Source organism: Pseudoalteromonas sp. SR41-1, assembly GCF_014164015.1.
Taxonomy (GTDB): domain Bacteria; phylum Pseudomonadota; class Gammaproteobacteria; order Enterobacterales; family Alteromonadaceae; genus Pseudoalteromonas; species Pseudoalteromonas distincta.
In genome coordinates this window covers 1-57,171 of sequence record NZ_JACJEK010000002.1, presented here as the reverse complement: position 1 = coordinate 57,171, position 57,171 = coordinate 1, and the positions used below count along the sequence as shown (strand labels likewise).

Below are 57,171 nucleotides of genomic sequence, written 5' to 3'. Positions count from 1 at the left end.
TAAATAAACAAAGCGACGCGAGGGATCGTTTAAAAGTCGAGAGTTAATCTTCTTAGGATCAATGCGCAATACATCTGCAAGCTCACGCCAGCGTAAATCGTTTTTATAATAAAGTGCAGTACGCTTATCAAGCTCGGCGGTATTTTCAGCTAAAGATAAATGATCTTCGCCGCTTTTACGTGCTTGTTTAATTACTTTAGAGACAAGCGACTTGTGCAATGCTTTAGGATCAGCATATACACTTACAACAGGCACACTTACCGCTAACTCTTTACCATTACGGTCAAAAATCATCCCGCGTTGCACATGTAGTTTTTCAACGCGCACGGTACGTTTGTCACTTTCTGAACGTGCTTTATCAGGTTCTATTACTTGTAAATAAGCAGCGCGAGATACGAGTGTTACAAACACCATAAACACAACTGCACACACCAGCATAAAGCGCCATGTGATTAAATTAGTGACTGGTTTTTTGCCTCTATTTCTCATTGTACTATTATTACCTGCTCATCTTGACTCGTAGGTCTTTTCATTTTCAATTGTGATGTAGCTACTTCTTCAATGCGTGCATGTTGCGAATAAAATTCTTCTTCAACAAGTAAGTAGCGCCACTCTAAATCGAGCTCATCGCGTTCTTGTAATAATTGATCTTGCTGTATAAGTTGGCCACGAGCTAAGTGGGTTGTTTGCACAACAGCTAAACTAGAAGCGAATATCACAACCAACAAGGCCGAGGTTAGCTTATTAGCTCCTAGGCCTTTTAATATTTCAAAGAATAAATTAGGTTGCCGATAGCTCGCTTTTTTACTCATCCCAACCTCTGTGCAATCCTAAGTACAGAACTACGAGAACGTGGATTACGCTCTACTTCTGCAGCACTTGGCTTAATAGCTTTACCCACTGCTTTTAACGTCAGATTTTTATTTATTTGTGCGTCAGTTAAAGGCAGACCTCTGGGTAATGCTTCTCCCTTACTCTGTTTTCTAATAAACTGTTTTACAATACGGTCTTCTAAAGAATGAAACGAAATCACCACTAAACGTCCGCCTGGCTTTAGCACTTTAACTGCAGACTGTAGCGCTGTTTGAATCTCTTCAAGCTCGCTATTGATATAAATACGAATCGCCTGAAAAGTACGTGTTGCAGGGTGCTTAAACTTATCTTTTACCGGTACAGCTTCATCAACAAGGTCAGCAAGCTGCTTGGTAGTTGTGATTGGCGTGTGCTCACGAACTTCAAGTACTTTGTGTGCAATGCGTTTACCAAACTTTTCTTCCCCCAATTTTTTAATTACGTGGGTAATATCATCCAACTCAGCCTCTGCTAACCACTGTGCTGCACTGCGACCTGTTGTAGGGTCCATACGCATATCGAGTGGGCCGTCTTTCATAAAACTAAAGCCACGCTCAGCGTCATCTAATTGTGGTGACGAAACACCAATGTCTAATAAAATGCCATCGACTTTACCAATTAGATCGTTTTGCTGTGCTACTTCGTATAGGTTTGAAAAGCGAGTATGTGCAATTGCAAAACGCGGGTCATCAGCAAATTTTTCAGCTGATTGTATTGCTTGTGGATCTTGGTCAATTGCTTGCAGGCGACCTTCATCACCAAGGCGTGCTAAAATTTGCCCAGAGTGGCCACCACGTCCAAATGTACCATCCATGTATATACCGTCTGGCTTAATTGCAAGGGCATCGATGGTCTCATCCATTAATACGGATACGTGTTCAAATTGCGCTGTCATTAGCTATTGTGTGCCTTTTTTTGTGCCGTTAGAGTGTAAAATTATCTAAATCTTGGTTAGGTTCAAAATCACCAAGCCTTTCAAGCTCAGTATCTTGCTGCATTTGCTCGTGCCAACGCGCCTCGTCCCAAATTTCAAACTTATTCATCAAACCAACCAGCATGATTTTTTTGCCAAGAGATGCATGGGCACGTAATGACGGCGCAAGCAAAATTCGACCATTTTTATCAAGTTGATACTCTGTAGCGTTACCTAGCAACATACGTTGCATTCGTCGAGCTCGTGGATTCATATTAGATATTTTCGCTAAACGGCTTTCTATTTCGAGCCACTCAGCCAATGGATATAACCATAAACACGGTTCATTTAATGCGACGGTACAAATAACAGTCCCCTGATCTTCAGACAACAGAGATTCTCGGTACTTTGTCGGTACCGCAAAACGCCCCTTATCATCCAAACTCAGTGAACTCGCGCCACGAAACATAAAAAACCTACTTTGAAATTGTTTTATTCAATTTTTTGTTTATTTTATCCAATGAGATCCACTAAAAACCACTTTTTACCACAGTGCTCCAGTTTAGGGCTTGACAAGCCATTTTGTCAAGTAAGCTGACCAGCTTTAGTGAGTCTCAAAGCTAGAAAAAATAAGGGCTCAAGCGAAGCGTTTGAATTACGTGGGAAAAAGTGGGATTGAGGTAAAGAAAAATATCAGCTTTGCTTTTATAACTTTCTGTTTACATGCATTGCTTACTGAATAACCAATGAATATTTACAATTTTTAAGGCGTTTTTATCCTCTTTGTAAAATTTACCTAGCCGTGTAGTAATAGTTACTGTTTATTTTAAAATACTAATTATCAAAAATTAAAAAACACAAACAAAACCTTTCAAATTCAGGTAGTTAAAATAAATAACAAGTTTGGTTTAATCATTGCATCATCTAAATCACTATTTAAATTTTTAACTTATTAAGGATTGATTATGGCTACTGCAACGAATACGAAACCAAATACAACTTCAGATGTTAAGCCTGACGTTAAACTAACAAATACTGAGTCTCCTCTTACAGAGAAAGCAACATCAGCGGCGCACGATGCTGTAGATGCACTTTCTAGCAAAGCTGCAACAGCTGAAAGCAGTGTGCGTAAAGGAGCTTCTAGCTCGGCAGATGCATTGAGCGAAAAACAACTTATTGCACGTGAAAAACTAAGCGAATGTACTGCAAAAACTCGTGCTTTTGCTTCTGAAAATCCATTAGCAACTGCGGGTATTGCTTTTGCTGCGGGTATGTTAATCACATCACTACTTCGTCGTAAGTAATTAGTGATGAATAACCCACAAACAACAGCAACCAAGGATGGTAATGCGCAAGACCAAACTACTGAGCAACATAGCCAAAAGGACGATTGGCAAGATCATGTTGCAATGCTTTTAGAGTATTCTAAGCAGCTCAAGGATGATTACCAAACTCAAGGAAAGATCACCCACCAGCTTGCTAAAGCTGAATGGCGGTTATCGCTTAGATCGCTTGCATTGATCACTATATTTTTAGGATGCTTTGCCAGTGGTTTGGTTTTGTTGTGGGCAGGATTTCTAGGTGCTGTTGGATACGGTGTATACGATGTTTTTGGGTCGGTATGGCTAAGTATAGCAACAGCTACTTTACTACAAGTTGCTTGTTTAATATGGCTTTGGAAAAATACAGTTTACTTAAGCAATAAAATTGGCTTTAGTAAAACACTTAAAAGTTTAAAGCAGCTATTTAACTTACAAGGAAATTAGTATGTTAGTTAACTACTTAATTAAAGCACCTAATGAAAACGTTGATGCTCTAAGTAAGCAAATGGATACGCGCAGTGAATTGAAACGCCAACATCATGCAGCGTTCCAATATAGACTAAAGCGTTTTGCCGTAACCAAAGTTGGGCTTTCAAGTGCCTTTATCGCAGGTGCAGCAGTACAAGCGGGTAAAAGCGAAACCAGCTTCGTAAGAAAATACGGCTGGCTAGTGAACTTGATAGCTTAAGCGCTAAACATTTCTACCGTGATCAGATAAGTAATCAATACTTGGACCATTTGGCACAACTTGTGTTGGGTTGATCATTGTGTGACTAAAATAGTAGTGACGCTTAATATGATAAAAATCAACTGTTTCAGCCACTCCTTTAACTTGATATAGCTCCCTAAGGTATCCACTTAATGCAGGATAGCTTTCAATTGTGCGTAAATTACATTTAAAATGGCCAACGTACACACTATCAAACCGAATGAGTGTAGTGAATAATCGCCAATCTGCCTCGGTGAGCCTATTACCTGTTAAATAACGCTGCTTGCTCAGTATCCCTTCTACTTTATCGAGTGCTTTGAATAAATCGTTAAACGCCTCTTCGTATGCATCTTGAGTTGTTGCGAATCCCGTACGATAAACACCATTATTTATATTTGGATAAATCAACGCATTTAATTCATCAATTTTTGGTCGTAGTGCCTCTGGGTAGTAATCATCGTTATTACCTGTTAATTCATTAAATGCACTATTGAACATACGTATAATATCGGCAGACTCATTACTGACAATTTTATTTAGCTTTTTATCCCACAATACGGGTACGGTAACTCGCCCGGAATACTTAGGATTATTTTTTGTATACACTTGATGTAAGTAGTTACTATTAAATAAAGCATCACCAGTACTGTGGTTTTGCGTATCAAAAGCCCAACCACTATCAAGCATATCAGGGCTAACAACCGACACCGTAATTAAATCTTGCAACCCTTTTAACGATCTAAATATAAGCGTTCGATGCGCCCAAGGACACGCAAGTGACACATATAAATGATACCTGTTCGCTTGTGCTTTAAATCCGGCCTCGCCCGTTATTCCAGCGCTACCATCAACAGTTACCCAGTGACGTAACTGCGCCGTTTCGCGTTCAAACTTACCGTTACTTGAATCTGTGTCGTACCATTTATCTTGCCATTGGCCGTTAACTAATAATCCCATAAAACTCTCCTAAAAATACCGTTATATTTTGCCAAACTCACCGTTTTGATAATCACGCACTGCTTGCTGTACTTCTGCTTGCGTCGTCATTACAAACGGACCCGTATGAGCAATTGGCTGATTAAGTGGATCGCCTGCTAAAACCAAAACGCCAGCGCCTTGTTCAGAGCTAATATTAATATCACTGCCTGGTTCTAAAATAAGTAACTTACCCGCTGGTATTGTTTGATTGTCGCTCATTATTAGTGAGCCGCTATGAATATAAAGCATTACTTTTTGTTGGCTAAGAGGATCTAAATAAATGCTTTTACCAGCAGGTAATGTAATATCAGCGAGCGCCGCATTAGCAGCTAAACTTTGCAGCTTGCTTGCAAGCGTTTCACTTTCGAACTGCCACGATCCCGCAAGTGCTTTTAACGTCACGCCTTGCGTATTTGTAAAACTAGGAGCTGGGTTTTTAGTCGTATCTTGATAACGTGAATCACGCATTTTTTCTGCGCTTGGCATGTTTATCCAAATTTGAAAGCCATGCAGACCATCTATAGCATCAGCGAGTGGCATTTCACTGTGCATGACGCCGCGCCCTGTGCTCATCCATTGCACATCGCCTGCTTTAATTGCTTCTTTGTTACCCATTTGGTCACGATGCTCAAAGCCACCTTTTAGAATATAAGTAAACGTTTCAATTCCTCGGTGCGGATGCTCTGGAAAGCCTCCCATATAATCTTTTTTGTCGTCTGACTTAAGTTCATCAATCATCAAAAACGGATCTAAATATTTACCATCAAACCCAGGTATACGGCTAATGCTCACGCCATCGCCATCTTGAGTTGCATAAGCTGTAAGTATTTTTGATATTTTCATTTTTTAATTCACTCTAAAGAATAAGTTTATGAGGCTATTAAATCATTCATTAAACAAAACAACTATGTCTTTAAATCGAGCTTAAAGTTCTAAAAAATAGAACGACATTGATTCATTGGTTACATTTTCAACCTTATAATTACTATGGTTATTTGGAGTGAATTTGGCTACAATTGTTATTGCAAAATACGAAACTAAGGAATGGTTATTTTTACTTATTCTCTCAAACATCAGCTTTATCGTTTGCTTATATTGCTAAGTATTCCGGGCACCGCTGTAATTATTTTTACTCTGCTGCTTGAACGCCACCACTCTATTGAGCAAAGTGAAAAAAAAGTAGAAAACATTGCTAAGCAATTAATTTTACAGCAAAAGCACTTAGTCGATGATATTGACCGTTTAGCGCGTTATTTGTCTAAAGAGGAAAGTAAGAAAGAAAATTTAGCAACGTCCTGCCCTAATTATTTTAATCAATTTAGAGCTATTTATGCCCATGTTGCCAATATCGGGATTATAGATCCAAATGGCATTGTTATGTGTACAACAAGCGGATTAACCAAAACAATAAGTATTGCAGATCGTGCGTATTTTCAAAATGCCTTAAAAAGTAACCAATTGTCGGTAGGTTATTTTCAGCACGATAGAAACTTGCAAAAAAACACCCTTAACTTTGCGTTACCTATCATTAATAAAAAAAATGTAATTCAGGGCGTTGTAGTTATCGTTGTTGCGCTTGACTGGTGGAACAATGCTTTTAATAATATTGAACTGCCGACTGGCTCTATTGCTGCAATCGCTGATTCTAATGGAAAAATTTTAGCGCGTTACCCACCAACAACTGCAGCCCTTGGCGATAATATTGCAAAGACTTTATTAGCAACTGATTCTTCGATTGATAATGAGGCATTAACAAAAATAAAATCTATTGAGGGTGAAGATCGAATGCTTCATCACTCTATTATTTATAAAGATCCGAGTAATAACAGCTTAAATATACATATTGCACTTCCTATTACGCATGCTTTAAAGCAAATAAATAATAATTTTTTTATAGCGATTGGTGTGTTTATTTTATCACTGCTAGTGCTATGTTTAATTGCACGTAAGCTGCTTAAAACCAGCATTATCGACCCAATTAATAATCTAACAAATGCAACAAACGTGTTGGCTAAGGGCGAAATGCCGTCACAAAAAACACAGCCAAATAATCCAGAGCTAAATACTCTCTATCAGCGCTTTAAATCAATGGCGCAAACTAGGTTAACAGCTGAAGCTAATTTAAAAAACAAGCACGATGAGCTTACCAGCTTGCTTAATACTCTACCCGACAGTTACGTTAGAATTAACATCCATGGCGATATTCTCAACATAACGGGGCAATTTAAGCCTCAAGTAAACCCAAACAGCACTGCAGTACCTCATTTATCATCAATACTTTCACACAGCAATGTTCAGCTTTTGTTATCGCAGTTATCTAAGCTTGATGTTTCGAGTAATTTAGAATTTACACTCGAAAAATCAGATCCTAAACGCAGCTTTGAAGCGCGTATTAGTGCAATGCAAAGTAAAAATGAATACGTTGTTGTGCTAAGAGATATAACACAACGAAAAATAAATGAAGAAGCACTCCACCTTGCCTCGCTAGTGTATAACAACAGTAGTGAAGGCATGGCAATCACCGATCCAGCGGGTATAATATTTGATGTAAACCCTGCGTTTTGCAAAACGACTTTATATAGTAAAGAAGAAGTTATTGGGCGCTCCTCTTCAATTCTTTCATCAGGAAAACATGATAAGAATTTTTACAATAAAATGTGGTCTGAATTACAGCAAACAGGCCGCTGGCAAGGCGAGGTTATTAACCGTAAAAAGAACGGGCAGCTATACTCTGAGTGGCTCACAATCGATACGGTTTATGATACAAACAACGCACCTATTCGTCGAATCGCGATATTTACAGACCTCACTGAGAAAAAACAAGCCGATGAAACAATTTGGCGACAAGCTCACTATGATCACCTAACTGACTTACCAAATCGTTTAGAGTTAAAGGAGCGATTAAATCAACGATTTTCAAACGTTGTTACTCCCGACAATCAATTGGTTGTCATGCTTTTAGATATAGATCACTTTAAAGATATTAATGACACATTAGGCCATCACTATGGTGATAACTTATTAAAACTCGTATCTCAGCGTATAGTCCAGTCGGCAAAAAATGCTGAGTTTGTGGCACGTATTGGTGGTGATGAGTTTGTTATTGTGTTTAATCGTATAAAAAGTACGCGTCATATTAATCAAATTGCCAGTAATATTTTGCTTAGCCTATCGTCGGCTTTGCATCTTGAAAACGAAGAGTTATTTATTAGCGCCAGCATGGGCATAGCATGCGCCCCTAATGATGGTGAAAATACTGAACAACTTTTAAAGGCAGCCGATCAGGCTATGTATAAAGCAAAAAGTAATGGTCGTAACTGTTTTGAATTTTTCTCTGCTGACATGCGCGAATATGCACACGCGCGCATGGTGCTATTAAAAGACTTACGAAGTGCCATTGAACTTGAACAGTTTGAGTTGTTTTATCAGCCCATTGTTGCTTTGAATGATTTACATATTCATAAAGCTGAAGCACTTATTCGTTGGCAACATCCCGAAAAAGGCCTAATTAGCCCTGTCGCATTTATTCCTCTTGCTGAAGAAACTAGGCAAATAAATGCAATTGGCCAATTTGTATTTGCTCAAACCTTGCAAACGCTTAACGATATAAAAACCCTAACCGATGACACTTTTCAAATAAGTGTAAACGTGTCGCCAGTGCAGTTATCCACGCCAGAGAGTGGTATAGATGAATGGTACGATATGCTAAAAGCTGCAAAATTACCTGCATCCTCAATTGTGGCAGAAATAACTGAAGGCCTAATGATTAACCCCGAAGCATTAACGCAACGTCGCTTAAAAGAAATAGTAAAATCAGGTATGCAGCTTGCCCTTGATGATTTTGGTACAGGATATTCGTCACTCGCTTACTTACAAGAAATGGATACCGACTATTTAAAAATAGATAAACGTTTTGTTGATAATATCCAAGTAGGCAGTCAAGAACTTGCACTGTGTGAAGCAATAATTGTTATGGCGCATCAACTGGGCTTAAAAGTAATCGCCGAAGGAATTGAAACTGAATTACAAATGCAGCTATTACTTGAAGCCGGATGTGATTACGGACAAGGTTATTTATTTTCAAGACCTTTAAATAAAAGCAGTTTTATGGCACTTCTAGCTGATAAAAAAGTCGCTTTATTAAAATAAATAAACAAAAAATTACTGTTACGCAATAAATAATGCGTCTGCGCGGTCAAGTTAAGTAATCAGATATAAGTAGTAACAGGATTTAAAAATGGCAAAAGCAACATTAGAGCAATGGCGAATGTTTAAAGCGGTTGTGGATCACGGCGGATTTGCAGGCGCAAGTGCGGCTGTACATAAAAGTCAGTCAACCGTACACCATGCTGTTCAAAAACTTGAAGCCGCCTTGCAAATTAAGTTGCTTGAAGTAAAAGGTCGTAAAGCATTTTTAACCGATAGCGGTAAACTAATTTTACGCAGAGCTGAATTTTTAATTGAAGAAGCAACTAAAATAGAATCGGTAGCGAGCACACTAAGCGAAGGCGTAGAAAGCACATTAAAAATAGCTGTTGATGAAGTTTTTCCACACACCATTTTATACCAGGCACTTGCTAAAACGAGTGAACTTTACCCGCTTTTAAAGATTGATTTAGTAGAAAGCGTGCTAACCGGTGCAAACGAATTACTACATAACTCAGTGGTTGATTTAGCCATTTCATCAATTCCTATCTATGGAATTAGTTGCAGTACGTTATGCGATATAGAGTTTATAGCCGTTGCGCATAAAGACCATGTATTACACCAACAAACTGAACAACTCAACTTTCGCGATTTAAAGCTACACCGGCAAATAGTAGTTCGCGACTCAGCAACCCACACCAGTCACAATGATGGCTGGTTAGGTGCTGATATGCGCTGGACAGTCAGCCATTTACGCAACTCTATTGATATGGTTAGTCAAAATTTGGGTTACGCTTGGCTGCCAAAAACACAAATAGCACATTTAATTGAAGATAAAACGCTCATCCCACTTAATTTAGACCAAGGTACAACCCGTACCCTTAATTTATATTTAATGTGCAACGACAACGACAGGCTTGGTCCTGCAGCACAAGAGTTTAAAGAGCAGCTTACGGCTCTCACTAACTTAGCTAGCTAATAGCTATTCGTTTTTTACATCGAGGTGATCTGCCACATAGGCGCCTCGCTGCCCACGCTCTTTAGCTGGGCCTATAGTACTGTCTTTACCTGTTTGCTGCTCAGTAGCTGCATTAATAACAGCACCTAATGTGATTATATAAGCGCTGATATACAACCACATCAACATGATCACTACACCACCTAGTGAGCCGTAAGTTTCGTTGTAACTAGAAAAACGCGACACATAAAAAGAAAAACCTATAGATGCCAAAATCCAAAGTACAGTAGCAATAGACGAACCCATCGTGATCCAACGCCATTTGGCCGGTTTACGATGTGGGGCATAACGATATAAAAGTACCAATGCAAAATTAAAGGTAAAAGCTAATAATGGCCAAGAGATGAGTTTAATTAATAAATCTATACTTTCTTTTAGTCCCACTAAATTAAGTACAATAGGTAAAATACCAATAATTAATAACGCAAAAATTGCGACAACAATCGCCCCTACCGAAAATAAAAAGCGTACTAATTGAGCTTTAAAAAATGAACGCTTTTCATATTCACGATAACTAATATTACACGCAGTAATAAGTGCTTGGCTGCCCTTAGAACTACTCCAAATAGTAAGTATAAGCGTACCGATTGCACTTAAGCTCAAGCTTGCACTTGATGTTTTTGCAAGGCTAGAAACCTGAGATAAAATTAGTTCACTGGTACTTGGTGGGAGCAAAGTAACTATTTTACTTAAATGATCACTAATATCTGCGGGGGATGAAAAGTACGCATACACAGATACCATCGCCGCAATGGCCGGAAAAATAGCAAGTAACGCATAAAATGCCACACCCGCTGCCACTATAGATAAGTTATCTTCACTCATTTGCTTAAAAATGCGCTTAACAATATCCCACCAACCTATAAAAGGGATATGACCAGGCTGCTCAGCTTGCTGTCCTCGTTTAGCTTCTTTCATTCTAAACCTCAATATTTGTATTACATTACTACAGCAAAATGTTTGCCAAGTTAAATAAAGTATTTGGTACTAAACTTGCTTTTACCTAATATTAGCGATTATAAAAACCAAACACGGACGATAAGCCATGCCTAGTAGCCAATCAAACATTATAGCTTTAAACAATACGCCTCCCAGCACGCAAAGTTTTCAAGGCGATGTGTTTACGTGGCAGTTTTTTCATGAACAAGCTGTGCAATTACTTCACGCAACAGCGCAAATATTACCCACACTATTACTCGGTATAATACTTTTAGCATTAAGCTATTTAATTGCAGGGCCACTTTCTCGATTGCTTATAAAGCCTATTGACTACATGACTGACAGTAAACTAGTTCATCTAGTTGTAAGGCGTAGTATAAGCACTTTGATTATTTTATTTGGCGTGTACTTATTCCTGCGTTTAGCAGGGCTTACCGAGTTTGCTGTTGCCATTATGAGTGGCACGGGACTAATAGGACTTATATTAGGTTTTGCCTTTAGAGACATAGCTGAGAACTTTATCGCTAGTTTATTACTGAGCATACAAAGGCCTTTTAAAATCGACGATGTAATTGAAGTAGACAATCGTTTAGGTGTTGTTAAAAAAGTAACCGCAAGAGCAACCACACTTGTTGATTACGATGGCAATCATATTCAAATACCCAATGCGACGGTATATAAAAATACCATTAAAAACCTGACTGCCAATCCAAAAATGCGCGGAAAAGTAGAAATTGGTATTGGCTATGATAACGATATACGCAGCGCACAAACTCTTGCCCTAGCTATTGCCAATCAACAAAATGCGGTACTTAGCGACCCACCTGCGCAAGTTTTAATAAAAAACTTAGGCTCATCTACTATTAACTTCGTTTTGTATTTTTGGGTTAATAGCGAGCAGCACAGCCCATTAAAAGTAGCTTCCCAGCTTATGCGCGAATTAGTCAATGAGTTCACAAAACAAAACATCAGCATGCCTGATGACGCACGAGAAAGAATTATACTCACCGACCCTAGTGAAAATGTTTCTAATTTAGAGGAAAAACAACCATCGCAAGTACAAAGCGAAAAAAGTGAAACAGTTGATCAAACTAAAACACTTGATGATGTAAGCAGTGATACCGACGAAATACGTGAACAAGCAGAGCAATCAAGAGACCCAGAACAAGGTAAAAATATTATTTAATAATGCTTAAATTGCATTAACTAAAATTTAGACACAAAAAAGCCCGCAGTGTTAACTGCGGGCTTTTTTATTGAATGAGTGAGTCAGCCTATAAGCCGGGTTTTGTCCTTTCCGAAGAAAGTGATAATCATTCGTCTAGGCCATAAATCGCTCTATGGCTCAAGCAACCTACCCGGTTCTCACGTGGGCCACGCGTTCATTATTTAAAATGATAGAACCCTATTTGGTCTTGCTCCGAGTGGAGTTTACCTTGCAACCAACTATTACTAGCGGCCCGGTGCGCTCTTACCGCACCCTTTCACCCTTACCAATCGAGATTGGCGGTCTCCTCTCTGCTGCACTTGTCGTGGGCTCACGCCCCCCAGCCGTTAGCTGGCACTCTGCCCTATGGAGCCCGGACTTTCCTCCCCCTGATCATTTTCGTCACAGGCAGCGATCATCTTGGCTGACTCGGCGCGCAGTATACATGAGGCTAATACCAAGCGCAGTAAAATTTACTCTTTTTCTTCAATAATTGTTTTGTATAAAGCGTTTTTCTTCATTCCAAAGTATTCAGCAACAACGCCACAGGCTTTTTTCATTGGCATTTCACTCTCAAGCAGTGCCAGCATTTTGCGCGCTTCTGGTGGAACATCGTCTACTAGTTTTGGTTTGCCCGGCAACATTAATACAATTTCGCCGCGTTGCTTAGTGGGATCATCAGTTAAAAACTGTTTAAGCTCACTTACACTACCATTAAAAAATGTTTCAAAGGTTTTGGTTAGCTCTTTAGCAAACACAACTTGCTGCTCATCACCAAGGGCTAGTGCTAAATCATCAAGGCTTGCCATAATACGGTGCGTACTTTCGTACATTATACTGGTGATACCTGAGTTGACAGCTTCGGTAAAAAAGTCTTGGCGAGCTTTGCTTTTAGCTGGCGTAAAACCAATAAACTGAAAACGGTCGGTTGGTAAGCCTGAACAACATACGGCTGTAATTGCAGCACATGCACCTGGAACAGGTGTAACATGAGCGCCTTGTTCGCGACATAGATTTACAACCGCGTAGCCTGGATCACTAATTAGTGGCGTACCAGCGTCAGATACTAAAGCAATATTTAAACCTTGATTAAGTTGATCAATAATTTGTTGTGCTTTTTGCTTTTCGTTGTGGTCGTGTAATGCAAACGTTTTTGCCTTAATTCCAAAGTGGCTAAGTAGCTTGCCGGTATGGCGAGTGTCTTCAGCAGCTATTAAGTCAACTTGCGATAATGTCGCAATGGCACGGTGACTTAAGTCGTCATAATTGCCAATTGGGGTGGCAACAATGTAAAGAGTGCCAATTTTCTGTGAATTCTCCTCATTTAACATTGAGGTCTCCTGCGTCAGTCAGTAATATAAGCAAATCGCGTTAACGTATTGGGAAATCATTGTGCGACTTAAACTAGTTAGTCTATTAATTATATTGTCAGGGTTATCGGCGTGTAGCACAACCGAAAAACCAACTAAAAACAGCGATAACGTAAGTAACCGCACTAATGCACTGCAAAATCAGGCAACCAGTGCGCAATCTATCTACCAATTGGCGCAAAACCGCCAAGGTGCCGATAAAATACAGTTATTGTATAGCGCCCGTGATGCTGCAATTAGTGAGCAAAACTGGCCTTTGTTAGAGAAAATTGGTAATGAGCTTGAATTAACCGCAAGTGTTGATCAAATCCAAAACCGTCTTTATATTGCATTTGCACAAAAACAACAGAATAAGAATGATCAAGCTTTGGTGATTTTACAATCGCTAGACGGACAACTTACTCAACCTGAGCATTTTGCTTGGCATCAGTTTTTAACAGCCAGTATTTATGCATCGCAAAATTTTCCAAAAAAAGCTGCCCCCTACTTCTTTAGAGCCTCTGAAACAGCAACAAAAAACAATATAGAAATCCCTCAGCTCAATCAATATTTGTGGGATAACTTAAAACAGCTCTCTTCATATGCGCTTGAACGTTTTAACCGTGGTTCGGTTATCCAGCAAGGCTGGGTAAACCTTGGTCTATACTATCAAGTATATGCTAGTAGTGGCGTGGAGCTAGACCAAGCAATTAATAATTGGCGCAGACGCTATATTGGGCATCCGGCTTTTTCTGTATTACCTGAACAAGACGAAATGCTTACTGAGCTCGCCCCAATTAATATAGAGCGTTTAGTTGTGTTGTTTCCACAATCGGGCCCTAACGAACGTTTAGGTGATGCCCTTAAAGCTGGCGTATTAGCTGCACTTGATACGCAAACTATCAACGACACTATTTTTATTGATGAAAACTTAAGTACAGAAGAAATTGCAGCGCAACTTGAAGAAATAAAGCCTGATTTTGTAATTGGTCCTCTACTTAAAGCAAATATTGATAAACTAGCCAATGCACAAACTCTTATTGATACTCCGGTACTGCATTTAAACACCTTTGATGGTGAGCGCATTTCGCTTCAGCATTATTACTTTGCATTGAACCCTGAGCACGAAGTACAGCAAGCTCTGGAACACTTTTTAACTAAGGGCTATCAAAAGCCTATGCTGCTTGCGCCAAATAATGCCAATGGCCAACGTTTAGTTGATTATTTTAACCTACAGTGGCAACGCTACAGCGAAACCAAGCCGCAAATCGGTTTTTATAACGATAAAAAAGATATGCCGAACACAATTACCAGCTTATTAGAAGTTGATAAGTCAAAAGATCGCATACAAACAGTTAAAGCATTATTTAAGCAAGAAGTAGAAAACGAAACGCGTTCACGCAGTGATATAGACGTTATTTATATTTTGGGTGATGCAATAGAAACTCGCTTAATTAAACCTTACCTTGATGTAAACGTCAGTACATTTGCTGATCGTATCCCACTTTATGCAAGCTCTAAAAGTCATAGTAAACAAATTGACAGTACAGACAAAGGCGACTTAGACGGCCTATACTTCACTGAATTACCGTGGATGCTTGATTCACAAATTAAACAACATAATTTACGCCAGCAGTACAACTCTCTATGGCCTGAGCAAATTGATATTAGCCAACGCTTATTTGCAATGGCATACGATGCAGTATCAATATTACATGACATTAGACAGTTAAGCGTAATGCCAGGCAATCAATATAGTGGTTTAAGTGGTAAGTTGTCTGTTAATACCAGCGGCCATATAGAACGCATGCTCGACTGGGCTCAATATACAAACCGTCGCATTAAGCCTGTGCAATTAGAAACACAACGCCCGGTACCATTGTTTATGCAATCAGCGGGTGATATACAAACTATAAATTAAACTTTATTAAGTTAAGGGGGCGGCATGTCGTGGTTTAAAGAGCTGTGGCAAAATAGTCGCGAAAAAGGCCAGTATTATGAGCTTGAAGCGCAAAAATACTTAGTTACTCAGGGCTTAACACCCATTGAACGTAATTATTACTGCCCCTTTGGCGAGCTTGATGTCATTATGAAAGAAGGCGACACCCTTGTATTCATTGAGGTCAAGTTTCGCAAAAATAATGCCCGTGGCGGTGCCAACTATGCACTTAGCCCACAAAAACAAGCTCGATTAAAACGTAGTATTTATCATTACTTAGCAGCTAAAAATTTAACTAACCAAGCACTAAGAATTGATTATGTAGCCATTACAGGAGAAGCATCTCCTAATATTAATTGGCTTAAAAATGTATTTTAAACGCAAATACAAAGATAAATTATTGGTAGGCTATGCAAGACACAATTAAAGAAATTTTTACAGAAAGCATTCAAGTTCAAATCGCTGCTGGTGAAGTGCTACCTAGTGCGCTTGAGTCAGCTGCATTTACTATTGCACAAAGTCTGATCAACGGAAATAAACTCATTTGCTGCGGTACTGCAAATTGCCACATGCTCGCTCAGCATATGGCGGGTGTATTGGTTAATCACTATGAAACCGAGCGTCCTTGTTTGCCGGCAATCGCTCTATCGCAAGAAAACGTTAATCTTGGGCAAAGTACCCAGGTAGACGATCACGATACATTTGCTCGTCAAGTCCGCGCTTTTGCCCAGCAAGGCGACTTATTGCTCGTACTGGCTATTAACGGTAACGAAAAGCATGTTATTTCTGCCGTTGAAGCAGCACTAACTAAAGATATGAAGGTCATAGTTATGGTTGGTGATGATGGTGGCGAGTTGGTTGGCCTACTTGGCCCTAACGATGTTGAAATTAGATCGCCATCAAAACGCCCTAGCCGCATTATCGAATCCCATTTAGTTAACTTACATTGTTTAAGCGAACTTGTTGATTTAACGCTTTTCCCTCAGGATGAAAATTATGTTTAAACGCTCTCTTATTGTTTTAGGTACTGTTGTATTACTACAAGGCTGCGCAGCTGCTGTTGTTGCAGGTACAGCCAGTGCAGTAACTGCAGCGAACGATCGCCGTACCATTGGCTCTCAAATTGACGATAACAATATTGAAATAAAAGCCAGTATTGCACTTAGCGAAGTAGAACGCCTTGAAAAGTTTGCCAATATAAGCGCTGTAAGCGTTAACGGTATTGTTTTACTTGTAGGCCAAGTATCTAATGAAGAAATGAGAAACGAAGCACAGCGTACCATTGAGGGCGTTTCAGGTATTCGTAAGATACATAACCAAATTCGTATTGGCTCAAATATTGGCATTACTACACAAACGCATGACTCTTGGTTAACATCTAAAGTAAAAGCTCAGCTACTAACAGCAAAAGACATTAGCAGTAATAACATTAAAGTAGTTACTGAAAACGCTGAAGTATTTTTAATGGGTTTAGTATCTGACTCTGAGTCTACTCAAGCTGTAAACATTGCCCGAAATGTATCTGGCGTAGAGCGGGTAATTAAAGTATTTGAATATATGTAAAGTAAAATACAGACATAAAAAAACCGCTTATTAAGCGGTTTTTTTTTGCATTTACTTATTATTTAATAACGCGTAAATGAGAGCCTTTTTTCTTCTGTGGCTTTTCTGGTGGTGTTTCATCAATAAATTCAGCTGATGAATCAACACTTTCAAGCTCAGGCACAAAATCGTCTTCGTCCTCTAAAAACTCATCTGCAGTAAAGACTGTTCCTTCGCCATTTTCACGCGCGTATATTGCAAGCACAGCACCTAGAGGCACATACACTTGCATTGGCTGACCACCAAAGCGCGCATTGAAGCTAAGTTGGGTTAAGTCTAACGAAAACTGTGTGACCGCTGATGGACTTATGTTTAAAACAATTTGTCCGTCTTGAACAAACTGTGTTGGCACTTGTACATTTGCAAACCCAGCGTCTACCACTAAATGCGGTGTACACTCGTTATCGACTATCCAATCAAAAAAAGCACGTAATAAATAAGGACGATTAGGCGTCATTATAAACGGATCTCACGCTCAGCTTCAGTTAAAGAGGCTTGGAATGACTCACGTTCAAATAAACGGATCATGTACTCTTTAAGCTCTTTAGAACCTGCACCATTAAGCTCAATACCAAACTCTGGTAAACGCCATAATAGTGGAGCTAAATAACAATCTACTAAGCTAAACTCTTCACTCATAAAGTAAGGTGCTTCGCTAAAAATAGGTGCTACAGCAAGTAATGCTTCTGTTAGCTCTTTACGAGCTTGAGCAGCATCTGACGTGTTGTTACTGATTTTGTCAGCTAGGCTGTACCAGTCAGTATCAATACGATGCATCATTAAGCGGCTACGACCACGCATTACCGGGTAAACAGGCATTAGTGGAGGATGAGGAAAACGCTCATCAAGGTATTCCATGATGATGTTTGCCTGGTATAAACCAAGCTCACGGTCAATCAGTGTTGGCACTGTGCCGTAAGGGTTAATTTCGTGAAGTGCTTCTGGCAAGTTATCTTTTTCAGCCAAATGAATATCTACACTTACACCTTTTTCCGCAAGTACAATACGTACTTGGTGGCTATACATACAGTTAGCACCAGAAAAAAGGGTCATTACAGGGCGCTTATTGGCAGCTACGGCCATGCCTATACCTCCATTAAATAACTAAAACAGCAAAAGGGGCTTAAGCCCCTATTGCAAAATTACCTTTAAAAATGTTCAAGTTAATGAACATCTCTCCAGTATTCTTTCTTAAGCATAAATGCCAAGATAAATAGAATTATTAAGAATCCTATTACCTTAATACCTAGCGCTTCCGATTCAAGACGTGAAGGTTCACCCACGTACTCAAGGAAGTTTGTTAAATCACGAGCCGCTTGGTCGTATTCATCTACGCTTAATTCACCCGTACCATCAGTTTCAGTAGCAATAACTTTGGTCACAGTGTGGCCATGTTCTTCTACTTCTTTAGTGATAGGCGTTGGTAAACCTTGTAGTTCTTGAAGAACATGAGGCATACCTACCGATGGAAAAACAATATTGTTAACTCCAAACGGGCGAGATTCATCTTTATAAAACGATTTTAGGTACGTGTAAATATAATCTGGTGATTTTACACGTGCAATAAGAGTTAAATCCGGCGGAGCCGCACCAAACCATTTTGCTGCATCGTCTTTTGTAATTGCGTTGGTGATATGGCTACCTACTTTAGAGCCGTCAAAAATTAACTGCTCTAAACCAACTTCTGTTGGGATACCGATATCACGAAAAGTACGCTCATAACGTTGATACTGCATTTGGTGACAACCAAGACAGTAGTTCATGAACAACTTTGCACCGCGTTGTAAAGATGGTTGATCAGTAAGGTCGTTATTCGCTTCCATTAAAGGAACCGACGGACCTGCTGCCATAACCATGTTAGGCAACAAGTTTACTGATAAAGCAAATAAACCAATAATAAGCTTCTTCATCATTTCGTTAACCTCTCTGGCAATGGCTTAGTTTTTTCGTTCTTACTGTATACAAACAACAGTACGAAGAACATAAAGTAAGTCACAGTACAGATTTGAGAAATAATCGTTTTCATATCAGTTTGTGGAGTTGCACCCACCCAACCAAGAAGAACGAAAGTTACAACAAAGCCTGCAATGTTCCATTTATGGAAACCACAACGGTAACGAACCGATTTAACTCTACCACGGTCTATCCAAGGTAGTAATGCAAGTACTACAATCGATGCACCCATCGCCGCAACACCGATTAACTTATCAGGGATTGCACGTAAGATTGCATAGAATGGCGTAAAGTACCAAACCGGGAAAATATGCTCAGGTGTTTTAAGTGGGTTAGCTGCCTCGAAGTTTGGACCTTCTAAAAAGAAGCCATTCATCGCCGGCATAAAGAACACAACCCAACAAAACAGTATTAAGAAACCAACCACACCCACAATATCTTTAACTGTGTAGTAAGGGTGGAACGGTATCGCATCAACAATGTCTTTTTTGTTAGTGTAATACTCGTGGAATTTAAATTTAGGCTTATCTTCTTCAGCTACTGAGCCTTTCTTACGTTTAATCTCAATACCTTCAGGGTTATTTGAACCCACTTCGTGTAGAGCAACAATGTGTAAGAAAACTAAGATTACAATAACCAGTGGTAGTGCAATTACATGTAATGCAAAGAAGCGATTAAGCGTTGCACCTGATATTACGTAGTCACCACGGATCCAAAGTGTTAAGTCATCACCAATAACCGGAATAGCACCGAATAATGAAATGATTACTTGTGCGCCCCAGAACGACATTTGGCCCCATGGTAATAAATATCCCATGAATGCTTCTGCCATTAGCGCTAAGAAAATGAACATACCAAATAACCACAGTAATTCACGCGGTTTTTGGTAAGAACCGTAGATCATGCCACGGAACATATGCATATATACAACGATGAAAAACGCTGATGCACCTGTTGAGTGCAAGTAACGTAGTAACCAACCATATTCTACATCACGCATGATGTACTCTACCGAAGCAAAAGCACCTTCAGCAGACGGAACAAAGTTCATCGTTAACCAAATACCTGTTAGGATTTGGTTTACTAGTACTAACATGGCTAGTGAGCCAAAAAAGTACCAGAAGTTAAAGTTTTTAGGTGCTGGATACTGTGCAATGTGCATGTTCCAAACACGTGTCATTGGGATTCGGTCGTCTATCCAACCAATAATCTTACCAAACATTAGGCTACCCCTCTTTCTTCGCCCACTAAAATAGTGGTGTCATCTAGAAAAGTATAAGGTGGTATTTCTAAGTTTAATGGTGCAGGTACCGATTGAAATACTCGACCAGCCATATCAAATTTAGAACCGTGGCACGGGCAGTAGAAACCGTCATCAGTCCCTTCTACTTTCTCACCAAAATTACCTTGTAAAAAGCCTGGTGAACATCCTAAATGCGTACAAATACCTACAGCCAAAAATATTTCTGGACGTAATGAACGGTAATCATTTGTTGATGATTCTAATTGTTGTGGCTCTTGCGATTGCGGATCACGAAGTTGACCTTCATGTTCTTTCATCTGCTCAAGCATTTTTGGGGTACGTGATACAACCCATACAGGTTTACCACGCCACTCGACACGTATTAATTGTCCAGGCTCAAGTTTGCTGATATCTACTTCTACAGGCGCACCCGCAGATTTAGCTCGCTCACTTGGATTCCAAGACGCAATAAAAGGAACAGCAGCCCCAGCCGCACCAACACCACCTACAACAGAGGTAGCTATGGTTAAAAAGCGACGTCGGCCATTGTCTACAGGCGCATTGCTCATCCACTTATCTCCACTATGATTCTCAACACTTGCTATATTGAGAACATCAGTTACAGCAGGTTAATTATTCGAAATTTTTAAAATAGAAGCGATCATAATTAAAACCCTTGATTAAAACAAGGTTATTCAAAGCCCCATGCTCGAATAAACCTGACTTGATCAAAAATTTGATTAAGCTAGCTCGAGAATAAAGCCGAACGACTATAATAACGCTTCTGTAAAAACAATATACTGACCGAGATCAACACCACTAAGAGGAAACAGTAAAAACTGTACATAGTGTCGTTAAACTCACTCATTTTACTTCCACGCCAATTGTAGCAAAAAATTCCACCAATTAACTGATGGATTTAAACTAATTACGATAATTATTTAACTTTTTTGCAGCTATCTGAGTGTTTTTTAACTTTCGTTCGATTAATACGCAGTTATTAATAAATTTGATCATCATTAATTACAGCAATACCAAGTATGGCGACCGCTATAAACAAATTTAAATTAAGTAGCAAATGTAAACTTTTTGATTTGAAAACAAAAAACCCAGCATAAGCTGGGTTTTTGAATTCTTGATAACGTATAGATTAACGTTTTGAGAACTGTGGACGCTTACGCGCTTTCTTAAGACCCACTTTCTTACGTTCAACTTTACGTGCATCACGTGTAACAAAACCTGCTTTACGAAGTTGTGGACGTAGTGACTCGTCAAACTCCATAAGTGCACGAGTGATACCGTGACGGATAGCACCAGCTTGACCAGTTGTACCACCACCAGAAACGGTGATGTAAAGGTCAAATTTTTCAGTCATATCAACTAGCTCAAGAGCTTGATGAACAACCATGCGTGCTGTTTCGCGACCAAAATACTCTTCTAGAGAGCGTTTGTTGATTACGATGTTACCAGTGCCTGGGCGTAAGAATACGCGAGCACTTGAACTTTTACGACGACCTGTACCGTAGTATTGATTTGCCATGATGGTGCTCCTTAAATGTCTAGAACCTGAGGCTGTTGTGCAGCATGGTTATGCTCAGTACCTGCGTAAACTTTAAGTTTACGGTACATAGCGCGGCCTAAAGGACCACGTGGCAACATGCCTTTTACAGCTTTCTCGATGATCATTTCAGGCTTTGCAGCTTGAAGTTTATCAAAAGTAGTAGACTTAAGGCCACCTGGAAAACCAGAGTGAGCGTAGTACACTTTATCTTTGAATTTGTTACCAGTTACAGTAACTTTTTCAGCGTTGATAACGATGATGTAATCACCAGTATCTACGTGAGGAGTGTATTCAGCTTTATGCTTACCGCGTAGGCGGTGAGCGATTTCAGTAGCGATGCGACCTAAAGTTTTACCTTCAGCGTCAACTACGTACCAGTCACGTTTTACTGTTTCTGGTTTAGCAACAAACGTTTTCATTTATAAAAATCCAATGTTTTTCAATTAAAACCACAAGTAGTTAATATTAACTACTGCTCTAAGTTTGCTATAACCCCTTCGAGTTTTAGACTTTTGCGCCGCTCACAAGTGGCTAGACTATATGAGGACATAGAACGCAACGTGGCAGACGCGGGAGTATACCAGCACTTAAAACACATTGCTACTCGCCGGTTGTTTTTTCCACAAGAAATTTCAGAAATAAGAAATACTATATATGTACCTCTTTTTTTATAGTTGCCCTATTACACATTTACTTACTTATTTAAACTAAATGCTCTCTAGCTAAATATTCTAAGGATTGCATTTCTTGTAAACGACTAATACAACGCTTAAATTCAAAATTTAAATTACCTTGGGTATAAAGTTCGGTAATAGGTTTTTCAGCCGATATAATTAAAGTTACATGGCGCTCGTAAAATTCATCCACTAAAGCAATAAAACGTCTAGCAGCATCATCATTAGTTTGACCTAGCTGTTTTACGTTAGAAATAATCACCGTATTGTATAAGCGGCTAATCTCCATGTAATCGACCTGGCTACGTGCTGTTTCGCACAATTCACTAAACTCAAACATCACAACGCATTTAGCTACTTTACGCGTTTTGATTTTTCGCCCTTCTATCTCTATCGGCTCATCTAATTGCCCTGGCTCTGGCGATAACTTATCGAAGTACTCAAATAGGTTCTTATCCGCATCTTCATCTAACGGACTATGAAAAATTTCAGCTTGCTCTAAAGTACGTAAGCGATAATCGATACCTGAATCTACATTAACTATCTCGGTATTTTTTTTAACAAGCTCAATAGCTGGCATAAAACGAGCTCGCTGTAAGCCATTTCTGTAAAGTTCATCTGGCACTATATTAGAGGTTGCTACAAGTACTATGCCCCGTGCAAATAGCGCTTCCATTAAGCCACCTAATAGCATGGCATCAGTAATGTCTTGTACAAAAAACTCATCAAAGCAAATAATGTCTGTTTCTGCTTTAAAAGTGTCAGCAATTTTTTCTAATGGATTAGCCGTATTATTTAGCTTTTTAAGCTCGTTATGCACTCGGTGCATAAATCGATGAAAGTGCACACGCATTTTACGTGTGCCCGGTAATGATTCGTAAAAAGTGTCAACTAAATAAGTTTTACCACGCCCTACTCCCCCCCAAAAGTACAAACCTTTTACAGGCGCAGGTTCTTCTTTACTAAATAGCTTAGCAAAAAAGCCTTTTTGTTTTGGCTTTGTCTGAGTTAGGTCATCGTATAGACGTTGTAAATGGCGCACAGCATTTTCTTGTGCTGCGTCGTGTACAAAGTCATCTCGCTTTAAGTCTTGTTGGTATGTTTGCCAAGGAGTCATATCTATTTACAGTTAAAACACAGTTTAATTTGCAAAGCATATTAACACGCATCATAACTCGGGGTATATTACACTTAGTATGATTTATAATTGAATCGGCATTCGTTAGTTATTTTCCCAAAGGGGTAGTTTTTATGGGCACAGTTATGTGGGTAGGTTTGATTGTTATTGTTGCTGTTGTAGCATTTTTTATTGGCGCATTTGTTACTAAAAAACAGTTCAAACAAGATGAATTAAAAGAGCAAGCAGAGCAAGCTGAAAATGCGTTAGAGCAGTATCGCCAAGATGTAGCTGATCATTTAGCGAATACTGGTAAGCTCGTAAATAAAATGAAAGAAAACTATGATCAACTGCTTAGTCACGTTGAAGAAACAAACCAGCTTCTTCTAGAAGATAGAAATAAAGCACCAGCTGAACCATTCTTTTCAAAAGAAACAACAGAACAACTGCAGGCTTCATTAAAAGAGCGTCAATGCGATCGTTCTACAGCCGCAGCACAACCAGCTGATTATGTATCAGGTGAATCAGGTTTATTTGCTGGTCAAAATAAAGTTTCAGAACATTCTAAAGCATCTTGATGAACTTTTTTTTGACCCCATAGTCTTTAGATATAACAGCTTTGTTGTTTTATCTTAATAAACTGAAAAGGGCTGCTGTAAAGTAGCCCTTTTTGTTTTGCTTTATCTTAAGTGGAGTTACCCCTGACTATGAAAATGAAATTATCACTTATCAGCGCAGCTATTTTATCTACAAGCTTGTTAATGAGCCCAGTAGCGTCTTATGCAAAAATGCCAATTGCAGTAAATGGTCAACAACTACCAACTCTTGCCCCCATGCTAGAGAAAATATCTCCAGGTGTTGTAAGTATCCAAGTTTCAGGCTCAAAAGAAGTACGCCGCCGTGCAGATCCGCTTGAATACTTTTTTGGACAGCAACAGCCTCGCAGTCAAAAGCGTCAATTTAGTGGATTAGGCTCTGGGGTAATTATTGATGCTGATGAGGGTTATGTAGTCACTAATAATCACGTAATCCAAGATGCCGAAAAAATGGTAGTAACCCTCGAAGATGGCCGTGAATTTGAAGCAACTAAAATTGGTACTGATACAGAATCAGACATCGCTCTTTTACAAATAGACGCTAATGACTTAACTGAAATAAAACTCGCAAATTCAGATAGTTTACGAGTGGGCGACTTTGCTGTCGCTATTGGTAACCCATTTGGACTTAGCCACACAGTTACATCTGGTATTGTTAGTGCTCTTGGCCGTAGTGGTTTAAATATTGAGGGCTACGAAGATTTCATTCAAACCGATGCTGCTATTAACCAAGGCAACTCTGGTGGTGCATTAGTTAACTTAAACGGTGAATTGATTGGTATTAACACTGCTATTTTAGGTGCTTCTGGCGGTAACGTTGGTATTGGTTTTGCCATCCCATCAAATATGATGAAAAACTTAGTTGATCAAATTGTTGAACACGGTGAAGTACGCCGAGGTTCGCTGGGTATTTCTGGCCGCCCGCTTGATGCAGGCCTTGCTAAAGCACAGCAACTTGACGTTAAACAAGGTGCTTATGTAATGCAAGTAATGGACGACACTGCCGCAAGTAAAGTAGGTATAAAAGCAGGTGACGTAATTGTTAGCATTAATGGCGGTGATATTAGTGGTTTCCACGAGCTGCGCAGCAAAATTGCTACGCTAGGTGAAGGCCGCGAAATAAAACTTGGTATTTACCGCGATGGTAAAATTAAAACGGTAAAAGTAACTCTTGATGGTGCATCTGGTGTTACAGCGACAGGCGAAGAGCTGCATCCTGCGTTCCAAGGCGCGACACTTGAAAACGTGCAAAAAAATAGTAATAAAGGTGTTGAGGTTACGTCTGTAGACCCTCGCTCACCTTCTGCCCGTGTTGGCCTTGAAGAAGGTGATATTATTATGCAAGTGAATCGCCAACGAGTAGAGACTATTCGTGATATGAATAAGATTATCGAAAACACTAAAGGTAATATCGTACTTGGCGTGCAACGTGGTCGTGAGTCTATATTTATTTTAATTCAGTAATAAATAGCACTATTAATGTAATAAAAATAACAGTGGCACTTGCCGCTGTTATTTTTTTTATGTCATCATAAAGAGATTGCTCACTTACATAATAAGAAAACTGTGCTGAAATTAATAAAATTTATTCTTCCCCCTTTATTTGCAGGTCTAAGTATTGCTTTTTTAGTGGTTTTTTTCAGCCCTAATATGCGAGCCGCCTTACTTCCTAATGTTCCCCTTCCAAGCGCGATGAGTGCGAGTCACCTGAGTTTTTCTGATGCAGTTAAACGAGCAGCTCCTTCTGTAGTTACTATTTTTTCAGAAAGCATTTCCAAAGAGCCTCGTTATAAAAGAAAAAACACGGTACAAGAGCTAGGCTCTGGCGTCATTATGTCGCAAGACGGTTATATTCTTACTAACTATCATGTTGTTAATAATGCAGACCAAATTATGGTTATCTTAACCGATGGCCGACGCTTTTTTGATGTGCAACTCATTGGTTTTGATACCATTACTGATTTAGCCTTACTTAAAATCAATGCAGATCACCTCCCAGTGATTCCCGTAAACGATAGCTATGTATCAAATGTAGGCGATGTTGTACTTGCTATAGGCAACCCGCTTAACTTAGGGCAAACAATCACTCAAGGCATTATTAGTGCAACGGGTAAGCAAAAAATTACAGATAGCCCTTACAATAACTTATTGCAAATGGATGCAGCTATTAACGTGGGCAACTCCGGCGGCGCATTAGTTAACTCCAATGGTGATTTAGTCGGCATTACTTCTGCACAATTTAAAACGCGTGAGAACTTGAATATTCAAGGAATATTTTTTGCGGTTCCTTACTCACTTGCTAAAAAAGTGATGGGTAAACTCATTCGTCACGGTCGGGTTGTGCGCGGCTATTTAGGCTTTGAAGGCACAGCAGTAGATAGTACGGGTAAAGAAGTAAACGACAGCCTAACGCCGGTTACCGGCATGCGTATTACTAATTTAGACCCTTTGGGGCCAGCATGGCAAGCAGGCATTGAAGAGCAAGATATCGTCATTAAAATTGCAGGGCTTTCGGTAGCAAACCCACAAAAAGTGCTTGAAAAAATAGGTAATACGGAGCCCGGTAAGGAAATAGAATTTGAGCTATACAGAGATGGCAAAATAGAAAAAATCATGGTGGTGGTAGCTGAGCTTGAAACAAAGCTTTAAAAAAGAGTAATACCAATCGTCAATAAAAAGGTCGGATAGCAATTTGCGTATCCGACCTTTTTTAAATAGCTTAACTAGTTATCTACTTAGCTACTTCTACGTTTAATGTTTGCACCCAACGCACTTAGCTTATCTTCAATGCGCTGATAGCCTCTATCAACGTGATAAATACGGTCAACAACCGTTTCACCCTGTGCCACTATACCCGTTAAAATTAAGCTAGCTGAAGCGCGTAAATCGGTTGCCATCACTTGCGCACCCGTTAAGCTTTCAGTCTCACCACAAATTGCGGTATGCCCTTCTAAACGAATATTAGCGCCCATACGCTGCAACTCTGGTACATGCATAAAACGGTTTTCAAAAATCGTTTCTGTAATAGTCGCACTACCATTTGCTACTACATTCAATGCTGTAAACTGAGCTTGCATATCCGTAGGAAAACCTGGGTGCGGGGCTGTTTTAATATTAACGGCTTTAAGTTCTCGGCCGCGCATATCAAGATAAATACTATCGTTATGTACTTCTAGGTGCGCATTCGTAGCACGTAGCTTTTCAATCACAGGCTCAAGAGAATGAAAGTCTGTATTTTTACAAAGTACTTCACCGCCAGCCATTGCTGCTGCGACTAAAAACGTCCCAGTTTCAATTCGGTCAGGTAAAATACTGTGTTCACAGCCAGCTAAACGCCCAACGCCTTCAACTTCAATGCGGCTAGTACCTGCACCTGTGATTTTAGCGCCCATAGCAATTAGGCAGTTAGCTAAATCAATTATTTCAGGCTCGCGTGCCGCATTATCAAGTATGGTTTTACCATCAGCGAGGGCCGCTGCCATTAATAGGTTTTCGGTAGCGCCTACACTTACCATTTCCATAAAAATTTCAGCGCCTTTTAAGCGACCATTAACCTTGGCATTAATATAACCATTTTCAACGTTTATTTGTGCGCCCATACGCTCCAAACCTTGAATATGGATATCAACAGGGCGAGCACCAATAGCGCACCCACCAGGTAAAGACACTTGAGCCTCACCAAAACGTGCAACTAGAGGGCCTAATGCAAGCACAGAGGCGCGCATTTGCTTTACTAAGTCGTAAGGCGCTAATGTTTTATTAACCGTTGCACCGTCAATTACTAGCGTATCGCCCTGCCAATTAACATCTGCACCTAAAGTTTTTAATAAGGCTTCAGTGGTCACTATGTCGCGAAGACGCGGTACATTAGTAAATATACTTTTACCATCAGCTAATAGTGAAGCAAATAAGATAGGAAGTGCGGCATTTTTAGCGCCCGAAATAGTCACTTCACCAGCAAGTGAAGTGCCACCTTGAATTACAAATTGATCCATTAGGAGGCCCTAGTTATTGCGGTAAAATGAATTTTTGTTCACGCTTCCACTCTACAGGAGTAAATGCACGAATAGATACTGCGTGAATTGTCCCATCTGAAATTGTATTCATTAATGGACCATAAACTAGCTGCTGCTTTTTAACTCGGCTTAAACCGTCAAAGCATTCGCCTACTGCAACAACTTCATAATGACTACCATTGGCTTTTACATGTACTTCAGCTAATTGAAGTTCTTCGCGTAATAATGTTTCGACTTGGCTAGTTTCCATAACTCTCACTCAAATAGGGTTGTAACCTGACCCAATTGCATTAAATTTTGCAATTGCTCAGGTAGGTTTTGCAATTCAAGGCGAATGCCTTGCTGCTTTAATTCTGCAAAAGAGTGAATTAACCAAGCTAAGCCTGCTGTGTCAACCCTTGATACTCCACTTAGGTCGAAATAGATGATTTTATGCTTAGTTAATAACTTATTGTTCAGAAGCTGTTCATCGCCAATTGAATTTCGAGTAAGCTCACCGCTTACTCCAAAATGTTGTCCATCAACTTGGCTTATTGCCAATTTAGTCATTCGAGTTACTGCCTCTAAACTGAACTGGTAGCTGACTCTTTTGCTCTAAAAGGTTACTTACATTATCAATACCTTGCTGACGCAAAATACCTTGCAGCTCGCTTTGCTTTGCATCCAGTAAACTAATACCTTCGGCAATCATATCGTACGCGCGCCATTCACCGTCGCGGTCTTCGCGTACTTTAAAATCGATTCTGATATCAGGTTTACCGTCTTCAATAATTTTAGTCTTAACAACAACGACGTCTTTACCTTTAAACGCTTGCTCTGCACCAAACTCAACTTTCTGGTTTGTGTATTGAGTAAATACACCTGCATAAGTAGCAACTAAGTACTCTCTAAATACACCAATAAAGCGTTGAATTTCTTTAATTGCTTTGGCCTTTTCAGCCTCGTCGGTAATTGCACGAACTTTAGATACTTCACTGCCAAGTACACGAAGTGCTGCATATTTATAGTCGATATAAGGCATTAATTCTTCTTCGACTATTACGCGAAGGTATTCCTGATCTTTAACAATTAATGGCTGATCTTTTTTAATGCGCGCAAATGTATTATCGGCAACTTGGCGTACCATTTTATTAGGATCGACTAATTTCACATCTGCTGCACTTACGCTTTGAGTTAGCGTCATTGTGCCAATTGCTACAATAGCTAAAAACTTTTTCAACATAATAATTACTCACTACCTTGGTTGAATAAAAACTGCCCGATTAATTCTTCAAGTACAATGGCAGACTTAGTATCAGTGATTGAATCGCCATCACCTAGTGCTTTACTTTCCACACCAAATAAATCGTCAATTGCTTCATCTTGCTTGTTTTCTGTCACTGTTTCGCCTAAACAACGTTGCTTAGCAGAATCTGGAGAAATTACAGGGTGAATACCTAAGTACTGCTCACCTAAAATACCCGACGTTAAAATAGAGATTGAGCTTGTGTCTGAAAAACGACATAAGTACTGTGCGTCAATGGTCATATTAACGACTGGTAAAAACTCTTGTGGGTGAACATAAATTGATTCAACACGGCCAATTACAACACCACCTACTTTTACTGGCGCACGCGCTTTTAACGAGCCGATGTTTTCAAACTTGGCATTAAGCGTATATGTTTCGCCAGAGCCACTAATACCTGAATTGGCAACTTTAAGTGCAAGCATCGCAAAAGCTAAAATGCCAAGTGCTACAAAAAAACCAACTAAAATTTCTAATTTCCGTGAATTCATTATCTATACCCTATTAGCTGGTAAACATTACCGCTGTCAAAATAAAGTCAAAACCTAAAACTGCTAATGACGAATGAACAACCGTTTCGGTGGTTGCTTTGCTGATCCCTTCTGAGGTCGGCACACAGTCATATCCTTTATAAAGCGCAATCCAGGTCACCACTATGGCAAATACAAAGCTTTTAATAATACCGTTTAGTATGTCTTGCTGAAACGACACTTGCGATTGCATGATTGACCAAAAACTACCTGTATCAACCCCCAGCCAATCTACCCCCACTAAATGAGCGCCTATAATTGCTACAGCTGAAAATATCAATGCAAGCAATGGCATGCTTATAAAACCCGCCCAAAAGCGCGGTGCAATAATACGTTTTAGCGGATCGATTGCCATCATCTCAAGTGATGAAAGTTGCTCTGTTGCTTTCATTAAGCCAATTTCAGCTGTCAAAGCGCTACCTGCGCGTCCTGCAAATAATAATGCAGTAACAACCGGGCCTAGTTCTCGCAATAAGCTCAGTGCCACTAACGGCCCTAAACTATCCTCAGCGCCATAACCAACCAATACGGTGTAACCTTGTAAAGCCAACACCATACCGATAAACAAACCCGACACCATAATAATGAGTAACGATTGCGAACCAACCATATAAAGCTGGCGAACAAGTAACGGTGTGCCTTTTTTAAAATTAGGAACATGCGCTAATGCACTAAACAGCATATAAGCAGAACGACCAAGGGCCGCAAAGCGTCCTAGCGTTTTATGTCCTAGCTTTTGAAATAAATCCAACATTATGCTTTTTCTCCAAGTAGTTCGTCTGCATAAGCCTGAGCCGGAAAATGAAATGGTACAGGACCATCCGACAAGCCTTTTAAAAACTGTTGAACTAAAGGAGATTCATGATTACGCATTTCATCTGGAGTACCAGAACCAATTACCCCTTGATCGGCGATAATTATAACGTGTTCGGCAATACTCATTACCTCTGTTACATCGTGCGTCACGATTAAAGACGATAAACCTAATACTTCGTTGAGCGACTTAATTAGCTTAACCAATACGCCCATCGAAATAGGATCTTGCCCTGCAAATGGTTCATCGTACATGATTAGCTCTGGATCAAGTGCTATAGCGCGTGCAAGTGCAGCACGCCTTGCCATACCGCCGGATAACTCAGATGGCATTAAATCTTTAGCGCCACGTAGTCCAACCGCTTGCAGTTTCATTAACACAACTAATCGAATCAGGTCTTCACTTAGCTTTGTGTGCTCTCTTATAGGAAACGCGATATTGTCAAATACCGACATATCAGTAAACAACGCACCACTTTGAAAAAGCATACTCATTTTAGTACGTGCTTCGTATAACTCTTTACGAGACATTTTAGGAATGCTGCCACCTTCAAATAAAATATCACCTGAATCTGGTTTAAGCTGACCACCAATTAAACGCAACATAGTGGTTTTGCCAATTCCGCTTGGCCCCATAATCGCAGTAATTTTACCTTTAGGAACGCTAAAACTCATATTTTTATATATGGTTCTATTGCCTCTCGAAAAGCTAACATCCTTGACTTCTACTATTGATTGCGACAAGTCGCTCTCCATAAAAATGTTCACTAGTGCCCCTATTTTAAAGCTTTTTTGTCAAAGATGGAAAAAACAATTCGTAAGATTTTGTAATACACCCATGAAAAGGATTATAAGACTCGCTCAAAACAGCTTAACCCCGGCTTAAATTTTTAAATTAGCTGTTTAAAAGCAACATTGTTACCTAGTTGACCTTACTCTTTTATTTATACTTTCATCTTGGCTTTTGTTACTATTCGCGCCATCCGTATTTTGTATAACTGGCTTAACACAATGGTTACCTCGTTTGTTATTTTAATTCTTGGTTTTGCAGCTCTTGTTTGGAGTGCCGATAGGTTTGTTTATGGGGCTGCGGCTCTTGCTAAAAACTTTGGTGTACCTACACTTATTGTTGGTTTGACCGTTGTAGCCATGGGCTCTTCAGCCCCTGAAATGATGGTTTCAGCCTCTGCCGCTTTGGCTAACAAAACCGACACAGCCGTTGGCAATGCTGTTGGCTCTAATATTACAAACATTTTACTTGTGTTAGGTATCACTGCTCTATTTCGCCCTCTTTCAGTTTCATCTAGTACGTTAAAACGTGAAATGCCATTAGTGATGCTCGTATCTTTAGCTACTTGGTATGTGTTCTCAGATAACTACTTTTCATTTAGTGAAGGTGTTGCGCTTTTAGTTGGCTTTATCGTATTCATCGGTGGGTTAATCATTGTATCTATGCGTGCAAAAAACCAAGATGACCCATTTGTCTCAGAAGCCTGCGACGATGTACCAAACGATGTACCTACTAAAAAAGCGGTATTTTGGTTAATTGTCGGCATGATACTCTTGCCGGTTAGTTCTCATTTTTTAATCGGCTCAGCTGTTGATATTGCTAAATACTTCGGCTTAAGCGACTTAGTCATTGGTTTAACAATTATTGCCATTGGTACTAGCTTGCCTGAACTTGCCGCCTCGGTTGCAGGTGTACTTAAAAATGAAGATGATTTAGCACTAGGTAATATCGTTGGCTCAAACATATTTAATATTTTAGCTGTATTACCTCTAGCAGGTATTATTAATCCTTCAGCAATTGATCCATCGTTAGTAAGCCGAGATATATTAATTATGATTGGTGCAACACTTGCTCTTATCATTATGTCATTGAACTTTAGAGGCACCCAGCGTATCAATAGGGTAGAAGGCGGCTTATTGCTAATAGCGTTTTTGGGTTACCAAGGGTATATTTTTAGTCAAGTAGGGTAAATGATGGCAACGCTAAACTTTATTGAACAAGGCCTTCGCGTTTTAGATGTTGAGCGCCAAGCACTTAGTGATATTGCACAATATGTAGATGAAAATTTTCATAACGCGTGCCAATTAATGTACGACTGTGAAGGCCGTATTATTGTCATTGGCATGGGAAAATCAGGCCATATTGGCAATAAAATAGCGGCAACCCTTGCAAGTACTGGCAGCCCAGCGTTTTTTGTTCACCCTGGTGAAGCAAGTCATGGTGATTTAGGTATGATCACTAAAAATGACGTGGTTATGCTTATTTCTAATTCAGGGGAAACCAGCGAAGTTTTAAATATCATTCCGGTTTTAAAACGACTTGGTGCCAAAATGATAGCGATGACTGGCAATACGCAATCAACCATGGCAACCCTTGCTAATGTACATGTGTGCATTAAAGTAGAAAAAGAAGCTTGTTCATTGGGTCTAGCCCCTACATCAAGTACCACTGCAACGCTTGCGATGGGCGATGCCATGGCAGTTGCATTATTAGAAGCTCGCGGCTTTACAGCTGATGACTTCGCGCTATCTCACCCAGGTGGTAGTTTAGGCAAGCGCTTATTACTTACTTTAAAAGATGTTATGCACAGCGGCGCAAATACACCTATTATTGATGTTTCACAAACAGTTAAAGATGCCCTAATAGAAATGTCAGCTAAAGGGTTAGGTATGACAGCCATTGTTGATGAAAATCAGCAACTCGTAGGGTTATTTACCGATGGTGATTTACGTCGCATTTTAGAACAAAGAATTGATATTCATACAACACAAATAGATGTTGTTATGACTAAGTCATGCACTACAGCTACGCAAGATATTTTAGCCGCTGAAGCGCTCAATATTATGGAACGTAAACGTATAAATGGCCTAATCGTCGTCAATGAGAAAAACCAACCTATTGGCGCATTAAATATGCAAGACCTATTAAAAGCAGGAGTGTTATAAATGCAATTTGAAGAACTCTATCAACCGCTGAGCGATGATGCAAAAGCACGCGCTAAAAAAGTAAAACTACTTATATGCGATATTGATGGTGTATTTTCTGATGGCCGTATTTACCTTGGCAATCAAGGTGAAGAGCTAAAAGCATTTAATACAAAAGATGGTTTTGGCATTAAAGCACTTATAAACAGTGGCTTTGAAGTAGCTGTTATTACTGGTCGTCATTCACAGATAGTACAACAACGTATGAGCAGCTTAACCGTACAGCATATTTATCAAGGCCAAGAAAATAAGCTCATTGCCTATCAAGAATTAAAAGATAAACTCAACCTTAGCGATGAACAAATTGCTTATATTGGTGATGACGGTCCTGACATGCCTGTTATGGAGTTAGTAGGCTTTGCCGTTGCAGTAAATGATGCCCACCCTCTTATTAAGCGTTTGTCACATTATGTAACGCAAATGCCTGGTGGTTTTGGCGCTGTGAGAGAACTCACCGATTTGCTCATGCTTGAAAATGGTAAAGCATTGACTACACAAGGCACTAGTTCATGAATGCAGCGCGCATAATATTAAGCGTTTTATTCATTAGCTGTATGGTTTGGCTTTGGTACCCTTATTTTACACAAACAAATATTGTGCCTCAGGCTGAGCCTGAAGTTGTTGCTAAGCCTGATTACATAGCTATTGAGCTCAAACAGACAGCCTATGATGAGCAAGGTAAAATTAGCCACAAAGTCACTGCGGCTAAAATGGAGCTATACCAGCAATTAGGTTTCACGTTTTTTGAAAAACCCATTTTTACTTTATATAACGAGCAACAAACGTGGCAAATAAATGCAGACGAAGCAACATTATATGAAGATAAACAATTAATTTTAGAAGGTAATGTGGTTGCCAAAAATTTAACCGATAACGCCATGATAGACAAAATCAATGCTGATAATATTCAGGTTGATATAAAGTTATTAACAATGCGTTCGGAGCAACCCGTCATTATCACTGGACCCAATTTAAAAATCACCGGTAAAGGCCTAGAAGCCGACTTGAAAACCGAAGTGATAAAACTAATTAACCATACGCGAACCATATATTATGACCAATAAAATATTAAAATCACTTATAATTCCTACACTTATACTAGCGTTTAATAGTAGTGCTGCAGAGCAAAACACGCAACCTGCTGCCAATCAAATTTCAATAAGTGCCGACAAGCAAGAAGGTCAATTGAAAGCTAATGTGGGTATTTTTGAGAAAAACGTTGAGATTATTCACGGTAATCGCCGCATTACAGCCGATCGCCTCGAAGTACACAAACGTGATGAACTTGGTGATAATAAACAATTATTAATTGCCACAGGTAGCCCTGCGCACTTTGAAGAAAAGCAATCAGACGGCACGACTATGAGCGCCAGTGCTGACGAAGTACGTTATGATGTATCTAAGCGTTTTTTAACGCTTGTTGGTAATGCACAAGTATCGCAAGCCGGACAAAAAATAAATGCTAAAAGCATTACCTACGACATAGAGCAGCAGCTCATCAGTGCCGAAAAAGATGAAAACTCAACTGACCGCGTTCACACAATTTTAGTACCGATCGAAACTAAAAAAAGTAAAAAAGGCGATAAAGGTCAACCATGAGCACATTAAAAGCAGAACTATTAGCAAAAAGCTATAAAGGTCGTGAAGTTGTAAAAAACGTCGGCCTTGAAGTACAAGCTGGCAGTATAGTTGGCTTACTTGGCCCTAACGGTGCTGGTAAAACAACGACTTTTTATATGATTGTAGGGCTTGTTCCTAGCGACAAAGGTAAAATATCTATTGATGATAACGATATTACTCTTTTACCTATGCATAGTCGTGCTAGATTAGGCATAGGCTACTTACCACAAGAGTCATCGATTTTTAGAAAGCTGACTGTTTATCAAAACTTAATGGCCATTTTAGAAACGCGCAAAGAACTAAATAAACAAGCCAGAGAAGACACGCTCAATAACTTATTAGATGAATTTAGCATACAACACATTCGTGATAGCCAAGGTATGGCATTATCGGGGGGAGAACGTCGTCGTGTAGAAATAGCACGAGCGCTGGCAGCAGATCCTAAATTTATATTACTGGATGAACCGTTTGCCGGTGTTGACCCTATTTCGGTATTAGATATAAAGAAAATAATAGAACATCTTAAAAATCGTGGGATTGGTGTATTAATTACCGACCATAACGTAAGAGAGACCCTTGATGTTTGTGAAAAAGCCTACATTGTTTCTCATGGGGAGCTGATTGCATCAGGTACTCCAGAACACGTATTAAATGATAAAACAGTACGCGATGTTTACTTAGGCGAGCAATTTAGGCTGTAACATTTACGCCATGTCTTTAAGCATCTGCTAGTATTAATTATAACAACATAAAAGGATTGTTAGAGATACATGAGGCAATCACTACAGCTGCGCATGGGCCAGCAACTTACAATGACTCCACAGTTGCAACAAGCTATTCGTTTGTTGCAACTCAGTACATTGGATCTCCAGCAAGAAATACAAGAAGCTCTCGACAGTAATCCACTATTAGAGGTTGAAGAGGCAGACTATTCCGAAGACGCTGCTGGTAAAAACGAGCAAAAAGCTGATACCGATGACATAACTGTTAGCGCATCTGCTGATGATGCTCCGAGCGAATACGAACAAGATACTGGTGAAGCACTTGCAAAAGACACGCTAAGTGACGACATGGCTATGGATGTCAGTTGGGATGAGTACATGAGTGCCGCTCCTGCAGCCTCATCAGGTCCAATGCCTGAAGACGAATCAATATACCAAGGCGCCTCTACTGAAACGCTCCATGAGTATTTAATGTGGCAATTACAACTAACGCCATTTAGCCCTACAGACGAAGCTATTGCTATTGCTATTGTAGAAGCTGTCGATGATTCAGGTATTTTAACACTAAGCTGCGAAGAGATTTTAGAAAGCTTTAATCAAGAAAACGAAGATGATAACGAAGTCGAACTTGATGAAATTGAAGCGGTATTAAAACGCATCCAACTGTTTGATCCTGTTGGTATTGCTGCACGTAGTTTACAAGAGTGTTTGTGTATTCAGCTTAATCAATTTGATAAAGAAACACCTTATATTAATGAAACGAAAATGATTTTAACCGAGCATATTGATCTATTAGCAGCTCGCGACTATCGTACATTAATGAAAAAAACGAAGCTCAAAGAAGAAGAGCTTAAAGAAGTAATTACACTAATACATACTCTCAACCCAAAACCTGCAGATACTATTGTAAGGGAAGAATCTGAGTATGTTATTCCTGATGTGTCAGTTAAAAAAATTAAAGGCCGCTGGGTTGTCGAATTAAACCCAGATAGCATGCCTAAAATTCGTGTCAATAGCCAATACGCAGCAATGTCTCGCACTGTAAAATCAAGTGGCGACAGCCAGTTTATTCGCTCACATTTACAAGAAGCTAAATGGTTTATTAAAAGCTTAGAAAGTAGAAACGACACGCTATTAAAAGTTACTAATTGTATTGTTAAGCAACAACAAGGCTTTTTTGAACATGGCCCTGAAGCCATGAAACCAATGGTTTTAAATGATGTTGCTGAAATGGTAGAAATGCACGAATCGACAATTTCTCGCGTAACTACTCAAAAGTACATGCATACACCCCGTGGTATATTTGAGCTTAAATATTTTTTCTCAAGCCATGTAAGTACTGAAAACGGTGGTGAATGTTCATCTACAGCAATACGTGCGCTTATCCGAAAATTAATCGCAGCAGAAAACTCAGCAAAACCATTGAGTGATAGCAAAATAGCGGATATATTGGCTGAGCAAGGAATTAAAGTAGCGAGACGTACAATCGCAAAATACCGCGAATCTCTTGCTATTCCACCGTCAAATCAGCGTAAAAGTCTGATTTAAGACGCTAAACTAAGAGGGTAATGCTTATGCAACTAAACTTAACTGGTCGTCACGTAGAATTAACCGATTCACTAAGAGACTATATTAATACTAAATTTGCGAAGCTTGAAAGACACTCTGATCATATTAACAATGTTCATGTCATTCTCGATGTAGAAAAATTAAATCAAAAAGCAGAAGCCACAATACACGTAAGCGGTGCTGAGCTATTTGCCTCTACAGAACATCAAGATATGTATGCCGCTATTGACTCGTTGATCGACAAGCTCGATCGCCAAGTAATCAAACACAAAGAGAAGCTTGCTCGACACTAATATGATGAAATTAAGTTCACTTATATGCCAGGACTGCAGCAAAGCTGCGGTCCTTTTTAATAGCAAAAAAAGAATTTTAGAGTTCATTAGCGAACTTGCTCACGACAAACTTCCGTATTTACCGCAACAAGATATTCTTAATGCTTTAATGAGCAGAGAGAAATTAGGTAGTACAGGTATAGGACGTGGCATTGCTATTCCTCATGGAAGAATGAGCGGTGCAGAAGAGCCTTTGGCTTTAGTGCTCGTTAGCGAAACTCCAATAAACTTTGATGCAATCGATAATCGCCCTGTTGATATTTTTGTCGCACTCATCGTACCAGATGGCGATAACCAGCAGCACTTAAAGACTCTAGCAACCATTGCTGATAAACTAAACAACAAAGATTTTTGTAAACAGTTACGCAGTGCAAAATCTGATACTGAGCTTTACCAAGTTATTGTCGATCAATCATAGTTTTATAAAGGGTGTTAAATGGAGTTAATTATCATAAGCGGCCGTTCTGGTTCTGGAAAGTCGGTTGCTTTGCGCGTTGTAGAAGATTTAGGTTATTATTGCGTAGATAATATTCCAGTAAACCTACTACCTTCATTAGTTCGCAGTGTGTCTGATAGCTACGATAAAATTGCTGTTAGCATAGATGTGCGCAACATACCTAAAGAACAAGATGAATTTAACGATATTCTTGAATACTTACCAGGCTTTGCAAACCCTACGTTATTTTATTTAGATAGTGACGATCAGACATTGATCAAACGCTTTTCTGAAACACGCAGATTACACCCACTATCAATAGACTCGTTGCCTCTTGATTTAGCCATCAAAAAAGAAAAAGAATTACTTGATGTATTAACCACTCGCGCCGACTTTATGATAGATACGACTGATTTAAGTGTTCATCAACTCGCTGAATCTATTCGTGAAAAGATTTTAGGTAAAAAAGATAAGCAACTGATTGTCACATTTGAATCATTTGGTTTTAAACACGGTATACCAAAAGAAGCAGACTACGTATTTGATGCACGCTTTTTACCAAATCCACACTGGGAACCAGAGTTGAAGCCTTTAAATGGGTTAGATCAACCGGTTAAAGACTATTTAGCTAATCACAGCATAGTGCAAAAATTCACATGGCAAATTCAAACATTTGTACAAACGTGGTTACCGCATTTAGAACGAAATAACCGCAGTTATTTAACCATTGCTATTGGGTGTACAGGTGGGCAACATCGCTCTGTGTATTTAGCGCAAACTATCGGTGAAAGTTTTGCAATGACACATCCCAATGTAAAAATTCGCCATCGCGAACAAGAAAAATAATATAGCTGAATAATCACCTGTTCAGCTTAGGTAGAGTAAGTTATGCATTGTGAAGATACCTTTTTAATAAAAAACAAATTAGGCTTACACGCCAGAGCAGCTACTGTGCTTGCGCAATTAGCAGTACAATTTGATGCTACAATTACATTATTCCAAGATGACAAAGAAGCAGCAGGCGATAGCGTACTTGCATTAATGTTACTTGAAAGTAGCCAAGGAAAAGAAGTTAAAGTTGTTTGTAAAGGCCCTGATTCTGAGCAAGCTTTACACGCTGTTGGAGAATTAATAGCACAACGCTTTAATGAACAAGAATAATCTGTTTTATAAAAACAATATTCGCATTACTAGTGCTTCAATTAAAACAGATATATAAAATAAATAGGTTAGTAACGCCAGTTAACTCACCTCCCCCCATAAAGTAATATAACAATTTATAAAGGACGCCAATGCCAGAAGCTTTTGAACAAGATTATCCACTACAGCAACTAAAGCAGGTGACGAAGTCACTCAATAGTGGTCAATTTGTTCAAGTTAGGCGCATGCTCGCAAAAACGGCTCCTTGTGATACCGCATTATTATTAGAATCATCACCGCATAAAATTCGCCGACTGCTTTGGCAATTGGTCGATCCTGATGTGCAGGGTGATGTTCTTGAAGAATTATCTGAAGATGTTCGTTTAGGCATTATTGCCCAAATGGAACCTAAGCACATTGCCGCCGCAACTGAAGACATGGGCCACGATGACTTAGGTGAAGTATTACGTAGCCTGCCAGATACCGTCTATAAAGACGTTGTTAGCGCGATGGACATTCAAGACCGTGAACGTGCCACGCAAGCACTGTCATATCAAGAGCGTTCAGCAGGTGCGCTAATGAACACCGATACGGTGACCATTCGCCCTGATGTAACACTCGATGTTGTACTTCGTTATATTAGACTGCGTGGTGAGTTACCAGAGGGTACAGATGATTTATATGTTGTTGATAAACATAACTGCTTTATAGGCGCTTTATCGCTGAGTACATTATTAACTAATCCGCCAGAAAAAATTGTCCGCGATTTAATGGATGAAGATTGTGAGTCTATCCCAATCTCAATGGATGAAAGTGAAGTAGCGCAATTATTTGAGCGTCATAATTGGATATCGGCCCCAGTGGTGGACGATAACGACCAACTCCTCGGTCGTGTTACTATCGATGACATCGTTGATGTAATCCGAGAAGATGCCGAGCATAGCTTATTAAGCCTAGCCGGTCTTGATGATGAAGAGGATACATTCGCGCCAGTACTAAAAAGCTCTAAAAAACGCTCAGTTTGGCTAGGAGTTAACTTACTAACCGCACTTGCAGCTGCTTTTGTAGCTAGCTTTTTTGAAGGCACTTTAGATGTGCTCCCTATTTTGGCTGTGCTTAACGGTATTGTCCCTTCTATGGGTGGTGTTGCTGGTAGCCAATCATTAACGCTTGTTATCCGTGGTATTGCAGTAGGTCATATAAACCAAACAAACCAACGTTTCTTGATGATGAAAGAACTGGCCATTGGCGCGCTAAACGGTATTTTGTGGTCACTATTAATTGCGGGTGTTATTGCGCTATGGCAGTGGGACTTTATGCTTGGTGGCGTACTCGCCTTCGCTATGTTTATGAACTTAGTGGTGGCAGGTGTTGCTGGTGCAAGTATTCCAATAATTCTTAAAAGAATGAATATAGACCCTGCTCTTGCAGGGAGTGTGGTGCTAACCACGGTGACTGATATTGTTGGTATATTCGCCTTTTTAGGTACTGCTACATGGTTGCTGATATAAATTAAACGCTTTAAATGTAAAAAACTACAGCAAAAATACTTAGGGTAAATCAGTAGCTATGGCAACGGATACCAAACATAAAAATGACATACCTAAAAAAACGCTAAAACAAAAAAGCGTATCCATATTAAAAAGTCTACTGGTATATGGCTCTATATTTTTCGTCATTTATACCGCCGTCAATTGGTGGCGGCAACCTGTCATGCCAGCAAATCCTCAATTACAATTAATCGACTATAAAGGGCAAAACATTAATTTAGCAGCAATGAGCCAAGATAAACCCACGCTTGTGTATTTTTGGGGAACTTGGTGTCCTATTTGTAGTATTACCTCCCCTGCCATAAACGAACTCGCAAACGAGAATAAATACCCTGTTGTGAGCATCGCGATAAAATCAGGCTCTGATCAAGAGCTGCATGATTATTTAAATGAGCAAGGCTACAGCTTCAGTACTGTTAACGATCAACACGGGGAGATATTTTCCGATTGGCAGGGACAAGTCACGCCATCTTATATAATCTTAAAAGATAATAAAATGACGCAAGGACTCACCGGCATTCAGCCGTTATGGTCACTTAAATTGCGTTTGTGGTTATCATCAATGCTTTAAAAAAAAGCTAAACTTAGCACAGGATATCTAAAGAGAGGGGGGCTCTAAAACCTCACTCTTTATCACCTACAATAATATAGATAATAAAGAGCAAAGCTGACTTAATTTACGTATACAAAAGCTAAAAAACGCGTACCGCAATTAGCCTTATCTATTAGCGAATAAAATTACTAACGTGTGCTTTGACGATTACCGCCCACTTTTGGCTTAGTGTTTGCCTTTTTAAATTGGCTAAAACCAGTATGTCGCGTTAGTGCCGGACGCCCACCTTTTTTACCACCTTTACCTGATTTTTCATCGCGCCCTTCTTCTGGCACTAAACAGTTAGGCCCTTTACCAATTAAATTAGCTTTACCCATTTTACGTAGAGCTTCACGTATCATTGGCCAACCAGCTGCATCGTGGTAGCGTAAAATAGCTTTATGTAATCTACGTTGGCGTGCGCCTTTAGGTACTGGAACAACTTCTGAGTTGTTTTTTATATTACGTAAAGAGTTCATCTCTGTATGGTAAATAGTCGTCGCATTAGCCATAGGTGATGGGTAAAAATTTTGTACCTGATCAAGCTTAAAGTCGTTTGATTTAAGCCATAAAGCCATGTTTACCATGTCTTCATCTTTTGTACCTGGGTGAGCAGATATAAAGTAAGGAATTAAATACTGCTTTTTACCGGCTTCTTTAGAGTACTTATCAAATAGTTCTTTAAATTGATCGTACGCTCCCATACCTGGTTTCATCATTTTTGATAATGGACCATCCTCTGTATGCTCTGGCGCTATTTTTAAGTAACCGCCTACATGGTGCGTTACTAATTCTTTAACGTAACGCGGGTCGCGTACAGCTAAATCGTAACGTACACCTGAAGCAATCAATACCTTTTTAATACCCTTAACTTCACGTGCTTTTTTATACAAATCTATTGTTGGCGTATGATCTGTATCCATGTGTTTACAAATATCTGGATACACACATGATAAGCGTCTACAGGTACTCTCGGCCTTTTTACTAGTACAGCGCAGCTTATACATATTCGCCGTTGGGCCACCTAAATCAGAAATAACACCAGTAAAGCCGGGAACTTTATCTCTAATTTGTTCAATTTCTTCAATAATAGATTCTTGCGAACGACTTTGAATAATGCGCCCTTCATGCTCTGTAATTGAGCAAAACGAACAACCACCAAAACAGCCACGCATAATATTAACTGACGTTTTAATCATATCGTAAGCAGGTATTTTAGCATCACCATAACTTGGGTGAGGAATACGCTGATACGGCAAACCAAATACAGCATCCATCTCATGTGTTTCTAATGGATATGCTGGCGGGTTTACCCAAATAGAGCGATCGCCATGTCGTTGGTAAAGCGCTCTTGCACAACCAGGGTTTGTTTCTTGATGTAAAATTCGCGAGGCATGGGCGTATAAAGGTTTGTTAACACTTACTTGCTCATAAGCAGGTAACTTAACATAGGTTTTTTCCCACGGCTTAGGACGTGCAGGCTGAACCATGATTGGTTTTGCCGCTTCTGCTTTTAAATCAATACCCGCTTGTTTAAATTCAGATTTACTACAGCCAACATCATCCGCGCCATATGGGTTTGGAATAGGGTCTATTTTACCAATTTTATCAATAGCGGTAGAATCACTGCCACGCCAACCAGGTAGAGGCTCTTTTCGAATAACAGCCGTGCCGCGAATATCCTGAATCGTATCCATCGTTTCACCCGCCGCAATACGGTGTGCAACTTCAACTAGCGGGCGCTCTGCGTTACCGTAAATTAAAATATCGGCTTTTGCATCAAACAAAATACTACGACGTACTTTTTCCTGCCAATAGTCGTAATGAGCAATACGGCGAAGGCTGGCTTCAATACCGCCAATAACAATTGGGATACCTTTGTATGCTTCACGGCATTTTTGCGAGTAAATCATCACGGCGCGATCTGGGCGCTTACCGCCAACGTTATTAGGCGTGTAAGCATCATCGTGGCGCATGCGCTTTTCCGCTGTATAGCGGTTGATCATCGAATCCATGTTGCCGGCTGTTACACCAAAAAATAAATTCGGTCTGCCGAGCTCCATAAATGCATCTTTAGAGTCCCATGCAGGTTGGGCAATAATCCCCACTCTAAAGCCTTGCGCTTCAAGTACACGGCCAATTACCGCCATCCCAAAACTAGGATGATCAACATACGCATCACCACTAATTATTATTATGTCGCAACTATCCCAGCCAAGTGCATCCATTTCTTCACGTGTAGTTGGTAAAAATGGCGCGGTGCCATAACATTCAGCCCAGTATTTAGGGTATGAAAATAAGGCGCGCTTAGCTTTGAGTGTGCTCATAATTGTGGCCGTAGAATAACAAAAGGCGCGAATTATACCCTACTAAATTCTTTATATATACAAAGTAGTCAAAGCATATCGCGCTTTAAATTCTAAATCGTTCATTAGCTTAAATAATAAGTTAATCTTTTTTTAGCGTTTATTTATAAATTCTATCAATTCATGCTCAGGCATAGGTTTAGCATACATAAAACCTTGTACCTCATCACAGCCTAAGTTTTTTAAGAACTGAGCTTGTTCTTGTGTTTCAACGCCTTCAGCAATCGTTTTTAAACCCAACTTAGCACCAAGAGAAATAACTAAGGCAGCAATAGCGCCAGTGTCATCATTTGGCAGATCCTTAATAAATGCACGATCTATTTTCAACCTATCCAAGGGTAAACTTTGTATATAACTAAGCGATGAAAAGCCAGTCCCAAAGTCATCAATAGCAACCTCAATCCCTAACTCTTGAAGCTCTCTAAGTGTATTAATAACAGTTTCGAGTTCATCCATTACTACGCTTTCTGTGACTTCTAACTCTATGTTTTTTGGCTTAACGCCATATTTTAATAATGTATTTTTAACGTTTTGAGCATAGCCTTTTACTTTAAACTGCGGAACAGACACATTAACCGCAATACAAATTTCGGTACCCATATTTTCTAGGCGCTTTTGTTGTTGGCAAGCTTGCTCTAAAACCCACTGCCCTATATCAACAATCAAGCCCGCATCTTCTGCAAGTGGAACAAATACCGCTGGCGATATATATGATCCATTACCGGTGGGCCACCTAAGTAATGCCTCACACCCAATTAGAGACAAGTCTCCTAATGAAAGTTGAGGTTGGTACCATACCTCTAACTTGTTTCGAGCAAAATCATGGCGTAATTGCCTAATAATTCCTATGCGCCAAGCCATTTTATCTTGCATGTCAATATTGTAATAAACGCCTTCTTTATGCTTTGCTTTTTTAGCTTGGTCAAGTGCAATATAAGCAACTTTAAGTGTATCAATCCCGCTACTTTGAAAGTCTTGCTGTTGGCATAAACCCAATCTAAAATCGATAGGCAATGTATGCTCTTCTGCGCAAAATGGAACACCTAACTGCTCATTCAATTTTTTTAAGTCGAGTTCATCACAGCGAATAATAAAACCAAAAACATCAGCACCAATACGAGATAGTAACTTAGCTGTTGGGTAGTTTTCTTTTAACCTTTGCACAATGCCAATTAATACTTTATTACCGACCTCTTGCCCTAAGCCATTATTAATATCTGCAAAATTAACTATATCAAGTAGTACAAATACATAATCATTCACGTGCGGCTTTTGATAACGCTCTACCCGTTCAATAAAATTGGTACGATTTGAAATACCTGTAAGCACATCTTTATAAGCTGCATCTCTTAACTTTACAAACAGCCTTATATTATCGAGGGCAACACTCACATTTGTTAAGAAGATTTCAGCAAACTGCAATTGTGCTTGCAAAGGAACATGGTCACATTCTATATATAAAGCCGCTTTTCTATGCTTACTTTTTAATACAAATGTTGCACTTGAGTCTGTATGTTGATGCTTTGATAAATCAAAACACAACTCAACTTGTTTAAATACTTTGCTATCAACATTAATTAATTTTTCACCAAAGTAGTCTTCGTAATGCCCACAACCACCTAATACTTGAATAAAGTCATCGCCGTCTAATTTGCTGCACACAAGCCCTCGAGGTGAACACTTTAAAATAATACTCATGTGCTTGATGATTTCTTTGCATAGTTGCTTAATATCAGTAAGCCCTAAAATAGACTTTGATGCAGAAACAATCGTGTTCATTGCATCACTTTGATATTCAAGCTGGCATACCTGCTCGTAAGAGCGAATAGCGGTTATGAGCGATGTTACTAATTTAGAGCGAGTGAGTTCTGTTTTAGTTTTATAATCATTTATATCGTATTCACGTATTACTTTTTCTTCTGGTATATTACCAGCTTGCCCTGTTCTTAAAATAATTCTCACATGTTGATTATTTAATTCGTCACGCACCCTTTTTACAACCTGCAAGCCAGCATCGTCAGTTTCCATAATAACGTCTAAAAAAATAACTGAAATATCGTTATTTTCAGCTAAAATCTCTATTGCTTCAGCTCCCGAATAGGCATCATGAAATCGCAAGCCTGCCCCCAAAAACTCAACCCCAGACAAAGCTAACTTTGTTACAGAGTGGATCTCAGGTTCGTCATCAACAATTAAAATATCCCAAAACTTAGTCGGCTCAATTACTGCATCATCTTCATAGTCTTGTTCAAAAAATAAAAAATCGTTTTGATCTGACGACATTCGCTCTCCTAGGTAGCAATTTATAAATTATTTTTGGTTTATAATCTAATTCATACTATAGTCGATTAATAAAAAGTTGTTGTATTTCAACTCAAAAAACTAATAAAAGGTGTGCTTATTAAACCATTAAAAATATTAATCAAAGGCGTACTGTTATTGTTATTGGTATTAGTGCTGGTAGGGCTGATACTTCCCCAAAGTTATAATGTAAATAAAACAATAGAAATCAATGCAAATATTGACGCAGTAAAACCGCTTATTACTGACTTTAATCAATGGCAAAAATGGTCTCCATGGGAAAAAGTAGACCCCAGTATACGTTTTACCTTGGGCGAACCTAGCTCTGGCCTAGGTGCTCATCAGTCTTGGAAAGGAAAATGGGGGTATGGTGAAATGATCATAACTTCGGTGAATCAAAATAAGGTCAGCTTTAATATACTTTTAAATGCTGAGCATATTATTAGGGGGACTTTTAATTTTAGTGAGCAAAACGGTATCGTCACTTTAATATGTAAGATTAACGGACAAACAACCGCCCCTTTAATATCGGGTTACACCGCAATTTTGAGCGAATATGTGCTCCGTAATACAGTTTCAATGGGGTTAAATAACCTTAAAACTGTTGCTCAGCTTAGTCATTCACAAAGGACAATGCACAGCCATGCCAGTCAAGACAGCACAAGCGAGAATTAACCTTGCTAACATTATCGAATCCTTACTTGGTTACCCTATAACAAAAATAGGCAGTAACGGAATATTGCCTACCCCCGAACAAAATTACGATATTAAAGGCCAAGTTAAGCCGCTTTATCATATCAACAGTGAAAACTCTGTTTTAGCTCGTGCCCAAAAGCGCCAAGATTTACTACTAATAAAACAACAACAAAATATAGAGTCAATTTTAGCAATGGCTATGGGGTTTTGCCCCGATGTAGCAAGTACTAAACAACCCGATGCTGACTGGGTAGAGCATTTTATCGCACTGTGCGAAGATACTTCAAATGCGTCAATGCAAACTTTATGGGCCAAAATTTTAACGGGAGAAACACTCAACCCTGGTACGTTTTCAATTAAAAGCCTGCAAACGTTAAAGCATATGACACAGCGAGAAGCTGACTCTTTGCAAAAATGTGTGTCGCTCTCAGGCTATAACGAAAAAGACGACAGCCACTTTATTTTACTCGGCTTTTACAAAAAACCGTCATTGTTTGATTTGCTACGAAAAGGCAATAAAGTGTCTCTAAATTTAGGAAAAACAGGTATTAGTTTTCCTGATATTTTAACACTTATGGATCTTAATTTACTGTATAGAAAAGAAATTGAATCTGCAGTGCTTAAAGCGGGGCAAGAACTTACCCTTTCATTTTTATCGCAAAAAGTAACGTTAAAAGCAAAAAGCAGTGATTTGGTATTAAGCTATTATAAATTCACGCAAACAGGTGATGAGTTATCTAAACTCATTAATTTTCCTGTAAATAAAATTTATAAGCAGTTAATTAATAATGCGCTGGAGGGAGAGTTTGATTTAGCGTGGCACGCAATAAAATAATATGCCACGCTTTGTTTAATTAGAAAATACTAATTAAAAGTGAACCTGAATACCCGCAAATGGGCCTGATGCATCAATATCAGTAGTAATATCATCTACATCATCAAGTTCTAATACCATAGAGCGGTAACCTGCTTTAACAGCAACATCTACTGCTAGGTTATCAATAAGTTCCCACGCTACGCCTACTTGGTAATCTTGTACTTTGCTATCGTCAATAGCCAAAAAGCTACCTTCAAAAAATACACTTAAACCAGTAAATGGTAAGCCTGCTTCGGCACGGCCATATGCAAGAGGAACAAAACCAGAGAAATCTTTGGTTTCAGTTTGAGAAAGCTTTTCTTCAGGATCATAGCTTACTGTAATTTCACCGTCGAATTGCTTAACATTTAAACCTAAATCAATAGAAACTAAATCGTTATCGAAGATTTCATAATAAAGAATATAATCAATGTGCGATAAATCACTAACAGTATTTACTTTTCTGTTTGTATCGAAGGTACTGCCATTAAAGCTAAACGTATCACCAATAACCGCATCACCATCAAGTTCAAGTTCTGTATATTTTAGCTTAATGTTTGGAACTAGCGGCACTGGGTGCTCAAGTGCTGCGTAATAGCTAACAAATGTTTCATCCTCAAAATCAAAACCTTGAGATGCTTTATCTTTATAAGAAAATTGACCATCGTTATCTGACTTCCACCCATCAACACCTACGTATAAACCTAGTAGAGTGTCAGCTTGCGCTGCTGGTGCTAAACATGCCATTGAAAGGGCTGCTGCTAAACAATACTTTTTCATTTTTTATCCTTGAGCTAGTAGTTCGCTGAGTTCGATTAAAGCCGCATTGGCTCTAGAAATATAATTTGCCATAACTAAAGAATGGTTTGCCACATAGCCAAAACCATTGCCGTTTAAAATAAGTGGGCTCCATACTGTTTCTTGAGTCGCCTCAAGTTCACGTATGATTTGTTGTAAGCTTACACGTGCATTTTTCTTTTCAAGCACGTCATTAAAGTCATACTCTATCGCTTGTAAAAAATGCAGTAACGCCCAAGTAGCACCGCGCGACTCGTAAAACACATCGTCAATTTCTAACCATGGTGTTCTTACTTGCTGCTGCAGTGGCGCAAGAGTTGCTTGTTTATTAGATGAATTACCCGCTAAATCGGTGTTCACTTTTTCTTGGCCTACACTGGCACTTAAACGTTGGCTTAAGCTACCTAAACGTTTTTCAGCTTCTTTAAGCCAACTACGTAAGTTATCTGCTCGTGCGTAAAATTGGCTATCGCGCTCATGCTCATTAGCAATTTGTCCACGATATACCATTAAGTAGTCAATACCTTTTTGGTACTCACCTTCGGCACTTGGCCATGCCCATGCCTCAGAGCTTATATTAAACTGCGGCTGCGCCTTTTTAAGGGCTTCATGTTCCGTTGATTGTGATTGAGAACGGCTAAAATCTTTTCGCATAGAAAGCGATAAATCACGTACCATTTCTAGTGCGCCATATTCCCACGCTGGCATATCATCCATAATAATACTTGGTGGTATTACATCATTTGATAAGTAGCCACCCGGTTTATCTAGTAAGGTATTGGCTACCGTAATTAATGTAGAAGTAGTTACATAACCCGTTACTATTTTTTCATTACGAAGCTGCGCTTGCTCTTTCGCGTTGGCAACAACGTCAAAACGTGAAGGTTCTGTGCTCCAATAAACAGCAATTGCGTAAAAAATGATAAGCAGTAAAACAATTATTCCTGCTATTTTTCCTTTATGTTGCGACATGTGTACTCCTAATGATGAGCGTGTTGAGTAGATGGTTTTGACTGCTTAGCTTGCGCTTCAAGCGACACGACTTGAGCATTAGTAAATAAGCGATTACCGTCACTAAAATATAGTGTGAGTTTACGTTCTTGTCCTACTTTTAATGGCTCTTGTGGTTCAAATGCCATTAAATGATAACCGCCAGGCTGAAAGCTGACACTTTCGTGCGCCTTAATTTCAACCGATTCAACTTGTTGCATTTTCATCATGCCGTCTACATGTGAATGCTCGTGTATTTCAACACGCCCTAAGCCATCAATAGTTGCCTTAATTAAAGTTGCTGCGGCTCCACTGTGATTAATAAGGGTTAAATAACCTACAGTTGAAGTACTGCCAGGTAAAAACTCTCTAACTTGCGTGTTAGTTACTTCGAGCACAGCCACATCAGAACCATGATCGTGTCCTGAGTGCGCCGCCAACGATGACGAAAAAAAACTAAATATTAATGCAGAAGCCATCGAAAAACATAGTTTCGTCATCATTCTTATCCTTATGAAAACTTTAAATTACAGGCTAAATTTAACATAGTTAACCTATAATAGTCAGTCAAATTAAGGATTAAGAGGCTACTTTTTTGTTATCGGCAACAAGCCAACACAACACTGCAACAAATAGTAACGGCCATGCAATCATTATAGATCCGAATAAAAGCGCTAAAACAGTCCCTGCTAATGCCACTACACCCGCACCAACTAATCCCATAGTAATTAAAGCCACTACCGCAACTACAGCAATAATTGCGGCCAAAGCACCTACAAGCTCGAGCCCAGCCCAACTAATGTCAGCAATCCATAACGGCAACTGCCAAGAATCAATCTGCACAAACGTTATTAAATCAGTAAACAGTAATAAATAGATAATTACACATACTGCCAAAGCTTTCATAGTAATTCTCCTTATACCAACCGGCTTATACATGAGGTCTATTTAACGATAAGAAAATTGCGCTATAACTAGGCAAAAATTTTTATACTTAGCTGTTCTAAATTAAAATTTTTAACAACGTTATAGGGTGATTTAATTCGTTAAATTGTTCAAATATTTATGACTGTTGGTATTAATACTCTTTATTTTCAAGACAGCAATGCGCTATAAAATAGCCAAGTGCAACTGCAAACGGAAAACTCAAAAACAATAAAATAGTAACTACGCGTGTTGCCCATACCGGAAAGTCCAATCTATGGGCTAAACCACTACAAACACCCGATATTTTTTTATTCAGAGTATCTTTATACCAACCTCGTTGACGATTAAAGCTGTTCATAGCAATCTCCTAAGCAGTGTGTTTTAAATTAGTATTTAAGTTCGCCTTTAAGCGAGCCAGTTCAGCATCAATTTTTTCATTTTTAACTAACGACTCAATTTGGGCACTGGTAGAACTTGCTGTATCAGTCAGCTCATAAGCCTCTACTTGAGCTTCAATACCTTCAACACGCTGCTCTATTTGTTCAAAACGAGACAACGCATGGGCAACTTTATCGCTTTGTAGTTGCGTACTGATTCGCCCTCTAGCAATAGCAACATTATGGCGTTGCATTAACTGAGTTTGCTTAGTTTTAGCCATAGCCATTTTTTGCTGCAAGCGTTCACAATCAGACTTAATTTTTGCAATAGACTCTTGCAATGTTTCTAGTTGAGTTTGCTTATTTTCAATGCTTTCATTAACGCGTTGCTTCTCAAGTAAAGCTGATTTAGCAAGGTAATCACTGCCCTTCTCAACCGCACGTTCTGCTTTCATTTGCCAAGCTGCTAATTCTGTTTTTTTAGTATCAATTTGGCGATTAATTACTTTCTCTTCACACAATAAAGCGGCTGCTGTACTACGACACTCATTCAATGCATCTTGCATCTCGGTAAGCATTAGGTTTAAAAGTTTTTCTGGATCTTCTGCTTTATCAAGCATGGCGACAATGTTTGATTGAATTACATCATTTACGCGGTTAAAGATTCCCATGGTATTCTCCTGTTGATTTTTAATTAATTTCAACAAGAAGATTCCAAGAGTTGTGCCAAGTCCATCAAAACAAAAATAAAACATTTAAAATCATAATGATAAACAACAATCACTCTAAATTTTAGTGACTTTAAGCTGAACAACATAGAGTGTAATTGGCCAATAAATTATGATTTTGACTAATTTTTAGGATCAAAAAAGCCACTCGAAAGTGGCTAAAATTTAGAATTTTTAAAGCTTAGTTTTTATTCTGGTACAAAGCTTAATGCTTTATCCATTACCGATAAATCAGCTTGCTTACCGTGACCACTTTCAGAAAGGTGGCGTCTAAAACCTCGCGCACCAGGCTGCCCCTGAAAAATACCGAGCATGTGACGTGCAATATGCCAAAAATTAGCACCCAAACGCATTTCTTCTTCAATGTAGTCATACATTGAACGCACTACGTCGTGGCGTGACTGCGTGTTTGCAGCATCACCATAAATTTTCTCATCAACGTCATTGAGCATAAATGGGTTGCTGTAAGCCTCACGCCCAATCATTACACCATCAATATGTTGCAAATGTTCTAGGCTCTGCTCAATTGTTTTAACACCGCCATTTAGGCTTAAGTCTAGCTGCGGATAATCTTTTTTAAGTTGATAAACACGCGGATAATCAAGCGGTGGAACTTCACGATTTTCTTTCGGGCTTAAACCATTAAGCCATGCTTTACGAGCATGAATAATAAAATCATCACACCCTACTTTATGAGACGCTTCAATAAGCGCACATAAAAACTCATACGAATCTTGCTCATCAATACCAATACGCGTTTTAACGGTAACAGGAATGCTTACTTCGTTTTTCATTGCTGCTACGCACTCAGCAACTAATTGAGGTTCAGCCATTAAACATGCGCCAAATCGGCCATTTTGAACTCTGTCTGACGGGCAACCTACATTTAAATTTATTTCGTCATAACCACGCTCACCTGCAAGTTTTGCACATTGCGCAAGCGCTTTAGGATCAGAGCCACCAAGTTGCAGCGCAACTGGGCCTTCGTGTTTATTAAAATGTAAGTAGTCGCCTCGACCAAATAAAATAGCCCCTGTGGTTATCATTTCAGTATAAAGCACAGTATGTTTAGTCATTTTGCGATGAAAAGTACGACAATGGCGATCAGTCCAATCAAGCATGGGGGCCACAGAAAATCTGCGATCTACTCTATTTGCGACCATCACTCTGAACCCATTGATTTATAATGACTTATATTAATTTTTAACAATTTTTTAACTCTCTAAAATTCTGACGATTTCTGGCTATTTCCGCTGATTTTTAACCCTCAGGAAGACAATAGGCAGACAAAACTATGGCTCATTATACCATCCGAAAACGATTTCGCGCAGATCAACCTGTATTTTGTGCGTCAGTTATTCAGAAAAATAAAGGAATAATTACTTTTTCAAAATCTAAAACACATTCATCTAAAACGGCTGCTGCTAAGTGGGCCAAAAACTTAGTCAGTCAATTAGAAATAAATGAAGCGATGAACCACCTAGGACTAAAAGAGATGACATTAGGAGATCTAATTAATGAGTATATGATAAGAAAAGAAAAATCGAACCGCCCTCTGGGTCGTACAGCTAGTTACGGTTATAAAACGATTATAAAATATCCTATTGCCGAGTTAGTTTCTTCTAAAATACAGAGCCATGATATTGTTCAATTTTGTTTACAACGCAAAAATTCAGAACATAATCCCTCCCCTGCAACAATCAGTATCGATGTAAGCTTAATAAGAAAAGTGCTTCGAATTGGTAAGTCACTACTTGGCGTACACTGTAATCAACAATCTGTTATTGAAGCTTATCAAGCACTTTACGACCTCAGGCTTATAGGGAAATCAACTCCAAGAAACCGCAGATTAGAGTGTAACGAGTACAACAAACTACTGAATGAACTGGCTAAAAAGACAGAGCATCATTGCAACCAAATTCCTTACGTTAGTATTTTCGAGGTTTCTTTGCTTACCTGCCTGCGAATATCAGAAGTTACCTCATTACGGTGGAGTGATCTCAATTTAGCAAGAAAGACAATATTAGTACGAGATCGTAAAAACCCAAACGGTTCCCGTGGCAATCATGATCAAATCCCACTTCTTGGTAATGCCATTGAAATACTTTTATTACAGCCTCGCACTTGTGATCTTATTTTTCCTTACAAAAGTCGTTCTATCACCGCTGGTTTCAGAAGAACATGTAAGAAAATTGGCATAAAAGGATTACGCTATCATGATCTCCGTCGAGAAGGAGCTTCTCGTTTAATTGAAGCTGGGTATAGTATCGAAGAAGTTGCCACGATAACAGGCCATAAAGATATGAATGTATTATGGCAGGTTTATACAAAAATAACGCCAGACCATCTCGTTGAAAAAGATATGCTCAATAAATCTAAGTAATAAAACACAAACTAAATACTCTCTTTTAACATGGTGTCGAATCTTAAAGCTTCGTTAGGAGAGAACATGAGTATCAAATCTTACAAATCAATCAGAACAGGTCTAACAACGTACAAAGCTGAAGTTGTCCGAAAAAGACAAGGTAAAATTATTGAAAGGCTTTATCGTACTTTTAATAGCTATGAAGAGGCCAAAACTTGGTATGACATGATCCGAGCTTTTTGGAACAATCAACTCTGGCTTAAAGGATATGTAATTGACTGCTCTACCGTATTTGAGGCTGCTGAATACCTACTTAAATTAGCAGAACTAGGCGTTGTCGATTTAGGCAAGACTGAAAAGTCGAACCTCAAGATACTTGTAAAAGAGGGATCACCATTACGATATTTAATGCTTTATGACCTTAGTACAAGCTCTATCCTTAGATTTTGTCGTTGGCGAAGAGGCCCCAGTAAATCTGAGCCAAAAGTAAATCCACAAACGGTTTACAGTAATTTAGCAACCTTAAAAACCTTGCTGAGGTTTTTAAAAACTGAGCTTCGTTTAAATGTTTGTCCAAGCTTACTAGAGGACACTGATCTTCAAATACAGCTAAAACGTGAAAAGTTAGCCATCAAGTCCGTTCCAAGAAACCGTCGTCCAGAAAAATGTGAGCTAAAAGCTATTTACAACAAATTGGCGGAAAAGGAAGAGTCTAAGCGTGTGCGAATCCCTTACACGCTCATGCTTCTAATGGCAATTTGCACGGGGCTCAGAATTAGTGAACTAGTTAATTTAATGGCTGAAGACATAAACTACACCGAAAAATTTGTTTACTTAAGAACATATAAAGGCTCTGGAGGACTAGCTAAGAAAAAAGATTGGGTAAAACAACCATTAATCCGAGAGTCTTTTGAATTACTCACAAGCTTTGTAGCGAGTCAAAATATTAGCGGTGGGAAAATATTTGACTTTACTTCAGGAGGAGTTACCGCCGCGTTTCGACGAGTATTGCCAGAATTAAATATTGAGAATTTACGGTGGCACGACCTCCGCCGTGAAGCGGTTAGTCAACTAATTGAATTGCAAGTTAGTAAGCAAATTACGAAAGCAGTCAGCCGTCATATAGATAAAGACGCAGATGTCTTCGACACCCATTATTGTCAACCGAGTATGGAAGAAATACACAAGCAAATTCCAATGGATTTAGCTAAACACCCTAAAATGTCTTTTTTGTCTGACCAGGTAACATAAAAAAGCCCATCTATATTGAATGGGCAAATGAAAACACTAACTAACAGAGAACTAGGCCGACTTAATGTCGGCCTTTTTATTTTGTTCTTTCTTCACGGAAAGCCTGGAAGTCCAGAGTGAAGTGGCATAAGGAATTTGGTCGCTATGTTAGAAGAATTACCTTTACTCATGAAACACCTCTTATTAGAAGTTACAATGTAACTTATTGGGTGTCTAGCAAACTATGGGAAGTCCAGTTTACAGAAAAACAATTGTTACATTATCTGATAGATTTTAGTAAGAAGTTCTTCTATATAAGAAACCTACAACGAAGTTACTTTCAGACCTGAAGAAACAATATAGTCCTCAATTAGTTTACGACTTTGGGGTAAAGGTGAAAGAGTCTCTACTTCGGTCAAAAGCTCTATAAGACTGTAGGCAGCCTGTTGATCATATTCCGAGCCAAATGATTTAATACGTTCAAACATATTCGTATTATGTTTAGTTATTTTACCATAAGCATCTAGTGCTTTTTGATCTTCGGTTGTCTCTAATTCAAGTTCTGCTTTTATATCAGTAAATTCAACAGTCATTTTAGTAACTCCTTTTAAATGTGAGTGCTAAGTGTAAAGAAGATGGGGGCATCTTAAAACACCTAACAATTTAATAGTGCGCTCATCGCGCATATTTTTGCCGACTTAGCGCTAATTTTTCTACTTCCTATAGTTTTAACAAATTACCTAAGGTATTACTATCACCAAGTTTTCTAAAACTTTAAAGTAAAGTTAAATAGAACAATATGCGTGAAGATCAGTTTGACCAATCAATTAACTAAGATATTTAGCCAATCTCAATGACCGCTGATCGCTCAAAGCTGAAGATTCTGAATTAATAACTAATGAAAACTGAAAACTGAGAGTTGCACGTTTAAAAAAATCACTTAATTGGTTCTTAATTCTAAGCTTTCATAAATCATGATTAAGGTAATATGTTTAAAGGCCTTTACTCTCACAGCGACTTTTTACTACATTATTTTGATTCTTTTGTAGCTTTGAAATTTTTTCTGCTCGAGCACATTCCCAAGCATCTACAGGATACATTTTATCCCACGCATTCATTAGTTGGCGTTGCGCTTTACTCATGTTGTATCGTTTATAGGTGTTCTCCATATACAAATAAGTACGCGCAATTTGCCCTCTGGCTATTTCAGGTGGTTCAGCTTTGCTGTCGTCAATTTTCATCGCACAACGTCCAAAATCGCTTTTAGCCGCTGGAAGCATGGTAAAGTTATGATTACTTCTCAGAGCATTCACAGCCCCAATAGCCGGATAAAGGTTGAACATATCAGCTTGCATGAAACGGTATTCTGTATTTACTTTTTCTGCACATCTTCGACCTTTAAATGACTTCCCCTTACTATTCACACACCGCTTATGCCCATCTCGCCATTCGCTAAAAGTACGACCAAAGTTTTCTGCTGGAACAACATGTTCCCATTCAATTTTTTTAGCTCGTTTGACGTACTTTGTTGTAGAAAAGCCCTTCGGTGCGGTTACTTTTTTATTAACGTCAAATGTCGCACCACAATAAAGTGTAATGCGGTGGTTGTTATAAACCTGCTTTTCTAGAAGTCGTTTAGCTTTGCTAAATGAGTCGATTTCTTGATTTGCTGAAGAGGCAGCAGAGAAAATAAGTGCTGCTAACAGTGTAATTGTGGATGCTTTCATTATGATTCTTGATACCTATTTCGGTTTAAATATGCCACATATAATAAATGAGTTAATAAGCTAGTTCTTATTTGTGGTGACTGACAATTTTAA

64 protein-coding genes and 1 other RNA gene (1 of these 65 only partly in view) are annotated in these 57,171 nt (G+C 39.1%); 30 read left to right on the top strand and 35 right to left on the bottom strand.

The window, feature by feature from the left end:
* The 4 genes in view from H5118_RS01770 to mraZ are tightly spaced (at most 28 nt apart) and all read right to left on the bottom strand, a layout consistent with a single transcriptional unit that may run on beyond the window.
* Positions 1-489 carry the 5' end (the start) of a penicillin-binding transpeptidase domain-containing protein gene (locus H5118_RS01770; RefSeq protein WP_182747539.1) on the bottom strand. It extends 1,329 nt beyond the left edge of the window, so the window shows 489 of its 1,818 coding nt (coding positions 1-489); the start codon lies at positions 487-489; its stop codon lies off the left edge, out of view.
* Positions 486-812, bottom strand: coding sequence for a cell division protein FtsL (gene ftsL / locus H5118_RS01765; protein WP_002957986.1), 327 nt, complete (start codon positions 810-812; stop codon positions 486-488). Before ftsL ends, H5118_RS01770 begins: the two co-directional genes overlap by 4 nt.
* Complete coding sequence (gene rsmH, locus H5118_RS01760; RefSeq protein WP_024606338.1) at positions 809-1,747, bottom strand: 16S rRNA (cytosine(1402)-N(4))-methyltransferase RsmH; 939 nt, start codon at positions 1,745-1,747, stop codon at positions 809-811. The genes ftsL and rsmH overlap by 4 nt, the downstream gene beginning before the upstream one ends.
* Before the next feature lie 28 nt (positions 1,748-1,775).
* Positions 1,776-2,234: a division/cell wall cluster transcriptional repressor MraZ gene (gene mraZ / locus H5118_RS01755; RefSeq protein ID WP_007582904.1), complete on the bottom strand. Its 459-nt coding sequence runs from the start codon at positions 2,232-2,234 to the stop codon at positions 1,776-1,778.
* Positions 2,235-2,730: 496 nt separating this feature from the next.
* Between mraZ and H5118_RS01750 the strand changes: the two genes are divergently transcribed.
* Genes H5118_RS01750 through H5118_RS01740 form a run of 3 tightly spaced genes read left to right on the top strand, consistent with a single transcriptional unit; the run spans position 2,731 to position 3,775 of the window.
* Positions 2,731-3,069 (top strand): hypothetical protein, encoded by a 339-nt coding sequence (locus H5118_RS01750; protein ID WP_002957982.1) that lies wholly within the window; start codon positions 2,731-2,733, stop codon positions 3,067-3,069.
* Positions 3,070-3,075: 6 nt separating this feature from the next.
* A complete protein-coding gene (locus H5118_RS01745; protein WP_024596382.1) occupies positions 3,076-3,531 on the top strand; it encodes a hypothetical protein in 456 nt (151 codons plus the stop codon).
* 1 nt (position 3,532) lies between these two features.
* Entirely contained in the window at positions 3,533-3,775 is a 243-nt protein-coding gene (locus H5118_RS01740) for a hypothetical protein (RefSeq protein ID WP_024596383.1), read from the top strand.
* 3 nt (positions 3,776-3,778) lie between these two features.
* Here H5118_RS01740 and H5118_RS01735 read toward each other — a convergent pair whose 3' ends face one another.
* Both H5118_RS01735 and H5118_RS01730 read right to left on the bottom strand, forming a co-directional pair.
* Positions 3,779-4,753, bottom strand: coding sequence for a glutathione S-transferase family protein (locus tag H5118_RS01735; protein WP_182747537.1), 975 nt, complete (start codon positions 4,751-4,753; stop codon positions 3,779-3,781).
* 21 nt (positions 4,754-4,774) lie between these two features.
* Positions 4,775-5,617 carry a pirin family protein gene (locus H5118_RS01730; protein ID WP_182747535.1) on the bottom strand — a complete coding sequence of 281 codons (843 nt, stop codon included), beginning with the start codon at positions 5,615-5,617 and terminating at the stop codon, positions 4,775-4,777.
* A 201-nt stretch (positions 5,618-5,818) separates the two neighbouring features.
* Here H5118_RS01730 and H5118_RS01725 point away from each other — a divergent pair, with 201 nt between their 5' ends.
* Together H5118_RS01725 and H5118_RS01720 are read left to right on the top strand one after the other, a co-directional pair.
* Entirely contained in the window at positions 5,819-8,923 is a 3,105-nt protein-coding gene (locus H5118_RS01725; protein ID WP_182747533.1) for an EAL domain-containing protein, read from the top strand.
* Between the two features lie 88 nt (positions 8,924-9,011).
* Entirely contained in the window at positions 9,012-9,899 is an 888-nt protein-coding gene (locus H5118_RS01720) for a LysR family transcriptional regulator (RefSeq protein ID WP_002957976.1), read from the top strand.
* A gap of 3 nt (positions 9,900-9,902) precedes the next feature.
* Here the strand turns inward: H5118_RS01720 and H5118_RS01715 are convergent, their stop codons facing one another.
* Positions 9,903-10,856 carry a YihY/virulence factor BrkB family protein gene (locus tag H5118_RS01715; protein WP_182670939.1) on the bottom strand — a complete coding sequence of 318 codons (954 nt, stop codon included), beginning with the start codon at positions 10,854-10,856 and terminating at the stop codon, positions 9,903-9,905.
* 127 nt (positions 10,857-10,983) lie between these two features.
* On the opposite strand from H5118_RS01715, the gene H5118_RS01710 reads away from it, so the two are divergent.
* Complete coding sequence (locus tag H5118_RS01710) at positions 10,984-12,063, top strand: mechanosensitive ion channel family protein (protein WP_182719892.1); 1,080 nt, start codon at positions 10,984-10,986, stop codon at positions 12,061-12,063.
* A 75-nt stretch (positions 12,064-12,138) separates the two neighbouring features.
* On the opposite strand, the gene rnpB is transcribed toward H5118_RS01710, so the two are convergent.
* Positions 12,139-12,516: RNase P RNA component class A (gene rnpB, locus H5118_RS01705), an RNA gene on the bottom strand.
* Positions 12,517-12,557: 41 nt separating this feature from the next.
* Positions 12,558-13,415, bottom strand: a complete 858-nt coding sequence (gene rsmI / locus H5118_RS01700) for a 16S rRNA (cytidine(1402)-2'-O)-methyltransferase (protein ID WP_154903851.1) — start codon at positions 13,413-13,415, stop codon at positions 12,558-12,560.
* A 61-nt stretch (positions 13,416-13,476) separates the two neighbouring features.
* On the opposite strand from rsmI, the gene H5118_RS01695 reads away from it, so the two are divergent.
* Genes H5118_RS01695 through dolP form a run of 4 tightly spaced genes read left to right on the top strand, consistent with a single transcriptional unit; the run spans position 13,477 to position 16,935 of the window.
* Entirely contained in the window at positions 13,477-15,354 is a 1,878-nt protein-coding gene (locus tag H5118_RS01695; protein WP_182747531.1) for a penicillin-binding protein activator, read from the top strand.
* Between the two features lie 24 nt (positions 15,355-15,378).
* Positions 15,379-15,750, top strand: coding sequence for a YraN family protein (locus tag H5118_RS01690; RefSeq protein WP_182694726.1), 372 nt, complete (start codon positions 15,379-15,381; stop codon positions 15,748-15,750).
* Positions 15,751-15,782: 32 nt separating this feature from the next.
* Complete coding sequence (locus H5118_RS01685; protein WP_002957968.1) at positions 15,783-16,376, top strand: SIS domain-containing protein; 594 nt, start codon at positions 15,783-15,785, stop codon at positions 16,374-16,376.
* Positions 16,369-16,935, top strand: coding sequence for a division/outer membrane stress-associated lipid-binding lipoprotein (gene dolP, locus H5118_RS01680; protein ID WP_039485369.1), 567 nt, complete (start codon positions 16,369-16,371; stop codon positions 16,933-16,935). The genes H5118_RS01685 and dolP overlap by 8 nt, the downstream gene beginning before the upstream one ends.
* Before the next feature lie 58 nt (positions 16,936-16,993).
* On the opposite strand, the gene H5118_RS01675 is transcribed toward dolP, so the two are convergent.
* The 8 genes from H5118_RS01675 to zapE form a co-directional block, all read right to left on the bottom strand.
* Positions 16,994-17,431, bottom strand: coding sequence for a ClpXP protease specificity-enhancing factor (locus tag H5118_RS01675; protein WP_002957966.1), 438 nt, complete (start codon positions 17,429-17,431; stop codon positions 16,994-16,996).
* Entirely contained in the window at positions 17,431-18,057 is a 627-nt protein-coding gene (gene sspA, locus H5118_RS01670) for a stringent starvation protein SspA (RefSeq protein WP_002957965.1), read from the bottom strand. The genes H5118_RS01675 and sspA overlap by 1 nt, the downstream gene beginning before the upstream one ends.
* Before the next feature lie 80 nt (positions 18,058-18,137).
* On the bottom strand, positions 18,138-18,887 hold the full coding sequence (locus tag H5118_RS01665; protein ID WP_002957964.1) for a cytochrome c1: 750 nt from the start codon (positions 18,885-18,887) through the stop codon (positions 18,138-18,140).
* Positions 18,884-20,149, bottom strand: a complete 1,266-nt coding sequence (locus tag H5118_RS01660; protein ID WP_002957963.1) for a cytochrome b N-terminal domain-containing protein — start codon at positions 20,147-20,149, stop codon at positions 18,884-18,886. The genes H5118_RS01665 and H5118_RS01660 overlap by 4 nt, the downstream gene beginning before the upstream one ends.
* Positions 20,149-20,739 carry a ubiquinol-cytochrome c reductase iron-sulfur subunit gene (gene petA, locus H5118_RS01655; protein ID WP_002957962.1) on the bottom strand — a complete coding sequence of 197 codons (591 nt, stop codon included), beginning with the start codon at positions 20,737-20,739 and terminating at the stop codon, positions 20,149-20,151. The genes H5118_RS01660 and petA overlap by 1 nt, the downstream gene beginning before the upstream one ends.
* 581 nt (positions 20,740-21,320) lie before the next feature.
* Entirely contained in the window at positions 21,321-21,713 is a 393-nt protein-coding gene (gene rpsI, locus H5118_RS01650; RefSeq protein ID WP_024595789.1) for a 30S ribosomal protein S9, read from the bottom strand.
* A gap of 8 nt (positions 21,714-21,721) precedes the next feature.
* Positions 21,722-22,150 (bottom strand): 50S ribosomal protein L13, encoded by a 429-nt coding sequence (gene rplM / locus H5118_RS01645; RefSeq protein ID WP_002957960.1) that lies wholly within the window; start codon positions 22,148-22,150, stop codon positions 21,722-21,724.
* Between the two features lie 283 nt (positions 22,151-22,433).
* On the bottom strand, positions 22,434-23,522 hold the full coding sequence (gene zapE / locus H5118_RS01640; protein WP_002957958.1) for a cell division protein ZapE: 1,089 nt from the start codon (positions 23,520-23,522) through the stop codon (positions 22,434-22,436).
* A 134-nt stretch (positions 23,523-23,656) separates the two neighbouring features.
* Here zapE and H5118_RS01635 point away from each other — a divergent pair, with 134 nt between their 5' ends.
* From H5118_RS01635 to H5118_RS01625, 3 genes are all read left to right on the top strand, one after another.
* Positions 23,657-24,100: a YhcB family protein gene (locus tag H5118_RS01635; protein ID WP_002957957.1), complete on the top strand. Its 444-nt coding sequence runs from the start codon at positions 23,657-23,659 to the stop codon at positions 24,098-24,100.
* A 129-nt stretch (positions 24,101-24,229) separates the two neighbouring features.
* On the top strand, positions 24,230-25,582 hold the full coding sequence (locus tag H5118_RS01630; protein ID WP_182747529.1) for a Do family serine endopeptidase: 1,353 nt from the start codon (positions 24,230-24,232) through the stop codon (positions 25,580-25,582).
* Positions 25,583-25,684: 102 nt separating this feature from the next.
* Complete coding sequence (locus H5118_RS01625; RefSeq protein ID WP_024595792.1) at positions 25,685-26,767, top strand: trypsin-like peptidase domain-containing protein; 1,083 nt, start codon at positions 25,685-25,687, stop codon at positions 26,765-26,767.
* Positions 26,768-26,853: 86 nt separating this feature from the next.
* Here the strand turns inward: H5118_RS01625 and murA are convergent, their stop codons facing one another.
* Genes murA through H5118_RS01590 form a run of 7 tightly spaced genes read right to left on the bottom strand, consistent with a single transcriptional unit; the run spans position 26,854 to position 31,518 of the window.
* Complete coding sequence (gene murA, locus H5118_RS01620; protein WP_182747527.1) at positions 26,854-28,113, bottom strand: UDP-N-acetylglucosamine 1-carboxyvinyltransferase; 1,260 nt, start codon at positions 28,111-28,113, stop codon at positions 26,854-26,856.
* Between the two features lie 13 nt (positions 28,114-28,126).
* On the bottom strand, positions 28,127-28,384 hold the full coding sequence (locus H5118_RS01615; RefSeq protein ID WP_002957953.1) for a BolA family protein: 258 nt from the start codon (positions 28,382-28,384) through the stop codon (positions 28,127-28,129).
* A 5-nt stretch (positions 28,385-28,389) separates the two neighbouring features.
* A complete protein-coding gene (locus H5118_RS01610) occupies positions 28,390-28,683 on the bottom strand; it encodes a lipid asymmetry maintenance protein MlaB (RefSeq protein WP_002957952.1) in 294 nt (97 codons plus the stop codon).
* A complete protein-coding gene (locus H5118_RS01605) occupies positions 28,676-29,356 on the bottom strand; it encodes a phospholipid-binding protein MlaC (RefSeq protein ID WP_039485391.1) in 681 nt (226 codons plus the stop codon). Before H5118_RS01605 ends, H5118_RS01610 begins: the two co-directional genes overlap by 8 nt.
* A 5-nt stretch (positions 29,357-29,361) precedes the next feature.
* Positions 29,362-29,910: an outer membrane lipid asymmetry maintenance protein MlaD gene (gene mlaD / locus H5118_RS01600; protein ID WP_002957950.1), complete on the bottom strand. Its 549-nt coding sequence runs from the start codon at positions 29,908-29,910 to the stop codon at positions 29,362-29,364.
* A gap of 13 nt (positions 29,911-29,923) precedes the next feature.
* On the bottom strand, positions 29,924-30,703 hold the full coding sequence (mlaE, locus tag H5118_RS01595) for a lipid asymmetry maintenance ABC transporter permease subunit MlaE (RefSeq protein ID WP_002957949.1): 780 nt from the start codon (positions 30,701-30,703) through the stop codon (positions 29,924-29,926).
* Positions 30,703-31,518 (bottom strand): ATP-binding cassette domain-containing protein, encoded by an 816-nt coding sequence (locus H5118_RS01590; protein WP_080945050.1) that lies wholly within the window; start codon positions 31,516-31,518, stop codon positions 30,703-30,705. Before H5118_RS01590 ends, mlaE begins: the two co-directional genes overlap by 1 nt.
* 255 nt (positions 31,519-31,773) lie before the next feature.
* Here H5118_RS01590 and H5118_RS01585 point away from each other — a divergent pair, with 255 nt between their 5' ends.
* The 13 genes from H5118_RS01585 (at position 31,774) to H5118_RS01525 (ending at position 41,696) form a co-directional block, all read left to right on the top strand.
* Complete coding sequence (locus tag H5118_RS01585; protein WP_002957947.1) at positions 31,774-32,742, top strand: calcium/sodium antiporter; 969 nt, start codon at positions 31,774-31,776, stop codon at positions 32,740-32,742.
* 3 nt (positions 32,743-32,745) lie between these two features.
* Positions 32,746-33,717 (top strand): KpsF/GutQ family sugar-phosphate isomerase, encoded by a 972-nt coding sequence (locus H5118_RS01580; RefSeq protein WP_002957946.1) that lies wholly within the window; start codon positions 32,746-32,748, stop codon positions 33,715-33,717.
* A complete protein-coding gene (kdsC, locus tag H5118_RS01575; RefSeq protein WP_007580311.1) occupies positions 33,718-34,269 on the top strand; it encodes a 3-deoxy-manno-octulosonate-8-phosphatase KdsC in 552 nt (183 codons plus the stop codon).
* The gene (lptC, locus tag H5118_RS01570) at positions 34,266-34,820 is read left to right on the top strand and encodes an LPS export ABC transporter periplasmic protein LptC (protein ID WP_002957944.1); all 555 of its coding nucleotides are present in this window, start codon (positions 34,266-34,268) and stop codon (positions 34,818-34,820) included. Before kdsC ends, lptC begins: the two co-directional genes overlap by 4 nt.
* A complete protein-coding gene (gene lptA, locus H5118_RS01565; RefSeq protein ID WP_002957943.1) occupies positions 34,810-35,355 on the top strand; it encodes a lipopolysaccharide transport periplasmic protein LptA in 546 nt (181 codons plus the stop codon). Before lptC ends, lptA begins: the two co-directional genes overlap by 11 nt.
* Positions 35,352-36,077 carry an LPS export ABC transporter ATP-binding protein gene (lptB, locus tag H5118_RS01560; RefSeq protein WP_002957942.1) on the top strand — a complete coding sequence of 242 codons (726 nt, stop codon included), beginning with the start codon at positions 35,352-35,354 and terminating at the stop codon, positions 36,075-36,077. The genes lptA and lptB overlap by 4 nt, the downstream gene beginning before the upstream one ends.
* Before the next feature lie 69 nt (positions 36,078-36,146).
* Entirely contained in the window at positions 36,147-37,646 is a 1,500-nt protein-coding gene (locus H5118_RS01555) for an RNA polymerase factor sigma-54 (protein WP_182747525.1), read from the top strand.
* 26 nt (positions 37,647-37,672) lie between these two features.
* A complete protein-coding gene (hpf, locus tag H5118_RS01550; protein WP_007580301.1) occupies positions 37,673-37,960 on the top strand; it encodes a ribosome hibernation promoting factor in 288 nt (95 codons plus the stop codon).
* A gap of 4 nt (positions 37,961-37,964) precedes the next feature.
* A complete protein-coding gene (ptsN, locus tag H5118_RS01545; RefSeq protein WP_024595797.1) occupies positions 37,965-38,417 on the top strand; it encodes a PTS IIA-like nitrogen regulatory protein PtsN in 453 nt (150 codons plus the stop codon).
* 18 nt (positions 38,418-38,435) lie between these two features.
* The gene (rapZ, locus tag H5118_RS01540; RefSeq protein WP_002957938.1) at positions 38,436-39,281 is read left to right on the top strand and encodes an RNase adapter RapZ; all 846 of its coding nucleotides are present in this window, start codon (positions 38,436-38,438) and stop codon (positions 39,279-39,281) included.
* A gap of 42 nt (positions 39,282-39,323) precedes the next feature.
* Complete coding sequence (locus tag H5118_RS01535) at positions 39,324-39,596, top strand: HPr family phosphocarrier protein (RefSeq protein WP_002957937.1); 273 nt, start codon at positions 39,324-39,326, stop codon at positions 39,594-39,596.
* 131 nt (positions 39,597-39,727) lie between these two features.
* A complete protein-coding gene (mgtE, locus tag H5118_RS01530; protein WP_002957935.1) occupies positions 39,728-41,086 on the top strand; it encodes a magnesium transporter in 1,359 nt (452 codons plus the stop codon).
* A 202-nt stretch (positions 41,087-41,288) separates the two neighbouring features.
* Positions 41,289-41,696: a protein disulfide oxidoreductase gene (locus H5118_RS01525; protein WP_220488593.1), complete on the top strand. Its 408-nt coding sequence runs from the start codon at positions 41,289-41,291 to the stop codon at positions 41,694-41,696.
* A gap of 170 nt (positions 41,697-41,866) precedes the next feature.
* On the opposite strand, the gene H5118_RS01520 is transcribed toward H5118_RS01525, so the two are convergent.
* Entirely contained in the window at positions 41,867-44,044 is a 2,178-nt protein-coding gene (locus H5118_RS01520; RefSeq protein WP_182694728.1) for a YgiQ family radical SAM protein, read from the bottom strand.
* A 132-nt stretch (positions 44,045-44,176) separates the two neighbouring features.
* Positions 44,177-46,366 (bottom strand): EAL domain-containing protein, encoded by a 2,190-nt coding sequence (locus H5118_RS01515; RefSeq protein ID WP_182747523.1) that lies wholly within the window; start codon positions 46,364-46,366, stop codon positions 44,177-44,179.
* Positions 46,367-46,477: 111 nt separating this feature from the next.
* Here H5118_RS01515 and H5118_RS01510 point away from each other — a divergent pair, with 111 nt between their 5' ends.
* Both H5118_RS01510 and H5118_RS01505 read left to right on the top strand, forming a co-directional pair.
* A complete protein-coding gene (locus tag H5118_RS01510; RefSeq protein WP_182715711.1) occupies positions 46,478-47,059 on the top strand; it encodes an SRPBCC family protein in 582 nt (193 codons plus the stop codon).
* Positions 47,028-47,915, top strand: a complete 888-nt coding sequence (locus H5118_RS01505; protein WP_039485422.1) for a TIGR03899 family protein — start codon at positions 47,028-47,030, stop codon at positions 47,913-47,915. Before H5118_RS01510 ends, H5118_RS01505 begins: the two co-directional genes overlap by 32 nt.
* 33 nt (positions 47,916-47,948) lie before the next feature.
* Here the strand turns inward: H5118_RS01505 and H5118_RS01500 are convergent, their stop codons facing one another.
* The 7 genes from H5118_RS01500 to dusA all read right to left on the bottom strand — a co-directional run bounded on the left by H5118_RS01500 (position 47,949) and on the right by dusA (position 52,919).
* A complete protein-coding gene (locus H5118_RS01500) occupies positions 47,949-48,716 on the bottom strand; it encodes a TIGR04219 family outer membrane beta-barrel protein (protein ID WP_182747521.1) in 768 nt (255 codons plus the stop codon).
* 3 nt (positions 48,717-48,719) lie between these two features.
* Positions 48,720-49,706: a DUF2333 family protein gene (locus tag H5118_RS01495; protein WP_024603343.1), complete on the bottom strand. Its 987-nt coding sequence runs from the start codon at positions 49,704-49,706 to the stop codon at positions 48,720-48,722.
* An 8-nt stretch (positions 49,707-49,714) separates the two neighbouring features.
* The gene (locus tag H5118_RS01490) at positions 49,715-50,224 is read right to left on the bottom strand and encodes a copper chaperone PCu(A)C (RefSeq protein ID WP_182747730.1); all 510 of its coding nucleotides are present in this window, start codon (positions 50,222-50,224) and stop codon (positions 49,715-49,717) included.
* Positions 50,225-50,303: 79 nt separating this feature from the next.
* On the bottom strand, positions 50,304-50,630 hold the full coding sequence (locus H5118_RS01485; protein ID WP_002957925.1) for a hypothetical protein: 327 nt from the start codon (positions 50,628-50,630) through the stop codon (positions 50,304-50,306).
* A gap of 172 nt (positions 50,631-50,802) precedes the next feature.
* Positions 50,803-51,009, bottom strand: coding sequence for a PspC domain-containing protein (locus H5118_RS01480; protein ID WP_101163631.1), 207 nt, complete (start codon positions 51,007-51,009; stop codon positions 50,803-50,805).
* A 9-nt stretch (positions 51,010-51,018) separates the two neighbouring features.
* Positions 51,019-51,699, bottom strand: a complete 681-nt coding sequence (locus H5118_RS01475; protein WP_182747519.1) for a PspA/IM30 family protein — start codon at positions 51,697-51,699, stop codon at positions 51,019-51,021.
* 245 nt (positions 51,700-51,944) lie between these two features.
* Positions 51,945-52,919 carry a tRNA dihydrouridine(20/20a) synthase DusA gene (gene dusA / locus H5118_RS01470; protein WP_182747518.1) on the bottom strand — a complete coding sequence of 325 codons (975 nt, stop codon included), beginning with the start codon at positions 52,917-52,919 and terminating at the stop codon, positions 51,945-51,947.
* A 131-nt stretch (positions 52,920-53,050) separates the two neighbouring features.
* Here dusA and H5118_RS01465 point away from each other — a divergent pair, with 131 nt between their 5' ends.
* Both H5118_RS01465 and H5118_RS01460 read left to right on the top strand, forming a co-directional pair.
* A complete protein-coding gene (locus H5118_RS01465; RefSeq protein ID WP_182747516.1) occupies positions 53,051-54,139 on the top strand; it encodes a site-specific integrase in 1,089 nt (362 codons plus the stop codon).
* A gap of 66 nt (positions 54,140-54,205) precedes the next feature.
* Positions 54,206-55,372: a tyrosine-type recombinase/integrase gene (locus H5118_RS01460; RefSeq protein ID WP_182747514.1), complete on the top strand. Its 1,167-nt coding sequence runs from the start codon at positions 54,206-54,208 to the stop codon at positions 55,370-55,372.
* 302 nt (positions 55,373-55,674) lie between these two features.
* Here the strand turns inward: H5118_RS01460 and H5118_RS01455 are convergent, their stop codons facing one another.
* Positions 55,675-55,944: a hypothetical protein gene (locus H5118_RS01455; protein ID WP_182747512.1), complete on the bottom strand. Its 270-nt coding sequence runs from the start codon at positions 55,942-55,944 to the stop codon at positions 55,675-55,677.
* Positions 55,945-56,343: 399 nt separating this feature from the next.
* On the bottom strand, positions 56,344-57,078 hold the full coding sequence (locus H5118_RS01450) for an endonuclease (protein WP_182747509.1): 735 nt from the start codon (positions 57,076-57,078) through the stop codon (positions 56,344-56,346).
* Positions 57,079-57,171 lie beyond the last annotated feature (93 nt).

Bases quoted from the DNA above. Each gene is read 5' to 3' on its own strand.
- ftsL (WP_002957986.1), bottom strand. From the start codon at position 812: ATGAGTAAAAAAGCGAGCTATCGGCAACCTAATTTATTCTTTGAAATA.
- rsmH (WP_024606338.1), bottom strand. From the start codon at position 1,747: ATGACAGCGCAATTTGAACACGTATCCGTATTAATGGATGAGACCATC.
- mraZ (WP_007582904.1), bottom strand. From the start codon at position 2,234: ATGTTTCGTGGCGCGAGTTCACTGAGTTTGGATGATAAGGGGCGTTTT.
- H5118_RS01750 (WP_002957982.1), top strand. From the start codon at position 2,731: ATGGCTACTGCAACGAATACGAAACCAAATACAACTTCAGATGTTAAG.
- H5118_RS01745 (WP_024596382.1), top strand. From the start codon at position 3,076: ATGAATAACCCACAAACAACAGCAACCAAGGATGGTAATGCGCAAGAC.
- H5118_RS01740 (WP_024596383.1), top strand. From the start codon at position 3,533: ATGTTAGTTAACTACTTAATTAAAGCACCTAATGAAAACGTTGATGCT.
- H5118_RS01735 (WP_182747537.1), bottom strand. From the start codon at position 4,753: ATGGGATTATTAGTTAACGGCCAATGGCAAGATAAATGGTACGACACA.
- H5118_RS01730 (WP_182747535.1), bottom strand. From the start codon at position 5,617: ATGAAAATATCAAAAATACTTACAGCTTATGCAACTCAAGATGGCGAT.
- H5118_RS01725 (WP_182747533.1), top strand. From the start codon at position 5,819: ATGGTTATTTTTACTTATTCTCTCAAACATCAGCTTTATCGTTTGCTT.
- H5118_RS01720 (WP_002957976.1), top strand. From the start codon at position 9,012: ATGGCAAAAGCAACATTAGAGCAATGGCGAATGTTTAAAGCGGTTGTG.
- H5118_RS01715 (WP_182670939.1), bottom strand. From the start codon at position 10,856: ATGAAAGAAGCTAAACGAGGACAGCAAGCTGAGCAGCCTGGTCATATC.
- H5118_RS01710 (WP_182719892.1), top strand. From the start codon at position 10,984: ATGCCTAGTAGCCAATCAAACATTATAGCTTTAAACAATACGCCTCCC.
- rsmI (WP_154903851.1), bottom strand. From the start codon at position 13,415: ATGTTAAATGAGGAGAATTCACAGAAAATTGGCACTCTTTACATTGTT.
- H5118_RS01690 (WP_182694726.1), top strand. From the start codon at position 15,379: ATGTCGTGGTTTAAAGAGCTGTGGCAAAATAGTCGCGAAAAAGGCCAG.
- H5118_RS01685 (WP_002957968.1), top strand. From the start codon at position 15,783: ATGCAAGACACAATTAAAGAAATTTTTACAGAAAGCATTCAAGTTCAA.
- dolP (WP_039485369.1), top strand. From the start codon at position 16,369: ATGTTTAAACGCTCTCTTATTGTTTTAGGTACTGTTGTATTACTACAA.
- H5118_RS01675 (WP_002957966.1), bottom strand. From the start codon at position 17,431: ATGACGCCTAATCGTCCTTATTTATTACGTGCTTTTTTTGATTGGATA.
- sspA (WP_002957965.1), bottom strand. From the start codon at position 18,057: ATGGCCGTAGCTGCCAATAAGCGCCCTGTAATGACCCTTTTTTCTGGT.
- H5118_RS01665 (WP_002957964.1), bottom strand. From the start codon at position 18,887: ATGATGAAGAAGCTTATTATTGGTTTATTTGCTTTATCAGTAAACTTG.
- H5118_RS01660 (WP_002957963.1), bottom strand. From the start codon at position 20,149: ATGTTTGGTAAGATTATTGGTTGGATAGACGACCGAATCCCAATGACA.
- petA (WP_002957962.1), bottom strand. From the start codon at position 20,739: ATGAGCAATGCGCCTGTAGACAATGGCCGACGTCGCTTTTTAACCATA.
- rplM (WP_002957960.1), bottom strand. From the start codon at position 22,150: ATGAAAACGTTTGTTGCTAAACCAGAAACAGTAAAACGTGACTGGTAC.
- zapE (WP_002957958.1), bottom strand. From the start codon at position 23,522: ATGACTCCTTGGCAAACATACCAACAAGACTTAAAGCGAGATGACTTT.
- H5118_RS01635 (WP_002957957.1), top strand. From the start codon at position 23,657: ATGGGCACAGTTATGTGGGTAGGTTTGATTGTTATTGTTGCTGTTGTA.
- H5118_RS01630 (WP_182747529.1), top strand. From the start codon at position 24,230: ATGAAAATGAAATTATCACTTATCAGCGCAGCTATTTTATCTACAAGC.
- murA (WP_182747527.1), bottom strand. From the start codon at position 28,113: ATGGATCAATTTGTAATTCAAGGTGGCACTTCACTTGCTGGTGAAGTG.
- H5118_RS01615 (WP_002957953.1), bottom strand. From the start codon at position 28,384: ATGGAAACTAGCCAAGTCGAAACATTATTACGCGAAGAACTTCAATTA.
- H5118_RS01610 (WP_002957952.1), bottom strand. From the start codon at position 28,683: ATGACTAAATTGGCAATAAGCCAAGTTGATGGACAACATTTTGGAGTA.
- H5118_RS01605 (WP_039485391.1), bottom strand. From the start codon at position 29,356: ATGTTGAAAAAGTTTTTAGCTATTGTAGCAATTGGCACAATGACGCTA.
- mlaD (WP_002957950.1), bottom strand. From the start codon at position 29,910: ATGAATTCACGGAAATTAGAAATTTTAGTTGGTTTTTTTGTAGCACTT.
- mlaE (WP_002957949.1), bottom strand. From the start codon at position 30,703: ATGTTGGATTTATTTCAAAAGCTAGGACATAAAACGCTAGGACGCTTT.
- H5118_RS01590 (WP_080945050.1), bottom strand. From the start codon at position 31,518: ATGGAGAGCGACTTGTCGCAATCAATAGTAGAAGTCAAGGATGTTAGC.
- H5118_RS01585 (WP_002957947.1), top strand. From the start codon at position 31,774: ATGGTTACCTCGTTTGTTATTTTAATTCTTGGTTTTGCAGCTCTTGTT.
- H5118_RS01580 (WP_002957946.1), top strand. From the start codon at position 32,746: ATGGCAACGCTAAACTTTATTGAACAAGGCCTTCGCGTTTTAGATGTT.
- kdsC (WP_007580311.1), top strand. From the start codon at position 33,718: ATGCAATTTGAAGAACTCTATCAACCGCTGAGCGATGATGCAAAAGCA.
- lptC (WP_002957944.1), top strand. From the start codon at position 34,266: ATGAATGCAGCGCGCATAATATTAAGCGTTTTATTCATTAGCTGTATG.
- lptA (WP_002957943.1), top strand. From the start codon at position 34,810: ATGACCAATAAAATATTAAAATCACTTATAATTCCTACACTTATACTA.
- lptB (WP_002957942.1), top strand. From the start codon at position 35,352: ATGAGCACATTAAAAGCAGAACTATTAGCAAAAAGCTATAAAGGTCGT.
- H5118_RS01555 (WP_182747525.1), top strand. From the start codon at position 36,147: ATGAGGCAATCACTACAGCTGCGCATGGGCCAGCAACTTACAATGACT.
- hpf (WP_007580301.1), top strand. From the start codon at position 37,673: ATGCAACTAAACTTAACTGGTCGTCACGTAGAATTAACCGATTCACTA.
- ptsN (WP_024595797.1), top strand. From the start codon at position 37,965: ATGAAATTAAGTTCACTTATATGCCAGGACTGCAGCAAAGCTGCGGTC.
- rapZ (WP_002957938.1), top strand. From the start codon at position 38,436: ATGGAGTTAATTATCATAAGCGGCCGTTCTGGTTCTGGAAAGTCGGTT.
- H5118_RS01535 (WP_002957937.1), top strand. From the start codon at position 39,324: ATGCATTGTGAAGATACCTTTTTAATAAAAAACAAATTAGGCTTACAC.
- mgtE (WP_002957935.1), top strand. From the start codon at position 39,728: ATGCCAGAAGCTTTTGAACAAGATTATCCACTACAGCAACTAAAGCAG.
- H5118_RS01525 (WP_220488593.1), top strand. From the start codon at position 41,289: ATGCCAGCAAATCCTCAATTACAATTAATCGACTATAAAGGGCAAAAC.
- H5118_RS01520 (WP_182694728.1), bottom strand. From the start codon at position 44,044: ATGAGCACACTCAAAGCTAAGCGCGCCTTATTTTCATACCCTAAATAC.
- H5118_RS01515 (WP_182747523.1), bottom strand. From the start codon at position 46,366: ATGTCGTCAGATCAAAACGATTTTTTATTTTTTGAACAAGACTATGAA.
- H5118_RS01505 (WP_039485422.1), top strand. From the start codon at position 47,028: ATGCCAGTCAAGACAGCACAAGCGAGAATTAACCTTGCTAACATTATC.
- H5118_RS01500 (WP_182747521.1), bottom strand. From the start codon at position 48,716: ATGAAAAAGTATTGTTTAGCAGCAGCCCTTTCAATGGCATGTTTAGCA.
- H5118_RS01495 (WP_024603343.1), bottom strand. From the start codon at position 49,706: ATGTCGCAACATAAAGGAAAAATAGCAGGAATAATTGTTTTACTGCTT.
- H5118_RS01490 (WP_182747730.1), bottom strand. From the start codon at position 50,224: ATGACGAAACTATGTTTTTCGATGGCTTCTGCATTAATATTTAGTTTT.
- H5118_RS01485 (WP_002957925.1), bottom strand. From the start codon at position 50,630: ATGAAAGCTTTGGCAGTATGTGTAATTATCTATTTATTACTGTTTACT.
- H5118_RS01480 (WP_101163631.1), bottom strand. From the start codon at position 51,009: ATGAACAGCTTTAATCGTCAACGAGGTTGGTATAAAGATACTCTGAAT.
- H5118_RS01475 (WP_182747519.1), bottom strand. From the start codon at position 51,699: ATGGGAATCTTTAACCGCGTAAATGATGTAATTCAATCAAACATTGTC.
- dusA (WP_182747518.1), bottom strand. From the start codon at position 52,919: ATGGTCGCAAATAGAGTAGATCGCAGATTTTCTGTGGCCCCCATGCTT.
- H5118_RS01465 (WP_182747516.1), top strand. From the start codon at position 53,051: ATGGCTCATTATACCATCCGAAAACGATTTCGCGCAGATCAACCTGTA.
- H5118_RS01460 (WP_182747514.1), top strand. From the start codon at position 54,206: ATGAGTATCAAATCTTACAAATCAATCAGAACAGGTCTAACAACGTAC.
- H5118_RS01455 (WP_182747512.1), bottom strand. From the start codon at position 55,944: ATGACTGTTGAATTTACTGATATAAAAGCAGAACTTGAATTAGAGACA.
- H5118_RS01450 (WP_182747509.1), bottom strand. From the start codon at position 57,078: ATGAAAGCATCCACAATTACACTGTTAGCAGCACTTATTTTCTCTGCT.